At 65.1% G+C, this 56,673-nt stretch carries 50 protein-coding genes and 1 riboswitch; of the genes, 19 read left to right on the forward strand and 31 right to left on the reverse strand.

What is annotated here, in order from left to right; translation table 11 throughout:
• Positions 1–72: 72 nt before the first annotated feature.
• The 4 genes from AC1RMD_RS17405 to AC1RMD_RS17420 form a co-directional block, all read right to left on the reverse strand.
• A complete protein-coding gene (locus AC1RMD_RS17405) occupies positions 73–828 on the reverse strand; it encodes a hypothetical protein (RefSeq protein WP_492927945.1) in 756 nt (251 codons plus the stop codon).
• Between the two features lie 13 nt (positions 829–841).
• On the reverse strand, positions 842–1,543 hold the full coding sequence (locus tag AC1RMD_RS17410) for an ABC transporter ATP-binding protein (protein ID WP_492927946.1): 702 nt from the start codon (positions 1,541–1,543) through the stop codon (positions 842–844).
• A gap of 8 nt (positions 1,544–1,551) precedes the next feature.
• Positions 1,552–4,035, reverse strand: a complete 2,484-nt coding sequence (locus AC1RMD_RS17415; protein WP_492927947.1) for an ABC transporter permease — start codon at positions 4,033–4,035, stop codon at positions 1,552–1,554.
• A gap of 178 nt (positions 4,036–4,213) precedes the next feature.
• Positions 4,214–4,537, reverse strand: coding sequence for a hypothetical protein (locus AC1RMD_RS17420; protein ID WP_492927948.1), 324 nt, complete (start codon positions 4,535–4,537; stop codon positions 4,214–4,216).
• A 165-nt stretch (positions 4,538–4,702) separates the two neighbouring features.
• Between AC1RMD_RS17420 and AC1RMD_RS17425 the strand changes: the two genes are divergently transcribed.
• The 6 genes from AC1RMD_RS17425 to AC1RMD_RS17450 are packed head-to-tail and all read left to right on the forward strand — an operon-like array spanning position 4,703 to position 10,247.
• Positions 4,703–5,008: a DUF4148 domain-containing protein gene (locus AC1RMD_RS17425; RefSeq protein ID WP_492927949.1), complete on the forward strand. Its 306-nt coding sequence runs from the start codon at positions 4,703–4,705 to the stop codon at positions 5,006–5,008.
• A 15-nt stretch (positions 5,009–5,023) separates the two neighbouring features.
• The gene (locus AC1RMD_RS17430) at positions 5,024–6,466 is read left to right on the forward strand and encodes an efflux transporter outer membrane subunit (protein ID WP_492927950.1); all 1,443 of its coding nucleotides are present in this window, start codon (positions 5,024–5,026) and stop codon (positions 6,464–6,466) included.
• A 51-nt stretch (positions 6,467–6,517) separates the two neighbouring features.
• Positions 6,518–7,015: a MarR family winged helix-turn-helix transcriptional regulator gene (locus AC1RMD_RS17435; protein ID WP_492927951.1), complete on the forward strand. Its 498-nt coding sequence runs from the start codon at positions 6,518–6,520 to the stop codon at positions 7,013–7,015.
• A gap of 14 nt (positions 7,016–7,029) precedes the next feature.
• A complete protein-coding gene (locus AC1RMD_RS17440) occupies positions 7,030–9,174 on the forward strand; it encodes an FUSC family protein (RefSeq protein WP_492927952.1) in 2,145 nt (714 codons plus the stop codon).
• A complete protein-coding gene (locus AC1RMD_RS17445; RefSeq protein WP_492927953.1) occupies positions 9,164–9,364 on the forward strand; it encodes a DUF1656 domain-containing protein in 201 nt (66 codons plus the stop codon). The genes AC1RMD_RS17440 and AC1RMD_RS17445 overlap by 11 nt, the downstream gene beginning before the upstream one ends.
• Before the next feature lie 25 nt (positions 9,365–9,389).
• Positions 9,390–10,247, forward strand: coding sequence for an HlyD family secretion protein (locus AC1RMD_RS17450; protein WP_492927954.1), 858 nt, complete (start codon positions 9,390–9,392; stop codon positions 10,245–10,247).
• A 6-nt stretch (positions 10,248–10,253) separates the two neighbouring features.
• Here the strand turns inward: AC1RMD_RS17450 and AC1RMD_RS17455 are convergent, their stop codons facing one another.
• The 4 genes from AC1RMD_RS17455 to AC1RMD_RS17470 all read right to left on the reverse strand — a co-directional run bounded on the left by AC1RMD_RS17455 (position 10,254) and on the right by AC1RMD_RS17470 (position 14,369).
• Complete coding sequence (locus tag AC1RMD_RS17455; protein ID WP_492927955.1) at positions 10,254–11,000, reverse strand: SDR family oxidoreductase; 747 nt, start codon at positions 10,998–11,000, stop codon at positions 10,254–10,256.
• A 48-nt stretch (positions 11,001–11,048) separates the two neighbouring features.
• Positions 11,049–11,381: a hypothetical protein gene (locus tag AC1RMD_RS17460; protein ID WP_492927956.1), complete on the reverse strand. Its 333-nt coding sequence runs from the start codon at positions 11,379–11,381 to the stop codon at positions 11,049–11,051.
• A gap of 85 nt (positions 11,382–11,466) precedes the next feature.
• A complete protein-coding gene (locus AC1RMD_RS17465; RefSeq protein WP_492927957.1) occupies positions 11,467–12,363 on the reverse strand; it encodes a cobalamin-binding protein in 897 nt (298 codons plus the stop codon).
• Complete coding sequence (locus AC1RMD_RS17470) at positions 12,363–14,369, reverse strand: TonB-dependent receptor (RefSeq protein WP_492927958.1); 2,007 nt, start codon at positions 14,367–14,369, stop codon at positions 12,363–12,365. The genes AC1RMD_RS17465 and AC1RMD_RS17470 overlap by 1 nt, the downstream gene beginning before the upstream one ends.
• 81 nt (positions 14,370–14,450) lie before the next feature.
• A riboswitch (cobalamin riboswitch) is annotated at positions 14,451–14,625 on the reverse strand.
• Positions 14,626–14,736: 111 nt separating this feature from the next.
• Between AC1RMD_RS17470 and AC1RMD_RS17475 the strand changes: the two genes are divergently transcribed.
• The gene (locus tag AC1RMD_RS17475) at positions 14,737–15,534 is read left to right on the forward strand and encodes a DODA-type extradiol aromatic ring-opening family dioxygenase (RefSeq protein ID WP_492927959.1); all 798 of its coding nucleotides are present in this window, start codon (positions 14,737–14,739) and stop codon (positions 15,532–15,534) included.
• 12 nt (positions 15,535–15,546) lie between these two features.
• Here the strand turns inward: AC1RMD_RS17475 and ylqF are convergent, their stop codons facing one another.
• Positions 15,547–16,497 carry a ribosome biogenesis GTPase YlqF gene (gene ylqF, locus AC1RMD_RS17480; protein WP_492927960.1) on the reverse strand — a complete coding sequence of 317 codons (951 nt, stop codon included), beginning with the start codon at positions 16,495–16,497 and terminating at the stop codon, positions 15,547–15,549.
• 133 nt (positions 16,498–16,630) lie between these two features.
• On the opposite strand from ylqF, the gene AC1RMD_RS17485 reads away from it, so the two are divergent.
• The 3 genes from AC1RMD_RS17485 to AC1RMD_RS17495 all read left to right on the forward strand — a co-directional run bounded on the left by AC1RMD_RS17485 (position 16,631) and on the right by AC1RMD_RS17495 (position 20,173).
• Entirely contained in the window at positions 16,631–18,616 is a 1,986-nt protein-coding gene (locus tag AC1RMD_RS17485; protein ID WP_492927961.1) for an OPT family oligopeptide transporter, read from the forward strand.
• Positions 18,617–18,792: 176 nt separating this feature from the next.
• Positions 18,793–19,404: a hypothetical protein gene (locus AC1RMD_RS17490; RefSeq protein WP_492927962.1), complete on the forward strand. Its 612-nt coding sequence runs from the start codon at positions 18,793–18,795 to the stop codon at positions 19,402–19,404.
• A gap of 181 nt (positions 19,405–19,585) precedes the next feature.
• The gene (locus AC1RMD_RS17495) at positions 19,586–20,173 is read left to right on the forward strand and encodes a hypothetical protein (protein WP_492927963.1); all 588 of its coding nucleotides are present in this window, start codon (positions 19,586–19,588) and stop codon (positions 20,171–20,173) included.
• Between the two features lie 20 nt (positions 20,174–20,193).
• Here AC1RMD_RS17495 and AC1RMD_RS17500 read toward each other — a convergent pair whose 3' ends face one another.
• A complete protein-coding gene (locus tag AC1RMD_RS17500; RefSeq protein ID WP_492927964.1) occupies positions 20,194–21,120 on the reverse strand; it encodes a histone deacetylase family protein in 927 nt (308 codons plus the stop codon).
• 131 nt (positions 21,121–21,251) lie between these two features.
• On the opposite strand from AC1RMD_RS17500, the gene AC1RMD_RS17505 reads away from it, so the two are divergent.
• The 6 genes from AC1RMD_RS17505 (at position 21,252) to AC1RMD_RS17530 (ending at position 29,231) form a co-directional block, all read left to right on the forward strand.
• On the forward strand, positions 21,252–23,255 hold the full coding sequence (locus AC1RMD_RS17505; protein ID WP_492927965.1) for an alpha/beta hydrolase family protein: 2,004 nt from the start codon (positions 21,252–21,254) through the stop codon (positions 23,253–23,255).
• A gap of 87 nt (positions 23,256–23,342) precedes the next feature.
• Entirely contained in the window at positions 23,343–24,263 is a 921-nt protein-coding gene (locus AC1RMD_RS17510) for an AAA family ATPase (RefSeq protein WP_492927966.1), read from the forward strand.
• A 6-nt stretch (positions 24,264–24,269) separates the two neighbouring features.
• Positions 24,270–25,274, forward strand: coding sequence for a DUF58 domain-containing protein (locus tag AC1RMD_RS17515; RefSeq protein ID WP_492927967.1), 1,005 nt, complete (start codon positions 24,270–24,272; stop codon positions 25,272–25,274).
• A complete protein-coding gene (locus AC1RMD_RS17520) occupies positions 25,271–27,352 on the forward strand; it encodes a transglutaminase TgpA family protein (RefSeq protein WP_492927968.1) in 2,082 nt (693 codons plus the stop codon). Before AC1RMD_RS17515 ends, AC1RMD_RS17520 begins: the two co-directional genes overlap by 4 nt.
• Positions 27,343–28,467, forward strand: a complete 1,125-nt coding sequence (gene mltB / locus AC1RMD_RS17525; RefSeq protein WP_492927969.1) for a lytic murein transglycosylase B — start codon at positions 27,343–27,345, stop codon at positions 28,465–28,467. The genes AC1RMD_RS17520 and mltB overlap by 10 nt, the downstream gene beginning before the upstream one ends.
• A gap of 428 nt (positions 28,468–28,895) precedes the next feature.
• Positions 28,896–29,231, forward strand: coding sequence for a hypothetical protein (locus AC1RMD_RS17530; RefSeq protein WP_008446241.1), 336 nt, complete (start codon positions 28,896–28,898; stop codon positions 29,229–29,231).
• 61 nt (positions 29,232–29,292) lie between these two features.
• On the opposite strand, the gene cysM is transcribed toward AC1RMD_RS17530, so the two are convergent.
• A complete protein-coding gene (cysM, locus tag AC1RMD_RS17535; RefSeq protein WP_492927970.1) occupies positions 29,293–30,195 on the reverse strand; it encodes a cysteine synthase CysM in 903 nt (300 codons plus the stop codon).
• Positions 30,196–30,354: 159 nt separating this feature from the next.
• Between cysM and AC1RMD_RS17540 the strand changes: the two genes are divergently transcribed.
• Positions 30,355–32,124 (forward strand): FAD-dependent oxidoreductase, encoded by a 1,770-nt coding sequence (locus AC1RMD_RS17540; RefSeq protein WP_492927971.1) that lies wholly within the window; start codon positions 30,355–30,357, stop codon positions 32,122–32,124.
• Positions 32,125–32,138: 14 nt separating this feature from the next.
• Here AC1RMD_RS17540 and AC1RMD_RS17545 read toward each other — a convergent pair whose 3' ends face one another.
• The 20 genes from AC1RMD_RS17545 to gyrA form a co-directional block, all read right to left on the reverse strand.
• Positions 32,139–33,887, reverse strand: coding sequence for a methyl-accepting chemotaxis protein (locus AC1RMD_RS17545; RefSeq protein ID WP_492927972.1), 1,749 nt, complete (start codon positions 33,885–33,887; stop codon positions 32,139–32,141).
• A gap of 101 nt (positions 33,888–33,988) precedes the next feature.
• Positions 33,989–34,933, reverse strand: coding sequence for a polysaccharide deacetylase family protein (locus AC1RMD_RS17550; protein ID WP_492927973.1), 945 nt, complete (start codon positions 34,931–34,933; stop codon positions 33,989–33,991).
• Positions 34,930–36,252 (reverse strand): MBL fold metallo-hydrolase, encoded by a 1,323-nt coding sequence (locus AC1RMD_RS17555; protein WP_492927974.1) that lies wholly within the window; start codon positions 36,250–36,252, stop codon positions 34,930–34,932. The genes AC1RMD_RS17550 and AC1RMD_RS17555 overlap by 4 nt, the downstream gene beginning before the upstream one ends.
• Positions 36,253–36,292: 40 nt before the next feature.
• The gene (locus tag AC1RMD_RS17560) at positions 36,293–36,760 is read right to left on the reverse strand and encodes a hypothetical protein (RefSeq protein ID WP_492927975.1); all 468 of its coding nucleotides are present in this window, start codon (positions 36,758–36,760) and stop codon (positions 36,293–36,295) included.
• Positions 36,761–36,968: 208 nt separating this feature from the next.
• Positions 36,969–38,333, reverse strand: coding sequence for a M20/M25/M40 family metallo-hydrolase (locus AC1RMD_RS17565; protein ID WP_492927976.1), 1,365 nt, complete (start codon positions 38,331–38,333; stop codon positions 36,969–36,971).
• Positions 38,334–38,480: 147 nt separating this feature from the next.
• Positions 38,481–38,876 (reverse strand): ComEA family DNA-binding protein, encoded by a 396-nt coding sequence (locus AC1RMD_RS17570; RefSeq protein WP_492927977.1) that lies wholly within the window; start codon positions 38,874–38,876, stop codon positions 38,481–38,483.
• A 141-nt stretch (positions 38,877–39,017) separates the two neighbouring features.
• A complete protein-coding gene (gene rfaE1 / locus AC1RMD_RS17575) occupies positions 39,018–39,965 on the reverse strand; it encodes a D-glycero-beta-D-manno-heptose-7-phosphate kinase (protein ID WP_492927978.1) in 948 nt (315 codons plus the stop codon).
• 21 nt (positions 39,966–39,986) lie between these two features.
• Positions 39,987–41,354, reverse strand: a complete 1,368-nt coding sequence (locus AC1RMD_RS17580) for a UDP-glucose dehydrogenase family protein (RefSeq protein WP_492927979.1) — start codon at positions 41,352–41,354, stop codon at positions 39,987–39,989.
• A 13-nt stretch (positions 41,355–41,367) separates the two neighbouring features.
• A complete protein-coding gene (gene lapB, locus AC1RMD_RS17585) occupies positions 41,368–42,543 on the reverse strand; it encodes a lipopolysaccharide assembly protein LapB (protein WP_492927980.1) in 1,176 nt (391 codons plus the stop codon).
• A gap of 23 nt (positions 42,544–42,566) precedes the next feature.
• Positions 42,567–42,869 (reverse strand): LapA family protein, encoded by a 303-nt coding sequence (locus tag AC1RMD_RS17590; RefSeq protein WP_492927981.1) that lies wholly within the window; start codon positions 42,867–42,869, stop codon positions 42,567–42,569.
• 79 nt (positions 42,870–42,948) lie between these two features.
• Entirely contained in the window at positions 42,949–43,254 is a 306-nt protein-coding gene (locus tag AC1RMD_RS17595; protein WP_008446215.1) for an integration host factor subunit beta, read from the reverse strand.
• 10 nt (positions 43,255–43,264) lie between these two features.
• Positions 43,265–44,944 carry a 30S ribosomal protein S1 gene (gene rpsA / locus AC1RMD_RS17600; protein WP_020705490.1) on the reverse strand — a complete coding sequence of 560 codons (1,680 nt, stop codon included), beginning with the start codon at positions 44,942–44,944 and terminating at the stop codon, positions 43,265–43,267.
• Between the two features lie 104 nt (positions 44,945–45,048).
• A complete protein-coding gene (cmk, locus tag AC1RMD_RS17605) occupies positions 45,049–45,717 on the reverse strand; it encodes a (d)CMP kinase (protein WP_492927982.1) in 669 nt (222 codons plus the stop codon).
• A gap of 14 nt (positions 45,718–45,731) precedes the next feature.
• Positions 45,732–47,045, reverse strand: coding sequence for a 3-phosphoshikimate 1-carboxyvinyltransferase (gene aroA, locus AC1RMD_RS17610; protein ID WP_492927983.1), 1,314 nt, complete (start codon positions 47,043–47,045; stop codon positions 45,732–45,734).
• Between the two features lie 14 nt (positions 47,046–47,059).
• Complete coding sequence (locus AC1RMD_RS17615) at positions 47,060–47,986, reverse strand: prephenate dehydrogenase (protein WP_492927984.1); 927 nt, start codon at positions 47,984–47,986, stop codon at positions 47,060–47,062.
• A gap of 2 nt (positions 47,987–47,988) precedes the next feature.
• Positions 47,989–49,098: a histidinol-phosphate transaminase gene (hisC, locus tag AC1RMD_RS17620; protein WP_492927985.1), complete on the reverse strand. Its 1,110-nt coding sequence runs from the start codon at positions 49,096–49,098 to the stop codon at positions 47,989–47,991.
• Between the two features lie 26 nt (positions 49,099–49,124).
• Positions 49,125–50,198: a prephenate dehydratase gene (gene pheA, locus AC1RMD_RS17625; protein WP_492927986.1), complete on the reverse strand. Its 1,074-nt coding sequence runs from the start codon at positions 50,196–50,198 to the stop codon at positions 49,125–49,127.
• 4 nt (positions 50,199–50,202) lie between these two features.
• The gene (gene serC / locus AC1RMD_RS17630; protein WP_492927987.1) at positions 50,203–51,297 is read right to left on the reverse strand and encodes a 3-phosphoserine/phosphohydroxythreonine transaminase; all 1,095 of its coding nucleotides are present in this window, start codon (positions 51,295–51,297) and stop codon (positions 50,203–50,205) included.
• Between the two features lie 10 nt (positions 51,298–51,307).
• Complete coding sequence (locus AC1RMD_RS17635; protein WP_492927988.1) at positions 51,308–51,844, reverse strand: DUF2059 domain-containing protein; 537 nt, start codon at positions 51,842–51,844, stop codon at positions 51,308–51,310.
• 122 nt (positions 51,845–51,966) lie between these two features.
• Positions 51,967–54,627 carry a DNA gyrase subunit A gene (gene gyrA / locus AC1RMD_RS17640; RefSeq protein ID WP_492927989.1) on the reverse strand — a complete coding sequence of 887 codons (2,661 nt, stop codon included), beginning with the start codon at positions 54,625–54,627 and terminating at the stop codon, positions 51,967–51,969.
• Between the two features lie 438 nt (positions 54,628–55,065).
• Here gyrA and ompA point away from each other — a divergent pair, with 438 nt between their 5' ends.
• Together ompA and AC1RMD_RS17650 are read left to right on the forward strand one after the other, a co-directional pair.
• Positions 55,066–55,779, forward strand: coding sequence for an outer membrane protein OmpA (ompA, locus tag AC1RMD_RS17645; RefSeq protein WP_492927990.1), 714 nt, complete (start codon positions 55,066–55,068; stop codon positions 55,777–55,779).
• A 305-nt stretch (positions 55,780–56,084) separates the two neighbouring features.
• Positions 56,085–56,615 (forward strand): hypothetical protein, encoded by a 531-nt coding sequence (locus tag AC1RMD_RS17650; RefSeq protein ID WP_492927991.1) that lies wholly within the window; start codon positions 56,085–56,087, stop codon positions 56,613–56,615.
• Positions 56,616–56,673 lie beyond the last annotated feature (58 nt).

Consider the following 56,673-nt stretch of genomic DNA (forward strand, 5'->3'; position numbering starts at 1 on the left):
GACACGAGCTCTGCCGTAACGGTAAGTTACGGCAGAGCTCGTGTCCGAATGTCAGACCTGACCCCGGGTTTTTTATTGTAGTTGCAGGGTCTTGACGGTTTTGAAGTCGCTCTTCTCGCCGGCGCCGGAGGCGCTGTTGTGGTTCTCCTTGCGGATCGAAACCAGCCGGTTGCCGGCCAGCGCGTAGACGCTGGACTCTTCATTCTTGGCCTCGAAGGTGACCACGATGAAGGCGCGGCCGTAGACGTTCTGCGTGATGCGGCTGGCCAGCGGCGTGCCGTCGGCCGCGATCCATATGTGCAGGCGGCCGTCGAATTCCTTGACGTATTTGCGGTCGCGATCGGCCAGCGCGTCGATGCCTTGCGCGAAGGTCAGCAGGCGCGCCGGCTTGCCCTGGTAGAGGTCGGCCTTCTCGGCCAGGAAGCTGGTCTTCTCCAGCATGCGCGACAGGCTGCCGGCCGCCGAAATCATCGGCCGCAGGTCGGTCGGGCTGAACTCGCGGGCGGCGTTCAAGGTCGGCGTCTTGGCGTTGGGGTTGCGGGCCACGGTCATGGCCTCGGCATCCAGCCTGGCCAGCATCTCGCGGCTGTAGCTGAGCTGCATGCCGCGCTGGCCGTCCTCGATGGCGACGACCGCCTGGCCGCTGGTTTCATCGGCATCCTTGCCTTCGCCGTTGCGGCGCCACACGCTCGAATCGAGCGTGGCTTTCAACGGCAGCGGTTCCTGCAAGCGCTCCAGCGCCGCCTTCAGGTCGGCCAGGCCGTCGGCATGGGCGGCGGTGCCGGCCAGCGCCAGCACGGGGATCAACATCAGGGGTGACAAATGCATTCTGTCCTCTTTCTCAAGCGTGGCCCAGGCGGCCCGCGGTCATCGTAACGGTTCTGCCGCAACGCGCGGCGATCGACAAATCGTGGGTGACCATCACCAGCGTCGAACCGCGTTCGCGATTGAGCGCGAACATCAATTCGATCACCGCCGCGCCGGTGGCCGCGTCGAGCGCGCCGGTCGGTTCGTCGGCCAGCAGCAGCGGCGGCTCGCAGACGAAGGCGCGCGCCAGCGCCACCCGCTGCTGCTCGCCGCCGGACATGAACTTCGGATAGTGGCGCAGGCGGGCCGACAAGCCCACCCGCTCCAGCATCGCCGCAGCCTTCTCGCTGGCCTGCCCTTCGCCGCGCAACTCCAGCGGCAGCATGACGTTTTCCAGCGCCGTCAGATGCGGCAGCAGCTGGAACGACTGGAACACAAAGCCCACGTTCTGCTGCCGGAACACGGCGCGGCCGTCTTCGGTGAGCTGGAAGATGTCGGTGTTCTCCAGCTCCACCGTGCCGCTGGTCGGCAGGTCCAGCCCCGCCAATATGCCCAGCAGCGTCGACTTGCCGGAGCCGGACGCGCCGACGATGGCCAGCGTCTCGCCGGCTTGCACCGTCAGGTTGATGTCGTGCAGGATGGTCAGTTCGCCGGTGGCGTCGGCCACCCGCTTGCCCAGGTCTTTTACAGCGATCGCGGGCCGCAGCAGGCTGGCGGCGAGATTCATATTGGTCATTGCTACTCCTAAGTTTCCCGAAGACTGAGTATGGGCGGCTGGTTCAACACGCCGCGCAGACCCGCCCAGCCGCCGAACAGCGCGCACAGCGCACCGGCGGCCAGGCCGGCGATCCACAACAGCGGCGACCATTGCCACTCCAGGTGAAAGCTGAAGCGCGCCAGCGCCCAGCTGGCGGCCGTTGCGCCGCCGGCCGCCAGCAAGCCCGCCAGGGCGCCGGTCAGCAGATGTTCTATCCATTGGGCCTGCGACAGCTGCCTGCGCGTGGCGCCCAGCGCGCGCAGCAGGGCCGCCTGGCGCTTGCGCGCATCCAGCGATCCCGCCATCGCAGCGTACAGTACCAGCAATCCGGCGATCAGCGTGAACCCGAACAGGAATTCGACCGCCGCGCTGACCTGCGCCAGCGTATCCTGCATGCGCTGGATGAAGGCGCTGATATCGAACACGCTCAGGTTCGGATAGTCGCGCGCCAGCAGGTAGGCGAAGCGCCGGTCGCCGGCCGGCACATGCACCGCCGTCGCCAGCGTCATCGGCATGCCGGCCATCAGCTTGGGCGCCACCTGGAACGCGGCGCCCACCTGGTGCGAACGCCAGTCGATCATGCGCAGGCTGGTGGCTTTGAGCTCCAGCGTTTCGCCGGCCACGTCGAAGCTCAGTGTGTCGCCCAGCTTGACGCTGAGGATCTCTGCGATACCCTTCTCCACCGATACCTCCGCCGCGCCGCCGTCGTACCAACGGCCGGCGGTGATGCTGTTGGGCGTCCGCAGCTGGTCGGCCTGCTCGATTTCGAGCTCGCGCTCGACCAGCTCCTTCGCGCGCGGATCGTCCGATGCGGCGGGCTTGCCGTTAATGCCGATCAGCCGTCCGCGGCTCAGCGCATGCATCTGCGGCTGGCCATATTTTTTCAGGCGCGCCGCCAGCTCCGGCTGCTGGTCCGGCTGGATGTTGACGACGTAGTGATTCGGCGCGCCGTCCGGCGTGGCCTGATGCCAGGCCGCCAGCAGGTCGCCGCGCACCACCGTCAGCAGCAGCAAGGCGGTCAGGCCCAGCGCCAGGGCGACGATCTGCGTGACGCTGGCCGCCGGGCGGCGGCGCATGTCGGTGATGGCGAAGCGCCAGGCGGGATGTTTGAACAGGCGGCGCAGCCGCTGCAGCGAACCGACGCCCAGCCAGGCCACCAGGCCGAAGACCAAGCCGCACAGCGCGAAGCCGACGGCCGCCATCAGGCCGAGCATGACATCGTCGGTCTGCCACACCAGCAAGCCGGTGAAGGCGGCGGCGCCCAGCGCATAGGCGGCGACTGTGCGCGCCTGCGGCGCTTCCTGCTCGCGGCGCAGCAGGCGCACCTGCGATACATTGCGCAGCTGGAGCAGCGGCGGCAGCGCGAAGCCAAGCAGCAGCACCAGTCCCGAGGCCAGCCCTTGCAGCGCCGGCTGCCAGCCGGGCGGCGGCAGGTCGGCGTCGACCAGCTTGCCCAACCATTCCAGCAGCACGAAGTGGCAGCCGAATCCCAGCAGCACGCCGGCCACGCTGCCGGCCACGCCCAGCATCAGGAACTCCAGCAGATACATGCGCGTCTGCTGTGACTGCGTCTGGCCCAGGCAGCGCAACACGGCGCAGGCGTCGAGGTGGCGCTGCATGAAGCGGCGCGCAGCCATCGCCACCGCGATCCCGGCCAGCAGCGCGGACAACAGGCTGACCAGCGACAGGAACTGCCGCACCTGGTCCTGCATCGACTGGCTGTCCTTGCCCATCGACGCCAGCGAGTTGACTTCGATGCCCAGCCTCGGCGCGGCGGCGATGCGGGTCTTGAGCCATTGTTCGAACGCCGCCACCTGCGCCGCTTCGCCCGCCAGCAGCAGGCGGTAGGTGGCGATGGCATGCTGTTGCAGCAGATTGGTGGACATCAGGTCGGCGCTGGAAATCATGGCGCGCGGCGCCAGCGTCACGAAGGATGCGGCGGCATCGGGCTCCGAGGCGATCACCGCCGCCACCGCCAGGCTGCGGTCGCCGATGCGCAGCATGGAGCCGGTGTGCAGGTTCAGCGCCGCCGCCAGCGTCGCATCGACCCACACGGTGCCCGGCGTGGGCATGGCCGTGGCCACGGCGTCCGGCTGGCCGTCGCGGCGCAGTTTCAGGTGGCCGCGCAAGGGATAGGCGTCGCTGACGCTTTTCAGCGCGACCAGCATCGACGCGCCCTGCTCGTCCCGGCCGGCGACGACCATGTTCAGCATGGCGACCGTGTCGGCGCTGCGCAGGCCGCGCCGTTGCGCTTCGGCGCGCACGTCGGCCGGTAAGGGCTGGTCGGAGGCCAGCACCAGATCGGCGGCCAGCACCTGGCTGGCGTTGCGCGCGATGCCGGCGCCCATGCGCGCGGTGAAAAAGTTCACCGACGACAGCGCCGCCACCGACAGCATCAGCGCCACCAGCAAGAACCGCAACTCGCCCGCGCGCCAGTCGCGCAGCATCATGGAAAACGATAGTCTGAACATCTCGCCGGGTCCGATATAAAAAGGGCAGCATGCCCAAACCCGGCCCGGCTAGCCGCCGGAATGCGATGAAACGCCAGCAGCGGCGATGGTTTGCAAGAATCGACGGCTGGATTGCGCGGCAAAATTACACCGGCATGCCCATATGTGGGCCGGTCGGTCCAGCCGTCAGTAGGACCAACTAGTTGGTCCGCGACCAGTCGCGCCGGTCCGGGCGTTCGTCCGGGGCGGCGTCGTGGAAGGCGCCGTCCACCACCGGTATCGTTTCGATGTGATCGAAGCCGATATCGGTATCCGCGGGCAGCGATTCGATGTCCACGCCGGCGCGCTCGCCGGTGCCTTCGGCGTCGGTGTCGCTATCGAGGCCGACGTCCGGTTCGCCGGGGACGTCGCTGCCGCTGTCGGAATTGTCGCTGGGCCCCAGCGCCCGCGTTCCATGGCCGCGCCCCAACGTGCGGTCGGTGCCTACCGGTATGTTGTCCGGGTCCAAGGTACTGTCAGACATGATCTGCCCTCCCTATGAAAACCCCTATTTGACCACCGCCGCCGTGGCCGTTCCGTGCGCGACCACGCATAAGGGCTATCGTGCCGATAGGTTTTTTTTACTTTACAAATGTATTATTCATCTCTATAGTTAACTCATACCGCAGCCAACCCAAGGAGTAGCACCATGAGTATCTCGACTAAGAACCTGATCACCGCCGCCGCCACCGTCGCCTTCGCTATCGCCGCCACGGCCACCACCGTCACCAGCGCGTTTGCGCAGACCACCGCGCCGGCTGCCACCACCACCACCACCGCCGCGCAAACCGCCGTCGCCAACGGCGCGCTGGCGACCGCCACCAAGTCCCAGGCGGCCGGCCTGACCCGCGCCCAAGTGCAGGCCGAGTTCCTCGAAGCGCGCAAAAACGGCACGCTGATCGAGACCGAAGCCGACATGGATGTCGCCCAGACCAGGAAACACAACGTCAAGTAATCGGGACCGAGCCCCTTGAAATCGCCACGCGCCGTCCGCTCCTTCGCCCTCGCAGCCTGCGTGCTGGCGGTGCTGGCCGGTTGCGCCGACATGGGCAAGGTCAGGCCGCAGGCGGTCGCGCTGAAACCGGCCGCACTGAATCCCGGACTGGCCATCGCCGCCGCCAGCGCCAATGTCGCCTGGCCGGAGCAGCAATGGTGGGAAGCGTTGCATGACCAGCAGCTCAATCAGCTGGTGGCCGCCGCGCTGGCCGACAACCCGACGCTGCGCGCCACCCAGGCGCGCGTGCGCCAGGCCGAGTCGCTGGCCGGCGTCGCCAAGGCCGGCACGCTGCCGCAGGTGAGCGCCGCCGCCAGCGCCGACCGCGAACTGTATTCCGCGCACAGCACCGTGCCCGCTCCCCTGGCCGGCAGCTACGCCTGGAAGAACACGGCCGCGCTGTCCGGTTCCTACGACCTCGATTTGTGGGGCCGCAACCGCGATGCGCTGGCCGCCGCGCTGGACAAGGTGCACATGGCGTCGGCCGAATCGCAGATGGCGCGGCTGACGCTGGAATCGGCCATCGTGCGCAGCTACATCCAGCTATCGCTGCAATACGCACTACAAGACAGCGTGGCGCGGAACCTGGCACAACGCCAGCGCGTCCTGGCGATCACGCGCAAGCGCCAGGCGGCGGGGCTGGCCAGCGAGATCGACGTCGCGAGCATAGAAACCACGCTGCCGGCCGGACGGAGCGAGCATGAGCAGATCGGCGAGTCGATCGCCCTGCTGCGCAACCAGCTGGCGGCACTGATCGGCAAAGGACCGGGCGACGGCGATGCGATCGCCCGGCCGATGCTGGCCCTCGACGCCGGCCATGGCGACGCGCTGCCCGCCTCGCTGCCGGCGGAACTGGTCGGCCACCGGCCCGACATCGCGGCCCAGCGCTGGCGGATGGAGGCGGCGACCGCCCGCATCGTCGGCGCCAAGGCCGATTTTTACCCGAACATCAACCTGGCGGCGTTTGTCGGTTTCCAGTCGCTGGGGTTCACGCATTTTTTGGACAGCAACTCGTCGATGCGCGGCGTGACGCCGGCCATCAGCCTGCCGATCTTCGAAGGCGGCCGGCTGCGCAGTCAACTCGGCAACCAGAGCGCGCTCTACGACGGCGCGGTCGAGCAGTACAACGCCGCCGTGGTGCAGGCGATGGCCGACGTGGCCAACGCGGTGGTGCGCATCGCTTCGGTCAGGCGGCAGGACCAGCTGGCGCAGCGGGCCCTGGCCTCGGCGCGCCGCCAGCAGGAGCTGGCGGAACGCGCCTACCGCGCCGGCATGACCGACGCGCTGAACGTGATTAACGCGCAGCTGACGCTATTGAACGAGGAACAGCAGATGGCGCAAGTGGCTAGCAAACAACTAGATAACTACACATTGTTGATGACCGCGCTGGGTGGCGGCATAAAACTGGAATTGCCATGATGCTTAGATAGTACAATCAAAGCCTTTCAAAAACAGTGTGAGGAGCAGGCAATGAGCAGTTTTGAAGCGACTAAAAAACGCCTGAAAAACATCCATGCCCGAATGCCGGAGTTCCCCGAGGATTTGATGCGCGTCCTGCGTATGACTTACCACATCCAGAAACGGATGAAAGACCTGAGCAATGCGGCGCTGCGCAAATATGAGCTGGTTGACGCCAGCTACATGGTGCTGGCCGTGCTGTACGGCTCGGACGACGAGACATCGACGGCATCCACGCTGGGCGAGGCCTGCATGGAAAAGCCGGCCAACCTGACGCGGGTCTGCAACGACCTGGAATCGCAAGGCCTGATCTCGCGCGGCAACCGCCCCGGCGACCGCCGCTGCGTGATGATCACGCTGACCGACGCCGGCCGCGAGCTGGCCGCCAAGGTGCTGCCGGAAGTCTGGGGGACCACCACCCGCGCCTACGACGGCTACAGCCCTGACGAAGTAAAAGTACTTGAAGCGCTGCTGAAAAGGCAGCTGGATAATCTCGAAGCACTGACATAGCCTGAACTGACGCCATGAACCCTCCCCCAGCCGCCACTCCCCCCCAGGACCACAGCGCGGCAAGGGGAGTTTTGCGCTGGCTGGCGGCGCAAACGGCCGGCTGGTTCAGCACCGAGGGCGAGCGTTGGGTGTTCGTCGCCAAGACGATGCTGGCTTCCTTCTGCGCGCTGTGGCTGGCCTTCCGCCTCGGCCTCGACGCCCCATACACCGCCCTCGCCACCACCGTGATCCTGGCCCTGCCCAGCAGCGGCATGGTGCTGGAAAAGGCTTTCTACCGTTTTCTCGGCACGCTGGTCGGCTGTTCGGCCTCGCTGCTGCTGGTGGCGCTGTTCCCGCAGTCGCCGCCGCTGCTGTTCCTCGGCGTGGCGGTCTGGATCGCGCTGTGCACCGGCGGCGCCGCCATGCACCGCAACCAGCAATCCTACAGCTTCGTGCTGGCCGGCTACACCGCCTGCATGATCGCCGTCCCCGCCATCGACGCGCCGGAGCGCGTGTTCGCGCTGGCCGTCACCCGCGTGACCGAGGTCGGACTGGGCATCATCTGCGCCGCCGTGGTGCACGACGTGGTCTTCCCGCGCCGCCATTCGCGCGCCGTGATGCGCACCGTGCAGGCGCGCTACGCCGGCTTCACCACCTTCTGCACGCAGGTGCTGGAGCAGCGCTTGACGCCGGCCGAGACGGAACTCAGTCACCTGAAGTTCGCGGCCGACATCGCCGCGCTGGAATCGGGCCGCGCCGCCGCTTTCTTCGAGGCCGACCATCCGCGCTCGCATACGCGCCAGCTGCACGCCTTCAACGCCGCCTTCATGACAGTGCTGACCACTTTCTACACGCTGCACCGGCTGATCCACCGCTTGCGCGGCGCCGCGCCGGCGCATGCGCAGCCGGTGCTGGAACTGGTCGAGCCGATGCACGCGCACCTGGCGCAGACCATGGGCGAGCAGTTGACGGCGGCACGCATGGCGCGGATGCGCGCCGGCCTGGCGAGCGACATCGCCGCCGCCCGCGCCCAGCTGGCGACAACGGTGCTACCGGTCGAACGCGCGCAGCAGATCGACTTCGATACGGCGGTGGAACTGCTCGAGCGCTACGTGCGCGACATGGAAGCCTTCGCCGGCCTGTATCACGGCCTGGCGCAAGAGAAGCAGCAGGTCAGCGATCCCGGCGCCTACACGCCGAAGACGCCGCCGGCCATCATCGTCGCCAGCGGCTTCCGCGCCGGCGTCGCGCTGCTGCTGACGGCCGGCGTGTGGTACTGGCTGGCGTGGCCGTTTCTCGGCAACGCCATTTTGATGGCGACCATCTTCTGCGCGCTGGCCTCGTCGTCGCCGCGCCCGACCGCCATGGTGCAGCAGGTGCTGATCGGCTTCCTGGTGGCGGCGCCGCTGGCCTTCGCCACCGAATTTTTCCTGGTGGCCCGTGCCAACGACTTCCCGACGCTGATCATCGCCACCCTGCCGCTCTTCGTGCTTGGCAGCTATCTGATGACCAGCCCGCGCTGGGCCGGCGTGGGCATCGGCATCTGCATGTTCTGCGCCACGCTGCTGGTGCCGACCAACTTGATGCACTACGACGTGGAAAGCTTCATGAGCAGCGAACTGTCGCTGACGATGGGCGTGGCGGCGGCCTACCTGATGTTCAAGGTGGTGCTGCCGGAGCACACCATGGGCCAGAAGGACCACGTGGCCGCCGCCCTGTGGCGCGAGGCGCAGGGTGCTTGCACGGCGTCGATGCACCGCCTGAAGCGGCGCTTCGACAACCGCGTGCGCGACCTGCTCAGCCAACTGAACGCCGCCTCCGGCCCGGCGCCCAACGAAGCCGCGCGCGCCGTGGTGCGCCAGGGCCTGACCCTGCTGGAGCTGGGCCACGCCGTGATCGAGCTGCGCCAGTTGATCGCCAGTTCGCAGCCAGGTCCGGTGCCCATCGCGCTGAAGCTGGTGGTGCGCCAGCTGGCCGCCTACCTGCGGGCGCCGGCGCGCGCCAGCGGCGAGACGGCGCTGCAATCGATATTGGACGCCGGCGCCAGCGTGCGCGCCGCCCTGCCCTCGGCCACGCCGGAACGCCAGCTGCGCCTGCACACCGCGCTGACCGACCTGCATTCCATTTACACGTCCCTGCTGGACCAGATCACTACAGGAGTAACCGGCCATGCCGCGTGAGATCGACTTTTTCGGCGTACTGCTGCCCGGCGTGCTGCCGCTGTTCCTCGCCAGCCTGGTGCTGCAAGTGGCGCTCGACTGCGCCTTGAGCCAGCTCGGCGCCTACCGCCGCAGCTGGCATCCTGCGCTGGTGCGCCTGTGCCTGTTCGTCTGCATCTTCAGCGCCCTGCTGGTCACACTCTACAAATAAATTCAACTCCATCAGAAAGCCCGCCGTGAGTGCATCCAAGATCTTCCGCTTTTTCCTGACCATGCTGCTGTTGGTCGCCGCCCTGTGGATGGGACGCTCGGCCTGGGACCACTACATGGAATCCGCCTGGACCCGCGACGGCCGCATCAAGGCCGATGTGGTCACCATCAGCGCCGACGTCGCCGGCACCGTCACGCACGTGATGGTGCGCGATAACCAGCTGGTCAAGCAGGGCGAGGTGCTGTTCGTGGTCGACACGGCCCGCTACCGGAGCGCGCTGGTGCAGGCCAACGCCGTGCTGGCGTCGCAGCAGGTGGAGAAAGGCCGGCGCGGCAAGGAGGCCAGCCGCCGCGCGGGTCTGGACAATTCCATCATCTCGGCCGAGAGCAAGGAGACGGCGGAATTCGCGGTCGGCACGGCGGCGGCGCAGTACCAGGCGGCGCTGGCGGCGCGCCAGTTGGCGGCGCTGAACCTGGAACGCACGGTGGTGCGCGCGCCCGTCACCGGCTACGTCACCAACCTGAACGTGCACACGGGCGACTTCGCCGCCGTCGGCGCGGCCAAGCTGGCGATGATCGACAGCGCCTCGTTCTACGTGGTCGGCTATTTCGAAGAAACCAAGCTGCCGCTGTTGAAGGTGAACGACGCCGTCGAAGTCCACCTGATGAGCGGCGCGGCCCAGCTGCAAGGCCATATCGAGAGCATCGCCCACGGCATCACCGACCGCGACGCCAACACCGGCCGCGAATTGCTGGCCGACGTCAACCCGACTTTCAACTGGGTGCGGCTGGCGCAGCGGGTGCCGGTGCGCATCCACATCGACCGGCTGCCGAAGGGCCTGGAACTGGTGGCCGGCACCACCTGCACGGTGGTGATCCACTAGGGGCTGCTAGCGCGCGCCGGCGGCGTCGATAATGGCGCCGCTGACGTAGGACGATTGTGGGCCGAGCAGCCACAAGATCGTCTCGGCGATTTCCTCCGGCTGGCCGCCGCGCAGCATCGGCACGTTGGCTTCCAGCCGCGCCACGCGGCCAGGGTCGCCGCCGCTGGCGTGGATGTCGGTATAAATCATGCCCGGCCGGACGCAGTTCACGCGGATGCCCTCGGCCGCCACTTCCTTCGACAAACCCAGCGTCATCACGTCGATCGCGCCCTTGGACGAGGCGTAGTCGATGTAGACATTCGGCGCCCCATGTTTGGCCGCGCCGGACGACAGGTTGACGATGCCGCCACCCTGCCCGCCGTCGGCGGTCGACATGCGCTTGACCGCCTCTTTGCAGCACAGGAAGTAGCTGATCACATTGGTGGTGAACACCCGCTGCAGGCGCTCCACCGACATCTCGGTCAGGCGGCACTGCTGCTCCAGGATGCCGACGTTGTTGACCAGCGCCGTCAGCGGCCCCAGTTCCTCGTCGACGGTCTCGAACAGGCGCCGCACGTCGGCCTCCACGCTGACGTCGGCCTGCACGGCGATCGCCTCGCCGCCCTCGGCCACGATCTGCGCGCGCAGCTGCGCGGCCGCCTGCGCGTCGCGCAGGTAGTTGATGCACACCGCGTAACCGCGGCGGCTCGCCATCAGCGCCGTCGCCGCGCCTATGCCCCGGCTGCTGCCGGTGACCAGTATCACTTGTTTCATCGGATGCCTTATCAAACAAAAGCCCGCTGCAGCGGGCTCCTGTCATGCTTATTTTTCCGGGCTGACATGGGTCAGCGCGTAGCCGACATGCTGCCACCAGTGCTCGCGCGAGTGCACGGTGCGCAGGCATTTCTTGTCCAGTTCCCCCTTGAAGACGGGGTCGGCGCACTGCTTGGTCATCAACGCGTTGCGCTGGTTCTCGGCGTTGCTCAACGCGATCAGCAGCCAGACGATGAAGCCCAGCGCCAGCACCGCCAGGCTCCAGGCCACGTGGTTGATATAGGCCCATTCGAACAGGGTTTCGATGACCGGCGACGATTCCTTGTAGATCTTCATGACCTCACCTTCGGCCGCCTTGCGTTCGTCACTGATTTCTTTCATATTTTTCCTTGCTTCTTAGCCGGTGCAGCGTCGAGTTTATACTGGTTTGACCATGAACGAGTTGAATAATTCCCGATATTTTGCCTCAGGGCCGGCGCCGGCGCGCCGTCTCCAGCCGTTCGCACAGCATGGCGACGCCGTCGGCGATGCGCGGCGTGGCGCGCACCAGCTGTTCGCCGTCCAGCATGAACAGGTTGCCGCGCTGGACCGCCAGCATACCCTTGTACTGCTTCCAGATATTGATGCCGGATTCGGCCTCGTGCCGGTCGCCGCCGAAGATGGCTTCCGGGTTTTCCTGCAATACCGCCTCGGTGCTGACGGTGGGCGCCGGCACCTTGAGCGCGGCGAACACGTTCCGACCGCCGCAGACGCGGATCGCGTCGCTGACGATGTGCTCACCGCTGAGCGTGAAGATCGGCTTTTCCCAGATCTGGTAGAACACCCGCACCGTCGGCCGTTGCGCGTAGCTGGCCGACAGTTTGGCGATCTTCTGGCGGTAATCCTGCGCCGCCTTGTGCGCGGCGGCCTCGGTGCCCATCAGCCGGCCCAGGCGGGTCAGGCTGGTGGCCACTTCGTCCAGCTTGTGCGGATCGCTGTAGAAGATCGGGATGCCCAGGCTTTTCAGCTGCTCCAGCTGGGGCGCGGTGTTCCCGCTCTTCCAGACCACCAGCAGGTCCGGCCGCAGCGCCAGCACGTGTTCCATGTCGATGGTGGCGTTGCTGCCGACCTGCGGGATGCGCTTGGCCGCTTCCGGGTAGTCGCTGTAGTTCATCACGCCGACCACGCGCTCGCCGCCGCCGGCCGCGAACAGCAGCTCGGTGATGTGCGGCGCCATCGAGATGATGCGCTGCGCCGGCCTGGCGACGACGACGCTGTTGCCGGCGTCGTCCTGCACGGTGACGGCGGCCTGGGCGCAGGCCGCCGTGCACGCCAGCGCCAGCGACGGCAGGGCGTGGCGAACGGTCGTGGTCGTGGCGCGCATCAGAACTCGTAGCGGGCCGAGAGTTTCAGCTGGCGGCCGTCGGCGGTGTAGATGCTGCCTTGAACACCATCCTTGCAGCCGAAGGCTTGCGAGAAGTAGCGCTTGTCGCTCAGGTTCAGGCCCGACACGGCGAACTCCCACTGCCCCAGCTTGCGGGCGTAGCGCGCGTCCAGCGTGGTGTAGGACGGGATCTGCGCCGGGCACTTGTTGTCGAAGTCACCGCCGTTGCGCTGGCTGTCCACCCACTGCGCGCCGACGTCGGCGGTGTGGCCGCTGGCCACAGTCCAGCTCAGGCGCGCGGTCAGCGTGTTTTTCGGCACCAGCACCATCTCCTTGCCGTTGTTGACGCCCTCGGTGAACTTGGCGTTCACGTGCTGGTAGTGCGCGGTCAGGTTCCAGGCGGCGTTGATGCGGTGTTCCGCATCGAGTTCGAAACCCTGGCGGCGGGTCGGCGCCAGGTTGGTGTTGGCGTAGATCGTCGGATCGTAGAAGATCTCGTTGGTCAGGTTGTGGCGGAATACGCGGCCAGTGATTTTCTGCGCAGCGGTACCGAAGCTGACGCCCAGTTCCAGGTCATGCGACTGCTGCGGCAGCAACGCATTGTTGACGACCGGGGTGTAGGCGTTCTCGTCGGAGTTGGCGACGCGGTAGCTTTGCCCAGCCTTGCCATAGACGTTCAGATTCTTGACCGGCATATAGCTCGCCTGCAGTTCCCACGCGTTCAGGCTTTGCGCTGCTTTATAGCCGGTGCTGCCATAGATGTTCAAGGGATCGCTGAAGTCCTTGTTGAAGATTTCGCGGCGCACGCCGGCCGATACGCGGCCTTCATGGGCGGCGTCGAAACGAAGTTCGTCGCGAAGGTACAGCGCTTTCGAGTGCTGGGTGGCGTCGGCAGCGGAGGAATGATTGTTGTCGGTGCTGGCGCGATTCCATACGGTCCAGTCGAAACCGACCACCATCTCGTTCAGCAGGCCGCCGATCTCGCCCAGGCGGCGCACGCGCGGCGAGAACTGGGTTTGCTTGCTATCGAGGGTATAGGTCGATGGGCCGAATTCGCCGAAATAAGTCGATACGGCCTTCTTCTTGCGATACGACAGGTCGGCCGCCAGTTCATAGCCGCCAATGCGGCGCTGGGCGAAGGCGGTGAAGCGGTCGCTATCGAGATTGGCGTAGTTGTCGGGGGTCAGGGTCTGGCGCGGATTGGCGTTGTACTGAGCCTCGGACAGCGAACCCGGAAGACGCATGTCCTGGCGCGCGCCTTCGTAGCGGAAGCCCGCGCGGCCGGCGTTGTCGAACCATTGCGCGCCGCCGCTGAAGTGGGTGTGCTTGAATTCGTTGTTGTCGCGGTAGTTGTCGGTGCGCTGGCTGTCCAGCGTGGCGTCGGCGGCGAAGCCGTCCCAGGCCTGGAAGCCGGACACGCGCGCTTCGCGGGCGCCCAACTGGCCGCCTTCGACGAACACGCTGCCGCGGCGGCTGTTCTTGACCGGACGCTTGGTGACGATGTTGATCACGCCGCCGGTGGCGCCGTCGCCGTACAACACGCTGGCGCCGCCGCGCGTGATTTCGATGTGGTCCACGGTGTCGATCGGGATGGTCGACAGGATGGCGTTGCTCAGTTCATTTTCCGACAGGCGCACGCCGTCCAGCACGATCACCATGTTCTGGCTGCTGTTGGAGCCGAAGCCGCGCAGGTCCAGGCTGAAGTCCGGGCTGCCGTCCAGGCTTTGGCGGCCGTACACGCCGCCCACTTTGCGGATCGCCGTGTTGACGTCGTTGGCGCCGGCGCGCTGGATGTCTTCGGCGCTGATGACGATGGCGCCGATCGGCGTCAGCGCCGCGTTGGCGTCGAAGCGCGAGCCGCTGACGACGACGACCGGCGCGAGCAACTGGGCGACGGCGCTGTTGCCGGCGACAGCTTGCGCCGCTACGGTGGAGGGAACGGCGGCGGCAAAGCACAGGGAGACGGCGGCGGCCAGCAGGCGCGGTTGGAAGACGGAGGATTGCATGTCAGGTCATTTTCAAAAGAGACATCCGCCTGCGTCCCCGCAGGCTGGAAGTGTACGGAAGCCGCGCGGACGTTGTCGCTGCGCGCTTCCCCCTGTCTGGCCGATATCCGGGCTGGCGAGGCTGAACGACGCTTCGCGTTACCGTTGCGGGGGCAGCACACCTTGACCGTCGCGCCGTGGGCGCGGGCGGCCTTGTGTTTCCCGTTTAACTGCGCATGTGAGCACATGGGCAAGCACCAGAACCCGGGCATTATACGCTCGCGCCCCGGATCATTAACTTTTTAGATAGGACCTATCTACATTTCGTGCATTGATCGCCACGGCTACGGTCTTTATAGTGGGCTCATACCCATACCGGAGCTTTGCCATGCATGTCTTGCCAACCTATTTCCTCTCCCACGGCGGCGGTCCGTGGCCGTTCATGATGGACCAGGTGGGCCATCTGTACGGCCAGCTGGACGCCGCGCTGCGCGACATTCCGCGCCAGCTCGGCGTGACGCCGAAGGCGGTGCTGGTGATTACCGCGCATTGGGAGGAGCGTGACTTCACGCTGTCGTCGTCGGCCAGGCCGCCGATGATCTACGACTACGGCGGTTTCCCGCCGCATACCTACGAGGTGCAATACAGCGCACCGGGTTCGCCGGAGCTGGCGGCGCAGGTCCGGCAGCTGCTCGATGCGGGCGGCTTCCCGGCGCAGCTGGATGCGCAGCGCGGTTACGACCACGGCACCTTCAGCGCCATGTATCCGATCTATCCGGCTGCGGAGGTGCCCATCGTGCAGCTGTCGCTCAAGCGCGGCCTCGATCCCTTGACGCACCTGGAAGCGGGCCGCCTGCTGGCGCCCTTGCGCCAGCAGGGCGTGCTGATCGTCGGCAGCGGGCTGAGTTACCACAACCTGCGCGCCTTCAATGCCCAGGGCGCGGCGGCCTCGCACGCCTTCGACGGCTGGCTGCGCGCGACGATGGCGCTGCCGCCGCAGGAACGCACGGCGCGCTTATTGGAATGGGAACAGGCGCCGGCCGCGCGCATGGCGCATCCGCGCGAGGAGCACTTGCTGCCGTTGATGGTGGCCCTGGGCGCGGCGGAGCGCGACCAGGCGACCGTCCCCTACCACGAGGAGGCGTTCATGGGAGCGCTGGCCGTGAGCAGCTTCCGCTTCGGTTAATCCAACCCGGTGTCAGGTGCCGCGTTTGCCGTTGGCGTAGGCTTCGGCCTTGGCGGCGGCGATGGCGGCTTTCTCGGCGTTTTTGACGGCCATCTCGGCGTTGTGCACCTCCAGCCGCCCTTTGCGGCTGGCCGGCGTCTCCAGCGAGATGCGGCCCAGGATGCCGCTGCGGTAGTCGCCCAGGAAGGTGTGCGAGGCTTTCTCGAAATCGAGGTCGCCGCCCTTCTGGCGGAAGCCGCGCTTGGCCGCCACCCCCTCCACCACCGCGATGCCGTCGAAGCTCTCGATGTCCTTGAAGCCGTAGCGCGCCACCAGCAGTTGCGGGTAGTACTTCAGCATCTCGTCGGCCAGGTACACCGCCACTTCCTCTTCGATCAGCGCGTTCGAGCCGATCGCGTGGCTGGCGGCCAGCATCAGGCCGTCGCTCGGCAGCGCGATCTTCGGCCACAACATGCCCGGCGTGTCGACCAGGATGGTGTTCTTGTCCAGGTACAGCTTCTGCTGCTGCTTGGTCACCGCCGGCTCGTCGCCGACCTTGGCCACCTTGCGCTTGAGCAGCGCGTTCATCAGGGTCGACTTGCCGACGTTGGGGATGCCCATGATCATGATGCGCAGCGGCTTGGTCGGCACGCCGCGGTGCGGCGCCAGCTGCTTGGCCAGTTCCGGCACGCGGGTGACGTCGGCCGGTTTCTTGGTGGTCATCGCGAACGCGGTCACGCCTTCCTGCGCGTTGTAATAGGCCACCCAGGCCGCCGTGGCGGCCGGATCGGCCAGGTCGATCTTGTTGAGGATCTTCAGGCACGGACGCTGGCGGAACTTGCGCAGCTCCTCCACCATCGGATTGGTGCTGGCCTCGGGCAGGCGGGCGTCGACCACCTCGATCACCAGATCGGTGTTCTCCATCTGCTCCGCCGCTTTTTTCTTGGCGGCGTTCATGTGCCCCGGGTACCATTGTATCGACATGCTCTGACCTTCAAAATCGTTCTGACAATCCGCTATTTTACCTGCTGGCTCGTCCGGACTTCGGATATCATGAGGCGCTTTTCCCGTTTTCTGACCATATAAACAATATTATTTTTCCACCGGAGTGCTGAAGATGAGCATAGCTGCACCGTCCAACCCCAAGGAAATCACCGTTCGCGGCATCATCCTGGGCATACTGATCACGCTGGTCTTCACGGCGGCTCAGGTCTACCTGGGCCTGAAAGTGGGCCTGACGTTCGCCACCTCGATCCCGGCGGCGGTCATCTCGATGGCGCTGCTGAGCGCCTTCAAGGATGCCACCATCCAGGAAAACAACATCGTCCAGACCATCGCCTCGGCCGCCGGCACGCTGGCGTCGGTGATCTTCGTGCTGCCCGGCCTGCTGATGATAGGCTGGTGGGCCAAGGTGCCGTTCTGGCCGACCTTCGGCGCCTGCGCCATCGGCGGCGTGCTGGGCGTGATGTACACCATGCCGCTGCGCCGCGCGCTGGTGTCGCAGTCCGACCTGCCCTACCCTGAAGGCGTGGCCGCCGCCGAGGTGCTCAAAGTCGGCATGGCTTCGCGCGCCGGCGCCGCCGAAGGCAAGGCCGGTTTGTGGGCGGTGATCTGGGGCAGCGTCGCTTCGGCCGCCTTCGCCGCCTTCGCCGCCGTCAAGCTGATGGCCGGCGAAGTGGCGATCTACTTCCGCACCGGCTCGGGCGCCACCGGCATCGGCGCCTCGAGCTCGCTGGCGCTGATCGGCGCCGGCCACCTGATGGGCATCACGGTCGGCATCGCGATGCTGGCCGGCCTGGTCATCGCCTGGGGCATCATGGTGCCGTTGATGACGTCCCTCAGCCCGGCCGCGGCCGGCGTCGAAGCGTCCGCCCACGCGCTGGGCATCTGGTCCAAGGAAGTGCGCATGATGGGCGCCGGCGTGATCGGCATGGCCGCGATCATCACCCTGGCCGGCCTGGCCAAGCCTATCTACGGCGGCCTGAAGTCGGCGATGGAATCGGCCCGCAAGGCCAAACTCAATGGCGGCGTGCTCGATCGCACCGAGCAGGACCTGCCGATCTTCGTGGTCGGCCTGGTGACGCTGCTGTCGATGGTGCCGGCCGGCTGGCTGCTGTCGAGCTTTCTGCAGGGCGGCCCGCTGTCCTCGCTGGCGGTGCCGCTGGTGGCGGTCGGCATCGGCTACATCCTGGTGGCCGGCATCTTCGCCGCCGCCGTCTGCGGCTACATGGCGGGCCTGATCGGCTCCTCGAATTCGCCGGTGTCCGGCATCGCCATCCTGACCATCCTCGGCGCCGCGCTGAGCGTGGGCATGGTCGGCCGCAGCATCATGGGGCCGGAAGTGGCCCAGGCGCTGATCGCCTATGCGCTGTTCGTCACCACCGTGGTGCTGGCCGTGGCCGTGATCGGCAACGACAACCTGCAGGACTTGAAGACCGGCCAGCTGGTCGACGCCACCCCGTGGAAGCAGCAGGTTGGCCTGCTGATCGGCGTGGTCGCCGGTTCGTGCGTGGTGCCGCCGGTGCTGGAGCTGCTCAACCATGCGAACGGCTTCGTCGGCGCGCCCAACCTCAACTCGATCTCGGACCAGCCGCTGGCCGCGCCGCAGGCGCTGCTGATCTCGACCCTGGCCAAGGGCGTGATCGGCGGCCAGCTGCGCTGGGACCTGCTGGGCTACGGCGCGCTGGTCGGGCTGCTGCTGGTGGCGATCAACTTCGGCTTGAAGCGCTCCAGCAACGGCAAGTACTCGCTGCCGCCGCTGGGCGTGGGCCTGGCGATCTACCTGCCGAGCGCGGTGATCACGCCGGTGTGCATCGGCGCCGTGGCCGGCTACCTGTTCGACCGCGCGATGGAGCACAAGCTCGGCGGCGACAGCGCCAAGCGCCTGGGCGTGCTGGTGATGTCCGGCTTCATCGTCGGCGAGAGCCTGTTCAACGTCGCGCTGGCCGGCCTGATCGTGGTCTCCGGCAAGGGCGAGCCGCTGGCCATCGCCAACTCGCTGAGCGAGGCGCAGGCCATGATCGTCGCCCTGATCCTCGGCGTGGCGATGGTGTGGGGACTGTACCGCTGGTCCGCCAGGAGCGGGCGCAACGTCGCCGCCTGATCCAGCAAGCCGTGTAACCGTAACGCCCAACGCCCTGCCCGCCCGGCAGGGCGTTTTCATTTGGCGATCCGCTGCGCGCAACTGTCAGCGTCTTTAATTCCGCTCAACATCCTCCCCAGGCACCTGCCTACAGTGGAGACTCCGCGGGAATTGAACGATGAGATGGGGGAGTTGAAATGGCAACCGTCGTCACGATGCGCCTGACACGCCCCACTTCCGCGCTATGCCTGCTGATGGCGGGCAGTTGGCTTGCCTCTGCGCACGGAGCAAGCCCTGTCGTGCTGGAACAGGTCGAATGGCCACGGAAAGCAAGCTGCGCCGGCTGCACGGCGCTCCAGTTCGGTATGCTGGAAATGCAACTGCCGCCCACCCTTATCGGCAAGATCTTTATCGCTACCAGCATGCCCTCTTCGGTGCATCTGATTCCTCCCGATCGAGACGCCAGACGTGACGTCGTCCTATCCTGCATGTCGATACAGGAACTGGTGGACAAGTACGGGCAAAAACTATCTGCGAACCAGTTCCTTGAGCAACTGGGCCGCCCGGCGCATGGGGCCGATCCATGGGCAAAAATCAGAAAGGTGGAAGGCCTGGACAACGCGGTCCGCTACTCGCACGCCTCGCGCGGCAAGGTGCATGCGTACTGGATTCAATCGACACCGCCGAACTCCCAGTACGCCTACTTGGTCGTCGATAACGGGCCCAATGTCTACAGCCTGTCGGGTGCGCTTACGCCGGAACTATACGCCGCCATCCTTGCCAACTTGCGACTCGCTCCCGCACCGTAGCCGCGTCGGATTCCATGCCGCCAGTATAGACGCCGGGTCCCGAAATCGCCCCCTGCGGCATTCATGCTCGTTTGCTTGTCTGGTTCTGTCTCGTTTTGACTCGTTTGAACTTTGTGCAGAGCACAAGGTCCAACAAGACAGAACGAGACAAAACAAGACCAAACGAGCAAGGAGAACGAGCATGAACGCCGCAAGGACCTGCGAACTGCCACCCGCCGCATACGCCGAGCTGGAAAACTTTCTGCGCAAGAGCGGCAGCACGCTGTCGCCCGTGGAAGCGACCATCGTCGCTATCCGCGAGTGGATGGAAAAAAGCCGCGCCGCTGCGGCGCCTATGCGCGGCTATCAATGGAAGCAGCTGTTCATCCCGGAAAAGAGCCGCATGCGCATGAGTTACGCTGGCACGGCGTACTACGCCGAAGTCGTCGGCGAAGAAATCATCTTCCGCGACGATGCCGTATCGCCGCGCCAGATGACCATGCAGATTGCCGGCGATGGCCGCAACGCCTGGCGCGATCTCTGGATACTACAGCCCGGCGAAAAAAACTGGACCAGCGCCGCCCGCCTGCGCGACCGGCTGCAACAGCGCGCCGCCAAGCAGCCCCTGTCCGCCGCCGACGCCATGACCGTCGCCGCGAAATCGATGAGCGACGCCCTGACCACCGCCCTGGCGCTGGTGGAGCATGCCAATCATCAATCGCAAAACACACTGGAGCGGCGCCTGCCCCGCTATCGTCGCCAATACGATCAACTCAGCGACGATCACTGACCCCACGCCAGCATCCGCGCTCACAAATCGGCCAGCGCCTTCACGTGCGCCGCCACGCTGCGGCCCAGCGCCGACAGGTTGTAGCCGCCCTCCAGGCAGCTGACGATGCGGCCCTTGGCGTACAGCCTGGCCACCTCCATCACCTGCTGCGTCATCCACGCATAATCGGCCTCCACCAGCCCCATGCCGCCGATGTCGTCCTCGCGGTGGGCGTCGAAGCCGGCCGAGATGAAGATCATCTCCGGCCGGAACGCGTGCAGCGCCGGCAGCCATTGCTCCAGCACGATCTGGCGCACGGCGTCGCCCTTGGTGTGGGCCGGCACCGGCACGTTGACCATGTGGGCGCTGATCGGCTCGGGCTCGGTGTACGGATAAAACGGATGCTGGTAGAAGCTGACCATCAAGGCGCGCGGTTCGTCCAGCAGCGCCTCCTCGGTGCCGTTGCCGTGGTGGACGTCGAAATCGACCACCGCCACCCGCGCCAGGCCGCGCGCGTCGAGCGCGTGCTTGGCCGCCACGGCGACGTTGTTGAACAGGCAGAAGCCCATCGGCTCCACCGGCCGCGCGTGGTGGCCGGGCGGACGCACCGAGCAGAAGGCGTTGGCGATCTCGCCGTCGATCACGGCGTCGGTCGCGGCCACGGCGGCGCCGGCGGCGCGCTGGGCCGCGCGCCAGCTGTAGTGGTTGAGCGAGGTGTCGCCGTCGATCGGATAGCTGTCGCCCGGCGCCGGCACGTTGTCGCGCACGATGGCGATGGCGTTGCGGCTGTGGTTGCGCTCCAGGTCGGCGAGCGCCACCAGCGGCGCCTCGCGGTGCTCCAGCAGGTCGTGCAGCTGCGATCCGATCAGCTGGTCGGCAATCGCTTGCAGGCGGGCGGGGGATTCGGGGTGCCAGTCGCCCATGTCGTGGCGGGCGCAATCGGGGTGGCTGTAGATGGCTGTGGTCATGTGGCGGATGTCTGCTCGGTAGGCGCTAATCTACCATAGATGCTCGATGGGAAAAATTGCAACACCCGGCAAGTTGACGAAAATATAATTGCCTAATATCATTAGCCGATAACCAACAACAAGGGCAATGCATGACACGTTTTTCACTCCTCGGCGCCGGCATGCTGCTTGGCGCAGCGCTGCTCGGCAACGCCCAGGCGGCCGCGCCGGCCGTCTCCAGCTTCTTTGGCGCGCAGCAGATCGGCCAGGCCGAACTGTCGCCCAAGGGCGGCTATGTCGCCCTCACCGTCATGATGGACGACGGCGCCCAGGTGCTGATGATACGCCAGACCGCCGATCCGACCAAAGGCACCGTGGTGGCGCGCACGCCCACCGACAAGGCGCTCATCATCGCGATTCACTGGATCAACGAGAAACGCATCGGGTTCACGGTCAAGAACCTGATGGAGGAATTCAGGGGCAACCTGGACGAGTTTGCGATCGACCGCGACGGCGAGAACCGGGTGCACCTGATTGCCGGCAGCTGGGGGCATGAGCAGGACCATATCGGCAGCCGCATGGTCAGCCGCACGCTGCGGGCCGACCACGCGTATTTCGGCGCCGCCCATGACGGCTCGGACGACATTCTGGTGGAAAAATTCCATTGGAACGATACCGATCCGCACCCCGATTCCTCGCGTCTGCTGCGCCTGAACACCCGCAACCAAGCGCTGCGCAACGCCGCCGAGGGTGGGCAGCCGGAAGCGGCCAGCGACTGGCTTACCGACGGCAACGATGTGCCGCGCGTGGCGACCGCCGAGATCAAGGGGCGTTGCATTACCTCCTACCGCAAGGCCGACGAGACCAGCTGGAGCCAGATCGGCAACGGCGTGTGCTACCAGGATCAGCGCTTTACGCCGCTGTTCTTCGACGGCAGCGATACGCTGTACGTGCGCGCCAACCACCAGGGCTACGGCGCGCTGTTCCGCTACAACCTGAAGACCATGAAGATGGATGCCGAACCCTTCGTCGAGACCCCGGGCTTCGATTTCAGCGGCGCCGCCGAGATCGACCGTTCGAGCAAAAAACTGCTCGGCATCCACTTGCGCACCGATGCCGCCACCACCGTCTGGCTGGACCCGACGCTGAAGGCCGAGCAGGCCAGGATCGACGCCGCCCTGCCCGGCACCGTCAATACCCTGAGCTGCGCGCAGGACTGCGCCGCCAGCCCGGTGCTGCTGATCGCCTCCCGCTCCGACCGCCAGCCGCTGCAATACATCCTGTACACCCGCGCCAGCGCCGCCATGATCGGCCTGGGCAGCACGCACCCGGAGATCAAGCCGGCGCAGATGGGCAGCCGCAGTTTCCATCACTATGCGGCACGCGACGGCCGCTCGATTCCGGCCTACGTGACCATGCCGTCCGTCAAGGCGCCCGGGCCGCAACCGGCCGTGGTGCTGGTGCACGGCGGTCCCATGGTGCGCGGCGGATCGTGGGAATGGGAGGCCGAAGCGGCCTTCCTGGCCTCGCGCGGCTATGTCGTGATCCAGCCGGAATACCGCGGCGGCACCGGTTTCGGCAGCGACCACTTCCAGGCCGGCTGGAAGCAATGGGGCGGCACCATGCAGGACGACCTGGCCGACGCCGCGCGCTGGGCCGCCAGGCAGGGCTGGGCCGATCCCAAGCGCGTCGCCATCATGGGCGCCAGCTATGGCGGCTACGCCACGCTGATGGGACTGATCAAGGACCCGGCCGTGTTCCGCTGCGGCGTCGAATGGGCCGGCGTGACCGACATCATGCTGCGCTTCACCTCCACCGAGTCGGACGCGTCGCAGGAAGATCTGGGCTATGGCCTGCGCCTGCTGGTCGGCGATCCCGACCACCCGGCCGACGCCGAGATGCTGCGCCGGAACTCGCCGCTGCTGCGCGCCGCCGAGTTGAAACAGCCGCTGTTGATGGCGCACGGCCTGGAGGACCGCCGCGTGCCGAGCGAGCATGCCGCCCGCTTCAGCCGCGCGGTCAAGGCCCACAACCCGAACGTGACCTCGATCGTCTACCAGGACGAGGGCCACGGCTGGCGCCACCCGGAAAACAACATCGCCTTCTGGCGGCAGGTCGAGACCTTCCTCGAGCGCCATCTGAAGCAGGCCGACTAGGCGGCGCGCCGCGCGACCCGGCCGCATGGTATCGCGCGCGCAGTTTCTCGCATAGAATCTGTACAGCGCACAACTCCGATCGACACCATGTACACCAAACTGCACGCCGTGGCCCGGCAGGTCGGCAGCATCATCGTCGGCAAGGACCTGCAAATCCGCCAGGCGCTGACCTGCCTGCTGGCCGGCGGCCACCTGCTGGTCGAGGACGTGCCGGGCGTGGGCAAGACCACCCTGGCGCACGCGCTGGCGATCTCGCTGGGGCTGCGCTTCAACCGCATCCAGTTCACCAGCGACCTGCTGCCGGCCGACGTCCACGGCATCTCGATCTACGAGCGCGAGAAGAACGGCTTCGTGTTCCACCCCGGCCCCATCTTCACGCAGGTGCTGCTGGCCGACGAGATCAACCGCGCCACGCCGAAGACCCAGTCCGGCCTGCTGGAGGCGATGGAAGAGCGCCAGGTCAGCGCCGACGGCGTCACCCGGCCGCTGCCGGAACCGTTCTTCGTCATCGCCACGCAAAACCCCACCCACCAGATCGGCACCTTCCCGCTGCCGGAATCGCAGCTGGACCGTTTCCTGATGTGTTTGTCGCTGGGCTACCCGGACGCCGCCGCCGAACGCGCGCTGCTGATGGGCGAAGACCGCCGCGTGCTGCTCAAGGCGCTGCAGCCGGCGATGGCGCCGTCCGAGCTGGCCGAAGCCCAGCAGGCGCTCAAGCGCATCCACGCCGCGCCGGCGCTGATCGACTATGTGCAGGCGCTGGCCGCCGCCTCGCGCCAGAACGGCCTGTTCGCCGAGGGCATGAGCCCGCGCGCCGCCATCGCGCTGCTGCAGGCCGCGCGCGCCTGGGCCGCGCTCGAGGGGCGCGACCACGTGCTGCCGGAGGACGTGCAGGCGGTGCTGGTGCCGGTCTGCGCGCACCGCCTGCGGCCGCTGAAATCGGCGCACGGCGTGGCGCTGGCCAGCCGCGACCTGGTGCTGCAGCTGCAAAAGTCGGTGCCGGTCTAGGCCGCCATGAACGGCCCGCTGCAAGCGCTGCAATCGCTGTATCGCCAGGCGCGCGACCAGTGGCTGTTCCAGCTGGGCCCCAGCGAGCCGGGCGAGGTCACGCTGACGATGCGGCGCGTGTTCATCATGCCGACCCGGCCGGGACTGGCCTTCGCCGGCCTGCTGCTGCTGATGCTGATCGGCGCCCTCAACTACAACCTCGGCCTGGGCTTCGCGCTGACCTTCTTCGCCGGCGCCTGCGCCGTGGCCGACATGGTCCAGACCGCCGGCAACCTGGCCCGCCTGCGACTGTCGTCCGGCCACGCGCCGGCCGTGTTCGCCGGCGAGGAGGCGCAGTTCGAACTGCGGCTGCACAACCCGAGCAAGCTCGATCGCTACGCCGTCTGGCTGGGCTTCCAGGCCGACGGCGAGCCGCGCCAGGTCACCGACATCGCGGCCGGCGGCGCCAGCACGGTGCGGCTGTCGAGCGTCACCACCGAACGCGGCTGGCTGGCGGCGCCGCGCATCCGCCTGGTCACCCGTTTCCCGTTGGGCCTGTTCCGCGCCTGGAGCTACTGGCGGCCGGCGCTGAAGGCGCTGGTGTATCCGGCGCCCGAGTTGCCGCCGCAACCGCTGCCGTCCAGCGGCGCCGCCGGCGCGGACGGCCACGGCACCGTCGGGCTGGACAATTTCGCCGGCATCCGCAGCTACCAGCCGGGCGACCCGATGCGCCACCTGGCCTGGCGCCAGATCGCCCGCCACGACCCGGCGCTGGGCGGGCAGCTGGTCACCAAGCATTTCGACGGCGGCGCCGTGGCCGAGCTGTGCCTCGATTTCGCCGAGCTCCCCTTGCAGATGGATTTGGAATTGAAGCTGTCGCGCATGGCGCGCTGGGTGCTGGAGGCCGAGCAGCGCGCCCTGCCCTACCGCTTCCGCCTGGCGCAGCACGACTACGGTCCGGCGCTGGGCGACGCCCACCAAGCCGCCTGCCTGCGCGCGCTGGCGCTGTTCGGCAAGGAGGGCAACGCATGAGCGCCGCGCCAGCGCCGCCCGCCGGCGCCGGCACGCGCGCCCGCCCGTCCCTGCGCCTGTCCCTGCGCCTGACCCGCGACAAGTCCGACACCCTGCTGCTGCTGGCCGCCGCGCTGATGGTGCTGGCGCCGCACTTCGACCACCTGCCGCCGTGGACCAGCGCCGTGGTGTGCGGCACGCTGCTGTGGCGCGCCGTCATCACCTGGCGCGGCCGGCGCATGCCGCCGCTGTGGCTGCTGCTGCCGATCTCGCTGGCGGCGATGGCCGGCGTCTACCGCAGCTATCACACGCTGCTGGGGCGCGACGCCGGCGTCGCCATGCTGGCGCTGCTGCTGGCCTTCAAGCTGCTGGAAATGCGCGCCCGGCGCGACCTGTTCGTGGTGATCTTCCTCAGCTTCTTCGTGCTGCTGACCAATTTCTTCTACTCGCAAACCATGTTGACCGCGCTGTGCATGGGCGCCACCCTGATCGTGCTGCTGACGGCGCAGCAATCGTTCCAGTACACCGGCGCCGTGCCGCCGCTGCTGCAGCGCCTGCGCACCGCCGCCAAGACCGCGCTGCTGGCGGCGCCGCTGGCGCTGCTGATGTTCGTCGGCTTCCCGCGCATCCAGGGGCCGCTGTGGGGCTTGCCGGGCGACGCCCACAGCGGCCACAGCGGCATCTCCGACAGCATGGCGCCGGGCACGCTGTCGTCGCTGGCGCAGTCGGAGGCGGTGGCCTTCCGCGTGCGCTTCCTGGACCCGATGCCGCCCCAGGGCCAGCTGTACTGGCGCAGCATCGTGCTGGGCGACTACGACGGCCGCACCTGGACCCGCGTGCCGCGCCGGCGCGGCCTGCAGCGGCTGGAGGTGGACATCGCCACGCGCGGCCGGCCGATCCGCCACGAGATCACGCTGGAGCCCACCAACACCCGCTGGCTGGCGGCGCTGGAACTGAGCGGCCCGATGCTGTCGCTGCCCGGCCACCGCGTGCGCGATTCCGACGAACTGGAATTCTTCACCAGCGAGCCGGTCACGCAAAGGGTGCGCTACGACGCCAGCGCCTGGACCGATTTCCGCGTCCAGGCCGGCGAGCAGCCGCAGCGCATGCTGCGCTGGACCGAACTGCCGTCCGGCTTCAACCCGCGCACGCTGGCGCTGGCGCGCACGCTGCGCCAGGCCGCCGCCCCCAACGCCGCCGCCCACACCCCGCTGTCCGCGCGCGAGGCCGCCGGCGCCGCGCTGCAAGTGATGCAGCGCTTCCACGACGGCGGCTACGTCTACACCCTGCAACCGCCGCTGCTGGGGCGCGACGCGGTCGACGACTTCCTGTTCGGCAGCAAGGCCGGCTTCTGCGAACACTACGCCGGCGCCTTCGTGGTGCTGATGCGCGCGATGAACGTGCCGGCGCGGGTGGTGACCGGCTACCAGGGCGGCGAACTGAACCCGGTGGACGGCTACCTGACCGTGCGCCAGTCCGACGCCCACGCCTGGGCCGAGTTCTGGGCGCCCGGCGCCGGCTGGCGCCGCATCGACCCGACCGCCGCCGTCGCCCCGGATCGCATCGCCCACAACCTGGCGCAGGCGCTGCCGCAGCCGTCCGGATTCGGCCTGGGTCCCTTGCTGAGCCTGCAGAACGACCCCAATTCGTGGCTGGGCAAGCTGCGATTCAACTACGCCGCGTTGAATAATTCTTGGAATCAATGGGTCCTGGATTACAATCCAGAGAGGCAGCGAGGTTTCCTTGAAGAACTAAGCGCGGCCTTCGCCAACTGGCGCAGCGCGCTCGGTGCGGCGCTGGTGTGCGGCCTGCTGTATGGGCTGTACTGGCTGCGGCAACAGCGGCCGCTGGCGCCGCTGGACCGGCTGTACCAGCGGTTTTGCCGGCAGCAGGCGCGCCACGGTGTCGCGCGCCGCCCGGACGAGGGCCCGCTCAGCTACGCCGCCCGCCTGCGCACCATGCAGGCCAGCCCGGCCAAGCAAGCCGCGATGGAAAAATTTTTAACACTGTACGGCGCGCTGAAGTATGGCGCCGCCGGTTCCGAACCACGCTCGGCGTCGCTGACGACGTTGAAAACACTGCTACCCTTATGCCGATGAAGACTCTGATTACCGCCCTGCTGCTGGGCGCCGCCACCCTCAGCCAGGCCGCCGCCGTCGACCCCTACGGCTACAAGCTGCCGCCCAGCATGCAGCCGAAGAAAAAAGCGCCGGCCGCCAAGAAGGGCCCGCCTCCGATCGACTATGTCGGCGAGTTCGTCAACTTCGGCGAATGGAAGGAAGTGCGCGCCTTCCTCGACGACGTCGCCAGCCGCGACGGCTTCGACCGCGCCGCCCTGAACGCCTTGATGGGCCAGGTGCGCTACGTCGATGCGGCGGTGCAACTGGTCAAGCCGGCGCCGCCGGGCAAGCCGAAGAACTGGCAAGCCTACAGCCGCCTGATCGTCGACCCGGTGCGGATCGACCACGGCGTCAAATTCTGGAACGACAACCGCGAAACGCTGGAGCGGGCCGAAGCCCTGTACGGCGTGCCGGCGGAAATCCTGGTCGGCATCATCGGCGTGGAAACCGTGTACGGCCGCAACACCGGCCGCTTCCGCGTGGTCGACGCCCTGACCACGCTGGCCTTCTCCTATCCGGAGGCGCCGCAGCGCAGCGAGCGCATGGCCTTCTTCCGCGGCGAACTGGAGGCGACGCTGCTATTCGCGCGCCAGAACGAGCTCGATCCGCTGTCGCTGCGCGGCTCGTTTGCCGGCGCCATCGGCATGCCGCAATTCATGCCCAGCAGCGTGATGAAATACGCGGTCGACTTCGACGGCAGCGGCAAGGTCGACCTGCTCAACTCCGGCGTCGACGCCATCGGCAGCGTGGCGGCCTTCCTGACGGCGCACGGTTGGCAGCGCGAGGTCGGCGGTCCGCTGGTGTACCCGGCCGCCGTATCGCCCAGCCGCGCCTGGGAAGGCATGATCAACCAGGGACTGAGCGCCAAGTACCGCCCGCAGGAACTGGCGGCGGCCGGCGTCACCACCGCGCTGCCGGTGCCGGAACAGCAGACTTACGGCCTGGTGGATTTGCAGAACGGCGCCGAGCCGACCGAGTACTGGCTGGCCAACAATAATTTCTTTGCGATCACTCAGTACAACCGCAGTTATTTCTATGCGATGTCGGTGGTGGAACTGGGCCGCGCCATCCGCCTGGCGCGCGGCGCTTTGTAAGGAAGCGTAAAGTGTGTTGCCGCGCAGACTTGTTGATTGTATTGTTTAGTTGACACTTGGCAATTATTTGTACAAACTTGCAGTCACTGCGTGGCAAACGTAAACCGTTCTACAACAAAATTAATTTATAATTAACTTTGTGTGTTCATTAAAAGTGTGCACAGGCAGCTTAGCATATCAGTGGGTGTATAATTCTCACACAATGTTGCAACCGGACAACAATAACCCATGGCAATCAGGTTTTTTTATTGCTTATGAGTATTAGAAGGCGTGTTGTTGTACAATTGTGTATATATTATGAAACTTGTTATCCCGGAATCCGTCCGTGTGTGAATTCGTTCCTTGGTAAGGATGAACATTAACGCAGCAAAGCGAGCTCCGAGTGTTTTACTTTGCAGGACAACTTTACAGAAGGAAAAGACGAAATCATGACAAACCAAGTCGGCATAGATATGAACAACGATGCGGATGGCGATGATCTGCTGCAATACAATCCCAACCGCCTGCTCGATACCCTGATCGAGAACCTGCGTCTGAAAAACGATGCAGCCCTGTCGCGCGCATTGGAAGTGGCGCCGCCGGTCATCAGCAAAATCCGCCACCACCGCTTGCCGGTTGGCGCTTCGCTGCTGATCCGCATGCACGAAGTGAGCGACTTGAGCATCCGCGACTTGCGTTACTTGATGGGCGATCGCCGCAACAAGTTCCGCATCAGCGACAAGCAGTTCAAGCCTAAAGAAGGCGAACCAGGCGGCCAGGGCTGATACTAGCCGTCGTCCTGCAGCGACTCCCTCCCCCTTACCCAGGGGAGAGGGCAGCAACACCTTACGCCGGGAATACCCCGGTCGACAAGTAGCGATCGCCGCGGTCGCAAACGATGAACACGATGGTTGCGTTCTCCACCGTTTGCGATATGCGCAGCGCGATTTCGCAGGCGCCCGCCGCCGAAATTCCACAGAAGATGCCTTCCTCGGCAGCCATGCGGCGCGCCATGCGTTCGGCCGCCGCCTGCGACACCGGCTCCACCTGGTCGACCCGCGCCCGCTCGTAGATCTTCGGCAGATAGGCTTCCGGCCATTTGCGGATGCCCGGTATCGACGAGCCCTCTTCCGGCTCGGCGCCGATGACCTGCACCTTGGGATTCTGTTCCTTCAAATAACGCGACACGCCCATGATGGTGCCGGTGGTGCCCATGGCGCTGACGAAGTGCGTCACGCGGCCGTCGGTGTCGCGCCAGATTTCCGGGCCCGTGCCCTCGTAGTGGGCGCGCGAATTATCGAAGTTGCCGAACTGGTCGAGGATGATGCCCTTGCCGTCCTTCTGCAATTGCTCGGCCATGTCGCGCGCGTATTCCATGCCGCCGGTCTTGGGCGTGAGCATGATCTGGGCGCCGTAGGCGGCCATGCTCTGGCGCCGTTCCACGCTCAGGTTCTCCGGCATCAGCAGCAGCATCTTGTAGCCGCGCAGCGCCGCCGCCATCGCCAGCGCGATGCCGGTGTTGCCGCTGGTCGCTTCGATCAGCGTATCGCCGGGCTTGATGTCGCCCCGTTCCTCGGCGCGCTTGAGCATCGACATGGCGGCGCGGTCCTTGACCGAACCGGCCGGATTATTGCCTTCGAGCTTGCCGAGTATGACGTTGTTACGGGCCAGCGCGTCGGCGCCTGGCAGGCGCGTCAGCTGCACCAGCGGCGTGTTGCCTATCGTATCTTCCAGAGTCTTGTAAGCCATCGTGATCCATCTTCAGTTATTTCGCCAAAAGAGGCATTTTAATCCGAGTTCGGATTGCGCGTATGGCAAGCCGCCCGGGCTTGAAGATTTTGCACCGGGCGCCCGCCATACGATAGACTTGCAACACTCCTGTCACCACTTTCATTTTCCGGAATCGTCATGGCTACCACCCCTATGGAACTGCTCCCCGAATACACGCCGGACGAGCCGACTCCGCTCACCGGTCTCGACCTGGAACAGCGCCGCCACCAGATCTTCCCCACGCTCAGCGCGGCCGACATCAAGCATATGCACCGCTTCGGCCGCGTGCGCCATTTCAAAGACGGCGAGCTGATCTTCGAAGCCGGCAAGACCAGCTTCGGCCTGATGCTGGTGCTCCAAGGCGGCATCGAAGTCAGCCGCTACGACGGCCTGGGCAACACATCCTACATCACCACCCATACGCCGGGGCAGTTCAGCGGCGAAGTGGCGCAGCTGTCGGGCCGGCCGTCGCTGGGCAACGGCCTGGCGGTCGGCGCGGTCGAAGTGCTAGAGCTGCCGTCCGAATCGCTGCGCGCGCTGCTGGTGGCGCATGCCGACCTCGGCGAGCGCATCGTGCGCGCGCTGATCCTGCGCCGCGTCGGCCTGATCGAGCAGAACTCCGGCGGCCCGGTGATCGTCGGCCCGCGCGGCCACGGCCGCATCCACACGCTGCAAAGCTTCCTGTCGGCCAACGGCCACCCGCACAGCGTGCTCGATCCGCAACTGGACCGGCAGGCCGCCGACCTGATGGCGCACTACCAGCCCAAGCCGGAAGAGCTGCCGCTGGTGGTGTGCCCGGACGGCGTGGTGAAAAAGAATCCGAGCGTGGTCGACATCGGCCGCTGCCTGGGCATGCTGCCCGAGATCGACAGCGAAAAAATCTGGGACGTGATCGTGGTCGGCGCCGGCCCCGCCGGCCTGGCGACGGCGGTGTACGCCGCCTCCGAAGGCTTGTCGGTGCTGGCGCTGGAAACCCGCGCCTACGGCGGCCAAGCCGCCGCCAGCGCGCGCATCGAGAACTACCTGGGCTTCCCCACCGGCGTCTCCGGCCGCGCGCTGGCCGGCCGCGCCTACGTGCAGGCGCAGAAGTTCGGCGTCGAAGTGATGATCCCGGCCCCGGCCGGCCGCCTGATCTGCGACACCTATCCGCTGCAGGTGGAAATGTGCGGCAGCCTGCAACGGCTGAAGGCGCGCACCGTGGTGCTGTCGTGCGGCGCGCGCTACCGCCGGCCGTCGCTGGCCAACCTGCGCCAGTTCGAGGGCAAGGGCGTGTACTACTGGGCTTCGCCGATCGAGGCCAAGCTGTGCAAGACCGAAGAGATCGTGCTGGTCGGCGGCGGCAACTCGGCCGGCCAGGCGGCGGTGTTCCTGGCCAGCCATGCGGCCAAGGTGCATATGCTGATCCGCAAGGACAGCCTGGCGTCGACCATGTCGAGCTACCTGATCGAGCGCATCCAGGCCACGCCCAACATCGAGCTGCACACGCAAACCGAAATCGTCGCGCTGGAAGGCGATGACGACGGCCTGAAGCAGGTCCGCATCCGCGGCATGCAAAGCGGCGAGGAATGCGACTACGACGTGTGCCGCGTGTTCCTGTTCATCGGCGCCGATCCGAACACGGCCTGGCTGGGCGACTGCGGCGTGGACGTCGACGCCCACGGCTTCATCCGCACCGGCTTCGACGTCACCAAGGCGCAGTGCAAGGCCAACTTCTCCGACGGCGTCTACCCGCGCGAGCTGCCGTCGCGCGCCGCGCTGGAGACCAGCGTGCCGGGCGTGTTCGCCATCGGCGACGTGCGCGCCAGTTCGACCAAGCGGGTCGCCGCGGCGGTGGGCGAAGGCGCGGCCGTGGTCTCGCAGATCCACGCCTTCCTGGCCAACCTGCCGGCCGACAAGGTGTTCAGCTAAAGTTCAGCCCGGCGCTACGCCCGGCCTGGCAGCGCCAGCCGGGCCGGCGCCGGCGCCCGCGCGGCCGGCTGCGGCCGTTGCAAGTGGGCCGCCGCCTCCCCCTTCAAATGGAATACCTTGACGGACTGCGCCAATGCCTGCGCATGCTCCTGCAAGCTTTCCGCCGCCGCCGCCGCCTGCTCCACCAGCGCGGCGTTTTGCTGTGTGATATCGTCCATCTGCGTCACCGCCCGATTGACCTCGCCGATGCCGGTGCTTTGCTCCTGGCTGGCGGCGGTGATCTGCTCCATGATGTCGGCCACTTTCTGCACCGAGGCCACCAGCAAGGTCATGGTGCTGCCGGCGTCGTTGACCAGCTTGCTGCCGGCATCGACCGTTTCCACCGAAGCGCCGATCAGTTGCTTGATCTCCTTGGCCGCCGCCGCACTGCGCTGCGCCAGGTTGCGCACCTCCGACGCCACCACCGCGAAACCGCGCCCCTGCTCGCCGGCGCGCGCCGCCTCCACGGCGGCGTTGAGGGCCAGGATATTGGTCTGGAAAGCGATGCCGTCGATCACGCCGATGATGTCGACGATGCGACTGGAACTGGCCTTGATCGAGCCCATCGTATCGACCACCTGCGCCACCATCGCGCCGCCCTGCACCGCCACGGTGGAGGCGTCGGCCGCGAACTGATTGGCCGAGCGCGCGCTGTCGGCGTTCTGCTTGACGGTGTCGGTCAATTGCTCCATCGAACTGGCGGTCTGCTCCAGCGAACTGGCCTGGGCCTCGGTGCGCGACGACAGGTCGGCATTGCCGCGCGCTATCTCGTCGGTGGCCACCAGCATCTCGTCGGTGCTGGAACGGATGCGGCCTATCATGCCGGTCAGGTTGGTGTTGATGGTGTTCATCGCATCCATCAGGTGGCCGACCTCGTCATCGCGCTCGATGCGGATGTCATGATCCAGGTCGCCCGCCGCGATATTGCGCGCGGTGTCGATCGCGTGGTCGAAGCTGAGCTTGATATGGCGGTAGATCATGAACAGGCAGATCAGCGACACGCCGACCAGCAGCGCCAGCAGGGCGATCGCGGTCCAGAACGCCATCTGGGTGCTGTAGGTCGAGGCCGCCACGGCGGCGCCGGTGCGCTGGTCCAGCAGCACCAGGAACTCGTTCACCGGCTGCATGATCTTGGCCTTGTTCTTGTGATACTGCTCGTCGTGCATGATCTTGCGCGCCATCTCGGGATCGGGCGGCCCGCTCTTGGTGAACTTGCCGCTGCCGTCGTCGAACAGACCCTTGACGGCGTTCATGGCGATGACCTCGGTTTTGACCAGCCCGTCCGAATTGGCCTGCGCCTCTTTCAGCTTGCCGAATTCCTCATCGGTGAAACCGGCCTCGCGCATCAGCTCGGCCAGCGCGATGGTGGCGCCGTCGGGCGTCGGCTTGTCGATGCCGGCCGCGACGAAATCCCAGTAAATGCGCTCGTAGTGCTGCGGCCGCGCCTTCTTGCCGTTGCGGATGTCGAGGATGTCCAGGTATTCTTTTTCGTACTTGGGGTCGCCGGTGACGACGTAGGTGCGGGCCAGCCGGGTCAGGTCGTCCGAGCTTTGCCGCAATTCGTCGGCCAGCAGGTAGGAGTGGTAGCGCGCCTCGTTGGCGCGGTTCAGCTCCCCCTCCTTGGTCGAGATGCGCACCAGCGCCCACAAGGTCAAACTGGACAGCGCTAGGCTGACCAGAAAGAACACGATGAAAATATTCTTGATGGAGAATTTGCTTTTCATGAAGGCCCCCAATGATCGGTTCTCCGATAATTGTAGACCCAAGCGCATCAATCTGGCGCGTTCGACGAAACGATAGGCAATACTGTTGCTTCCAAGCGATATTACTTGGCGATCGTGCCCTGTTTCGGCGGCGGCGCCACGGCGTCCAGCGCATTGATCTCGAAGTCGCCGTCATCGACCACCCGCTCCCAGCCCTCGAACTTGCCCATGCCGCGCGTGCGGGCGATCGACAGCAGCAGGCTCTGGCCCGGCGCCGGCCGCTCCGGTTGCAACTGGTAGAGCGGATCGGCAAACGCCTGCGCCGGCGTGACGATGGTCCAGCCCATGTCGACGAACTGCTGGATCACGTCCTTGAGCCACAGCGCGTTGATCAGGTTGTGGTGCATCAGCATGATCTGCGGGATATCGCGCCCCTCCAGCTTGCGCGACAGGTCGCGGTAGGCGATGGCGCGCTGGCGCACGTGCGACAAATAGGCTTGCCTGATCGGCGCGATATCGGCTTTGGGGTCGGCACGCAGCATCTGGATCAATTTCTCATCCAGCCGCCAGTCGCTGGTGTCGAGGCTGACGTAGCCATTGCGATAGCCGCTCAGCTTCAGGAACGCCCGCATGCCGTCGCGCTTTTCCGGCGTATTGCCTTCGCGCAGATAGGTGAAGCGGAACCACTTCCGATATCCCGGCAAGGTCGACGTGATGCGGTCGCAATCCCGCACCTCCTGCTGATATTGCGCCAGGCTGACTTTGGCGTCGCTCAGGTCCGGATGGGTCATCGTGTGGTTGCCGAGCGCATGGCCCGCCTGGCCCCAGGCCTTGGCCAACGCATAGCCGTCCGGCTGGTCGGCGCCGAAGCCGCAGGTGACGAACAGCGCCGCCTGCGCACGGTGCGCGGCCAGCGCATCGAGCAGCGCCTGGTTGCGCTGCTGCGGCGACAGCAGCGGCGTCGTTTCCAGTCTGGGGCCGTCGTCGAAGGTGAAGGCCACCGATTGCGCCTGCGCGGTGGAGGCGCACAGCGCGGCGGCGATAAGCAAGGCACGGCCAAATGTCATGATGTGGTTCTCTCCTGGATGCGTTTCAGTTGTGCCGACTGGTAGGCGCCGAAGGCGTCGTTGAACAGGCAGCGTATCAGTGGATCATCGACGATGTCGGCATCGGGCGGCGCGCCGTTGATGCGCATGTACATCGACGTCAGCGACTCGCCCAGCGCCAGGCCCGCGTACAGCTTGGCGATGGGGATTTCGGTCATCCAGGTCGGCGCTTCCTCGTCGCCGGCCAGCGCGATGTCGTCGCCGTGGACGTGGTAGCGGAACTGCCGCGCCACGCCGTCATGGTCGTAGACCGACAGCTGCCAGACGCAGGGCGTTTCGAAGTAGCTGTCCGGCGTCAGCTCCATGTCGCGGTATTTCTCGAGCAGGCCGGTGCGGCAGTAGTCCAGCGCCAGCGCCGTGTGTTCGGCGCTCAGCGGAGCGAAGTGGCGGGCGATCTCGGAGGTCGGCGGCGGCGTGATGTCGGCGTCGTACTCGTAGTCGACATCCTGCTCGCCGACCGGCAGCACCCATGGCAACGGCGCGGATGGCGTCAATCCTTGCGACGTCAACGCCACCGACACCGAAGGATTCAAGCGGACGACGGCGGCGCCGGGCAGCCAGGCGCCGACCTCGTCGGCGAACTGGCGGTAGGTGATCGGGAACAGCGCGTGGTTGTACCAGGACCACGGCTCCTGCACGAACTGGCAGGAGCTCGGCACCACGTAGCGCGGCGCCAGCGCCTGCAGCTGCTCCGGCCATTCTTCCGGCAGTGCAGGGACGCCACCCTGCGCGCGCGACGGCGCGATGACATCGATCTCGCGCATGGTCTGAAACGGCCACAGCACCATGTCCCATGGCGCGTAGGGCTTGAGCTGCTCCAGCGTTTCCGGGTCCATCCACGAATCGACCACGTTGAGCACATTCAGGCCGGCGGCGCGGATGTGGAACATCGAATCGACGTCGGAGTCCAGCGCCTTGCGCGGAATGACTTCAATGGCGCCGACCTGCACCGGCGCATCGACCTTCAGCGGCAGCACGTTGACGAAGCCCAGTTCCCGTATCATCGCGAACAGTTCGTCGAACAGGCAGTACAGGTAGATCGGCGTAGCGCGATCGAGCAGATCCAGGCTCTCCAGCGAACAATGATCGTCATGGAAATGCGAGATGAACACCGCATCCGGTTTCATCCCGCGTATCTGCGCAAGGTCGAAGCGCACGTCGGGGAAGGCGTGGCAATTCCTGCTGAAGGGGTTTTCAAATATGGGATCGAATGCGATCAGCGTGCCATCGCATTCGAAGACATAGCCGGCGTGCAGGATGCGGGAGATCTTGAGTGTCATAAGATGGATGAGCGACGACGGGGCCGCGATGATATCGCATTCAAACCGAAACGGCGGAGAGATTACGTATCATCCGCTTTGCCGTTTGCCGACTCCCCTGCGGCATGACTTTATTGAGAGTGAACGCTTCCAACTCTGCCTTCAGCGATTGCTGCAGCCCCGGATCGTTATCGAGCCAATCCAGGGCTTTCGTCTGCCAATAACCAGCTCCGGAAGTACTGAAAGCCTGCCTTAACAACGATTTCGTTGGAAATTTTCGTATGCTTGCGGCATATTTCGGAAACCGGAGCTCGGCCGTCACCAAAAACTCAAGGAAATCCTGAGCGGGAAGTTCAAGGACCGGCAAGAGATGCATGCACATGATGTCCGGGTCAATTGCGAGCACTCGCCCATGAGATTGCATGCACCAGCCATCATGCGCATGGACGCCGAGTTTGCGGTCACTAATTTCCAACAGCCAGCAGTAAGGCCATGCTTCATCGCTAAGGAAAAGTGATGGCGCGCTCATTTCGCCTCCCAGGATTGATGCAGTACCGCCCAAGACATAACTATGTACCGCATTGATCGAACGCGCAAGTTGCTGGTGCGGCAAGCCATAGGCCAGAGCCGCCGGTAACCGGCCAACCTGATGTTTTCTCCGCCATTAGTGCACTCAAAAAGTTCACTGTACGGCGAAGTTCTCAATCAGAGTCTGAGCTAAACGGCCTCAGCGCGAATTAGCGCAACGGCGTCGGGTAGCTGGCTGGGCTGGCGTTGCCGTCGTGGTCGATGGCTTGCACGCCGAAGTAATAGTTGTCCTTCGACAGCGGCACCGTGAACTCGGTGGCCTTGCCGACGAACTGGCTGCCCTGCCATTCGGCCGACGAGGTGTCGCGCCAGACGATGCGGTAGCCCGCCAGGTCCGGCTCGGCGTTGGCTTGCCACACCAGCTCGGTATCGTTCTGCAGCTTGGCGGTGCGCACCTGCACCTTGGCCGGCGCGGCCGGCGCCAGCGACAGCGAGGACAAGGCCGCCGCGTTCACCCGCGCCACCTGGGCGATGTAGTGGAAGTCGTCGTACTGCGGCAGGTCGCCGATCAGCACGCCCTTCTCGGTGCGGATGTTCTGGTGCTGGTGGTTGAAGTCCTCGGCCGGCTCGGTGAAGCGCAGCGCCGCGTAGCCGCGCTCCAGGAACGGCATGTGGTCGCCGCCGCGCAGGTAACGGTCGCGGCGCTGGATGATGCTGACCTTGAACTTCGGCACGTAACGCTCGCCCGCTTCCTTCACCGCCCGCGCCAGTTGGCGCGACAGCGAATCGTTCTCGCCACCGGTCTGGATCAGCGTGCGTACGGCGTCGCTGTTTTCCTTTTGCACCGGCAAGCCTTCGGCGAACAGGCGCACCTGCGTGTTGTCGACCTTGCCGTGCTCGTCGCGCGAGCTGCCGATGATGTCGTTGGTGAACATGCCGGCGATGTTCAGCTTCTTCTGCTTCGCCTGCTCGGCCCAGTGCGCCGCGCCCAGCAAGCCCTGCTCTTCCGCCGCCACCGTCATGAAGACCAGGGTGGCGTCGAATTTGTACTTGGCCATCACGCACGCCATCTCCATCACGGCGGCGGTGCCGGAGGCGTCGTCGTTGGCGCCGGGCGCGTCGCCCTTGGCGTCCATGATGTCGGTGTTGCGCGAGTCGTAGTGGCCGCTGACCACGTACATGCGGTCCACGGACGCAGTCTGCGTGCCGGGCAAGGTCGCCACCACGTTGACGATCTCGGTCGGGCGGCTGATGCGCGCGGAGACCGGCGCGATGTGGCTGTCGAACGCCACTTGCAGGCGGCCGCCCTGGGCCGCGCCGCAGCGCTCCAGTTCGCTCTTGATCCAGCGCCGCGCCGCGCCGATGCCTTCGGTCTCGGAGACCGTGTCCGACATCGTGTGGCGCGTGCGGAAGCTCACCAGCTGGTTGATATAGCCTTCGATGCGGGCCGGGGAAATCTGCTGGACGATCTGGTCGATCTGGGCCTGATGGCGGGTGGTGTCGGGCGTGGCCGCGACGGCGGGCACGGCGGCCAGCACGGTCAGTGCGGACAAGATGAGCGAATTTTTATGCATCTGCTGTCTCCGGTGAAATGGTCGCAATATCTTCTCACGTCAGCGCGAGCAATTTACGCCCGGAAACAAATCATCAACAAAAAAACCCACCTGCACTGAGCGCGATCTTGAGCGCGTTCAGGCAGGTGGGTTTCAGCAACTGCAGGATTACTTGGCAGGCGCAGCGGCTGGGGTCGAAGCGGCGGCGGCTTTGTCGGCCTTGGCGGCTTTCGCTGCGGCCTTGTCGGCGGCTTTGTCGGCCTTGGCGGCCGGAGCCGCCGCGGCTGGCGCGCCATCCAGTGGCTTGCCGTTCACGACCAGGCCGGCTTGCGACAGCTTGACGGCGTTTTTCTCGCCGATGCCTTTCACGCGCTTCTCGAAGTCCGCCCAATCCTTGAAATCGCCCTTCTTGCGCTCTTCCAGGATGGCCTTCGACTTGGCCGGACCGATGCCCTTGACCGCATCCAGCGCGGCGGCGTCAGCCTTGTTGACGTCGACCTGCGCGAAAGCGAAGCCCATGGTTGCGACCAGGGTCGCAACTGCCAGCAAAATTTTCTTGAACATGTCTCAATCTCCATGAAGGTAGGTGAAAAGCAAGGGCGACAACCGCGCCTTGAACACCCTTAACGGCCAGCCTCGACGACGGTTGACAGATAATCCATGCAGCTTTTGTGACAAGTATCAAAGCCCGGCCCTGATTGACCATCAGGCGTTGAACAGCTCCTCGCGCGTGACCGTCGCCGTGCCCAGCTTGCCGACCACGATGCCGCCGGCGCGATTGGCCGTCTGCACCGCTTCGTTCCAGCCGACCCCGGCGCCCAGCATGGCGGCCATGGTGGCGATCACCGTGTCGCCGGCGCCGGACACGTCGAACACCTCGCGCGCCTGCGCCGGCATGTGGAATTGCTCGCCGTCGGTGTACAGGGTCATGCCCTCTTCCGAGCGGGTCAGCAACAGCGCATCCAGTTTCAGCTCGGTACGCAGTTGCTGCGCCTTGACGGTCAGTTGCTCTTCGCTGTTCCAGCTGCCGACGATGCGCTTCATTTCCGATTTGTTCGGGGTCAGCACGGTGGCGCCGGCGTAGCGGGTGAAGTCGTCGCCTTTCGGATCGACCATCACCACCTTGCCGGCGGCGCGCGCCGACGCGATCATGTCGGCCACGTTGACCAGCGAACCCTTGGCGTAGTCGGACAGCACGATCACGTCGTAGTCGGCCAGCAGCGCCTTGAATTGCAGCAGCTTGTCGCGCAGCACGGTATCGGTCGGCGCTTCCTCGAAGTCGATGCGCACCATCTGCTGCTGGCGGCCGATCACGCGCAGCTTGATGATGGTGGAGATGGCGTCGTCGCGCTTCAGGTAGCTTTGGATGCCGCCGCTGAGCAGCATCTGCTCCACCTCATTGCCGGCCTCGTCGGCGCCGACCACGCCCAGCAGGCCGGCGTACGCGCCCAGCGCCGCGGCGTTGCGCGCCACGTTGGCGGCGCCGCCCAGGCGCGCTTCGCGCTTCTCGATGCGGACGATGGGCACCGGCGCTTCCGGCGAAATGCGGCTGACATCGCCGAACCAGTAACGGTCCAGCATGATGTCGCCCACTACCAGGATGCGCACTTTATCCAGTGCCGGTGCTTGATAAGTCGTGACGTTGGTGCTCACAGATGCCTCTTCTTTCAACAATCAAACGCGGGTCAGGATGGAACGGCCGATGCCGTGGTATTCAAAGCCTGCTTCGGCCATCACTGCCGGCTCGAACAGGTTGCGGCCGTCGAAGATGATGGCTTGCTTCAGCGACGACTTGATGCGGTCGAAGTCCGGGCTGCGGAAGGCCTTCCATTCGGTGACGATCACCAGCGCCTCGGCGCCGGTCAGCGCATCCATCGGCGTGCTGGCGAAGCGGATGCGCGCCATTTCCCCGGCAGTCAGGTCCAGCTCCAGCACGCGCTTCGCTTCGGTCATCGCGACCGGGTCGTACACCGCCACCGTCGCGCCGCCGTCCAGCAGTTGCTTGATCAGCACGCGGGCCGGTGCTTCGCGCATGTCGTCGGTGTTCGGCTTGAAGGCCAGGCCCCAGACGGCGAAGTGCTTGCCGCTCAAATCCTCGCCGAAGCGCTTGACCACCTTCTGGCCCAGCACCAGCTTCTGCTTGTCGTTGACCGCTTCCACCGCGCGCAGGATCAGCAGGTCCTGGTCGTACTGGCGCGCGGTGCGTTCCAGCGCCTGCACGTCCTTCGGGAAGCAGGAACCGCCGTAGCCGGCGCCGGCGTACAGGAAGCTGTGGCCGATGCGCGGATCGGAGCCGATGCCGTGGCGGACCGCTTCGATGTCGGCGCCCACCTGGTCGGCCAGGTTGGCCAGTTCGTTCATGAACGAGATGCGGGTCGCCAGCATGGCGTTGGCGGCGTACTTGGTGAACTCGGCCGAGCGCACGTCCATCCAGAAAGTGCGTTCGTGGTTGCGGTTGAACGGCGTGTACAGCTTCTTCATCAGGCCGTGGGCCTTTTCGCCTTCCGGCGTGCTGTCGCAGCCGATGACGATGCGGTCCGGGCGCATGAAGTCCTCCACCGCCGCGCCCTCTTTCAGGAACTCGGGATTCGACACCACCGAGAACCTGGAGGCGTCGCCGCGCGTGGCCAGTTCGGCCTGCACCGCGGCCTTGACGCGGTCGGCGGTGCCGACCGGCACGGTCGACTTGTCGACGATGACCTTGAACTCGGTCATGTGCATGCCGATGTTCTTGGCGGCCGCCAGCACGTATTGCAGGTCGGCCGAGCCGTCTTCGTCCGGCGGCGTGCCGACGGCGATGAATTGCAAGCTGCCGTGGGCGACCGAGGCGGCGACGTCGGTGGAGAATTGCAGGCGGCCGGCGGCGCGGTTGCGCGCGACCACTTCTTCCAGGCCCGGCTCGTGGATCGGGATGCCGCCGCTATTGAGCAGGTCGATTTTCTTCTGGTCGACGTCGAGGCAGAAAACGTCGTTGCCCAGTTCGGCGAGGCAAGCGCCGGTGACGAGGCCTACATAGCCGGTGCCGATGATGGTGATTTTCATGTTGATGCTCTTCTTAATTCATGACATTGAGTTCTTCGGTGCGGCGCGGCGGGTAGGTCTCCCAGCGGCTGCATCCCGGGCACTGCCAGTAGAACTGGCGCGCCTTGAAACCACAGTGGCTGCACTGATAGCGCGCCAGCTTCTGCGTATAACCGTGGACCAGGTTCTTCACCATCGACAGTTCCGGCACCAGGTTGGCCGGCGCGTCCATCAGGCGCGCCTCCAGCAATTTGTCCAGGCCCAGCAGGGTCGGCGTGCGGCGCAGCTCATTGCTGACCAGTTGCTTGGCGGCGTCCACGCCGTCCAGCTCCAGCACCGCCTTGTACACCACTTCGATCAGGTCGATCGACGACGCCTGTTCCAGATAAGATTTGAGCAGGTTGACGCCTTCCTGCGGACGGCCGACCTTGCGGTAGGCGTCCATGATGCGCTGCGCCACCAGCGCCGTGTGCGGCACGCTGATCTGCTCGACGCGGCGCCAGGTCAGCAGCGCGGCTTCGACCTCGCCCTGCGCCAGCTGGGCGTCGCCGCTGAGCATGGTGGCGCGCACGTTGACGCGGTCCGCCTGCAGCGATTTCTCCAGCAGCGGCAAGGCCTGTTCCGGATGCATGTGCACCAGCGCGTCCTGCGCCAGCTCGCAGTAGAACTGCGCGATTTCCTTCTGGCGCGAACCGGCGCCCGATTCCTGCAGGCCCAGCGCCGCCTCGATGGCGCGCGGCCACTCCTTCTCGCGCTGGAAGATCTCCAGCAGCGCGCGGCGCGCCTGCACGGCGTACTGGCCGCTGACCATGGCGTTGAAGGTTTCCTCGGCGCGGTCCAGCAGGCCGGCCTTCAGGTAGTCCATGCCCAGCTCGTACTGCGCGTGTTCCTTCTGCTCCTGCGGCAGGTCGGGACGCGACAGCAGGTTCTGGTGCACGCGGATGGCGCGTTCGGTCTCGCCGCGGCGGCGGAACAGATTCCCCAGCGCGAAGTGCATGTCGGCCGTTTCCGGGTCCATGCGGACGATCTCGATGAAGGCGTCGATCGCCTTGTCCGGCTGCTCATTGAGCAGGAAGTTCAAGCCCTTGAAATAGCCGCGCGGCAAGGTGCGCGACTCCGCCACCAGTTGCCGTATGTCGACGCGCGCGGCGACCCAGCCCAGTCCGAAGAAGACCGGGATACCCAATAACCACCAAAGTTCGAATTCCATGCTTTGTATTTTTTATTGTGCGTTTATTGTGTGTTGACGCTGTCCGGCTGCGGCTGGGCGTTGGTTTGCAGCGCAGTCGATTGCAGCGTGGTGATCGTGGTCTTGTGCTTGTTCGTTTCGCGGCGGTGGCGGAACACGGTCGGCGTCAGCGCCAGCACGCCCAGGAAGGCGCCGGCCACAAAGAAGCCCAGCAGCATCAGGACCAGCGGTCCGTGCAGATCATAGTGAAGGAAGAAATGCAGATCGACTTCCTGCGTATTCTTCAAGGCAAAGCCAAAAAACAGGACGAAAAGAACGAATCCAATAATCGTGGATATAAATTTCATTAGCCGGGTTTCCTGTTCAGTATTTCTAAAAAAAAGCGGCATCCGTAGACGCCGCTTTTATTTTAACTCATCAGACGCTTCAGTCCTCAATGATCGGTTGCCCGACCATCGCGTCAACCCGCTCGCGCAATTGCTTGCCCGGCTTGAAGTGAGGCACCCGTTTTTCGGGCACCATCACTTTATCGCCCGACTTCGGATTACGTCCGATACGCGGTGGCCGGCTATTCAGAGCAAAACTGCCAAAACCGCGGATCTCGATGCGTTGACCGGTCGCCAGGGCGTTGGTCATCGCATCCAGAATGGTCTTGACGGCATACTCCGCATCTTTGGCCACCAGCTGAGAATAACGCTCAGCCAGGCGGTTGATCAACTCGGACTTAGTCATCGACTAGTTCTTAGTTCTTGTTATCGAACTTGGCTTTCAACAGCGCGCCCAGGCTGGTGGTGCCCGAAGCTGCGTTGTTGTCGGTCGCTGCCATCTTCTGCATGGCTTCCTGGGTCTCGACATTGTCTTTCGCTTTGATCGACAGCTGGATGCTGCGCGCTTTGCGATCGATGTTGATGACCAGGGCTTCCACGGAATCGCCAACCTTCAGGTGGGTACCGGCATCTTCCACGCGGTCGCGGGAGATTTCGGAGGCACGCAGGTAGCCTTCAACTTCTTCGGACAGTTGGATCACGGCGCCTTTAGGCTCAACCGATTTAACGGTGCCGGTTACCAGCGCGCCCTTGTCGTTCATGGCTGCGAAGTTGTTGAATGGATCGCCTTCCAGTTGCTTGACGCCCAGGGAAACGCGCTCGCGCTCAACGTCGATGGCCAGAACGATGGCTTCCAGTTCGTCACCTTTCTTGAAGCGACGCACGGCTTCTTCGCCGGTTTCGGTCCAGGACAGGTCGGACAGGTGTACCAGGCCGTCGATGTTGCCGGCCAGGCCGATGAACACGCCGAAGTCGGTGATCGATTTGATCGCGCCACGGACTTTATCGCCCTTCTTGTGGGTCACGCCGAAGTCATCCCATGGATTCGCTTTGCACTGCTTCATGCCCAGCGAAATACGGCGACGCTCTTCGTCGATTTCCAGAACCATCACTTCAACTTCGTCGCCCAGCTGGACAACTTTGTTTGGAGCGACGTTTTTGTTGGTCCAATCCATTTCGGAAACGTGAACCAGGCCTTCGATGCCCTGCTCGACTTCAACGAACGCGCCGTAGTCGGTCAGGTTCGTTACTTTACCGAACAGACGGGTGCTTTGTGGGTAACGACGGGACAGACCGGTCCAAGGATCGTCGCCCAGTTGCTTGACGCCCAGGGACACACGGTTCTTCTCTTGATCGTACTTCAGTACTTTCGCGGTGATTTCCTGGCCTACGGTCAGCACTTCCGATGGGTGACGCACACGACGCCATGCCAGGTCGGTGATGTGCAGCAGGCCGTCGATACCGCCCAGATCCACGAACGCGCCGTAGTCGGTGATATTTTTGACGACGCCGGTAACCACGGTGCCTTCTTTCAGGGTTTCCATCAGTTTCTGACGCTCTTCGCCCATCGAAGCTTCGATGACGGCGCGGCGGGACAGAACCACGTTGTTACGCTTGCGATCCAGCTTGATCACTTTGAATTCGAGGGTCTTGCCTTCGAATGGGGTGGTGTCTTTGACTGGACGGGTGTCGACCAGGGAACCTGGCAGGAACGCGCGGATGCCGTTGGTCAGAACGGTCAGGCCGCCCTTGACTTTACCATTGACGGTACCGACGACGATTTCGCCCGATTCCATGGCTTTTTCCAGTGCCAGCCACGAAGCCAGACGCTTGGCTTTGTCGCGCGACAGGATGGTATCGCCGAAACCGTTTTCGAGCGATTCGATCGCCACGGAAACGAAGTCGCCTACTTTGACTTCCAGTTCGCCGTGGTCGTTCTTGAATTCTTCAACTGGGATGAATGCTTCCGATTTCAGGCCGGCGTTGACGATCACGAAGTTGTGATCCAGACGAACGACTTCAGCCGAGATCACTTCGCCCGAACGCATGTCTTGACGCGACAGGGATTCTTCGAAGAGGGCTGCAAAACTTTCCATATTAGACATTGTAACTTCCAGGTTACCAACAAGGCTCGCGAATGCGACTTCAGTTGGGTTAGGGTTGATAAACGTTGCGGACATCAGAGCGACCGCAACACCAGCTATTTACCGATGGCCGCATACCACTGCAACACCTGGGCGACCGCTTCGTCAGCGGTCAAATTCGAGGTATCGAGCACATGCGCCCCCTCTGCGGGGACCAGCGGCGCGATGGTCCGGTTTGTATCCCGGTCGTCACGCGCCTGCAAATCCATCAGTAGGTCTTCCATACTAGCAGAAATTCCTTTGCCAATCAATTGCTTATAGCGACGTTCCGCGCGCGCCGCCACACTGGCGGTTAAAAAAACCTTCAAAACGGCGTTCGGGAAGATCACCGAACCCATGTCGCGGCCGTCGGCCACCACGCCCGGCGCCTTGCGGAAGCCCAGTTGCAGTCCCAGCAGCGCGTGGCGCACGGCGTGGAAGGTTGCAATTTTTGAAGCGGTGTTGCCGACCTCTTCGGCACGGATGGCCTCGGTGACGTTTTCGTGCGACAGGATGATGTCGCCGCCCTGGAAGCTGCATTGCAGGTGTTCGGCCAGCTTGGCCAGCGCGTGCTCGTCGCCCAGGTCGGTGCCGCGGCGCAGGGCCGACAGCGCCGTCAGACGGTACAGAGCGCCCGAATCCAGATAGTGGAAGCCGAGCTTATCGGCGACGCGGTGCGCGACAGTGCCCTTGCCGGATGCGGTAGGGCCGTCGATGGCGATGACTGGAATTGGGGAAGTTACCATTTAGTTCACTTTATTTATTTTGCTATCGCCGCGAAGGCGGCGAAATACTCGGGGAAGGTCTTGCCCACGCATTTGGGATCGTTGATGCGCATGACACTGCCCTTGCGCGCGGCGCCGTCCAGCGACACCAGCGAGAAGCACATCGCCATGCGGTGATCGTCGTAGGTATCGATGGTGGCAGGCGTGATGACGGCCGGCGGCGTGACCTTGATGTAGTCGGCGCCCTCCTCGACGATCGCGCCGACCTTGCGCAGCTCGGTGGCCATGGCGGCGATGCGGTCGGTTTCCTTGACGCGCCAGCTGGCGATGTTGCGCAGCGTGCTGGTGCCGTCGGCATACAGCGCGGCGATGGCGATGGTCATCGCGGCGTCGGGGATGTGGTTGAAGTCGGCGTCGATGGCTTTCAGCACGCCGTTCGATCTGGCTTCGATCCAGTTGTCGCCCATGGTGATCTGCACGCCCATCTGCTCCAGCGCGGCGGCGAAGCGCACGTCGCCCTGGATGCTGTCCTTGCCCACGCCTTCGACCCGCACCGGGCCGCCGGCGATCGCGCCGGCCGCCAGGAAGTAGGAGGCCGACGAAGCATCGCCTTCGACGTGGATGGTGCCCGGCGACTGGTAGACCTGGCCGGGCTGGATGGTGAACGACTGCCAGCCGTTCTGTTCGACCGTCACGCCGAAGCGGCGGATCAGGTTGAGCGTGATTTCGATGTAGGGCTTGGAGATCAGCTCGCCGACCACGTCGATCGAGATCGCGTGCTCGCGCGCCATCAGCGGCGCCACCATCAGCAGCGCGGTCAGGAACTGGCTCGACACATCGCCGCGCACCGACAGGCGCCGCGCGTGGATCTTGCCCTGCTTGATGTGCAGCGGCGGGAAGCCGGGGTTGCCGGTGTATTCGACGTCGGTGCCGGCGGCGTTGAGGGCGTCGACCAGGTCGCCGATCGGACGCTCGTGCATGCGCGGCACGCCGTGCAGCGTGTAGTCGCCGCCGATCACGGCCAGCGCCGCCGTCAGCGGACGGATCGCGGTGCCGGCGTTGCCCATGAACAGATCGGCCGATTTGTTCGGCAGCACGCCGGCCACGCCCTTGACGTGGTGGATGGTGCCGGTGGCGGTTTGCTCTTCGGTCCACTGCACGCCCAGCGAGCGCAGCGCGGCCAGCATGACGGCGGTGTCGTCCGAGGCCAGCAGGTCGACGATGGCGACGTCGCCCTGCGACAGCGCCGACAGCAGCAGGATGCGGTTGGAGATGGATTTGGAGCCGGGCAGGCGCACCGCGCCCTCTACATGCGCGACGGTGGGGAGGTCGATAAATTCGTGGGTCATGCTGATTTCCTGATTTATTCTGCTTGGTCTTGCGACGGCGGCGCCTCGGCCGCCTCGATCGCTGTAATCCACTGGTGGCGGGCGCGCTGGGCGTTGCCGTACACGCGCTCCAGCCCTGCCCCGTCGCCGGCGGCCAGACGGGCGCGCAGGCCCGTCAATTGTGCCAGATAAGCATCCAGCTCCGTCAACAACGCCGACTGGTTGGCCAGGCTAATGTCGCGCCACATTTCGGGCGACGATCCCGCGATCCTTGTGAAATCGCGGAAGCCGCTGGCCGCATACTGGAACAGTAAATCTGCATGCGGTTTGTTGGCGATGTCGTCCACCAGCGCATAGGCCAGCAAGTGCGGCAAATGGCTTACGGCGGCGAACACCTTGTCATGTTCTTGCGGCGTCAAACGATGGATGATCGCATCGCAGGCGCGCCACGCGGCGGCCACGCGCTCGACATCGACCGCCGCGTTTTCATCCAGTGCCGTCAGCACCACCTTCTTGCCGACGTACAGATCGTCGATCGCCGCCTCGGGACCATTGGTCTCGCGGCCGGCGATCGGATGGCCCGGCACGAACTGGGCGACCTTGCCGCCCAGCGCGCGCCGCGCCGAGGCCACCACGTCGCACTTGGTGCTGCCGGCGTCGGTGACCACGGTCCCGGGCTGCAAATGCGGCGCCAGCGCCGCCAGGATCGCTTCGGTCTGCGCCACCGGCGCGGCCAGCAGCACCAGGTCGGCGCCGTCCAGCGCTTCGGCCATCGTGCAGCCGCCGCCACCCGCATCGGCCACGCCGATGACGTCGATGATGCCCAGTTCCTGCGCGCGCTTGAGCGAGGCGGCGGAGCGCCCCATGCCGACCACGCTGCCGACGGCGCCGGCCTTTTTCAGCGAGCGCGCAAACGATCCGCCGATCAGGCCCACGCCAAAGATGACGACCTTGTTCAACATTCTTACTCCGCCAATGCCTTGGTCAGCGCCGCGATCAGCACCGCGTTTTCCTGCGGCAGGCCGATGGAGATGCGCAGCCACTCCGGCAAGCCGTAGTTGCCGACCGGACGCACGATCACGCCCTGCTTGAGCAACGCCAGGTTGACGCGCGCGCCGGCGCCCGCATCGCTGCCGACCTTGACCAGCACGAAGTTGCCGTAGGAAGGCACGTACTGCAGGCCCAGTTTGTCGAACGCCTCGGTGAACTGCTGGTAGCCGGCGGCGTTGTTGGTCGCGCTCTGCGCCAGGAAGGCCTTGTCGTTCAGCGCGGCGATCGCGGCGGCCTGCGCCATCGAGTTGACGTTGAACGGCTGGCGGATGCGGTTCATCAGGTCGGTCAGCGCCGGCTGGGCGATGCCGAAGCCCACCCGCAAACCGGCCAGGCCGTACGCCTTGGAGAAGGTGCGCGAGACCAGCAGGTTGGGATACTGCTTGACCCAGGAAGCCGATTCGAACTGGTTTTCTTCCGCCAGGAATTCGTTGTAGGCCTCGTCCAGCACCACCACCACATTGGCCGGCACCTTGTCCAGGAAGGCCTGGATCTCGGCGGCCGGAATGAAGGTGCCGGTCGGGTTGTTCGGGTTGGCGATGAAGACCAGGCGGGTGTCGTCCACGATCGCGGCCAGCATGGCCGGCAGGTCGTGGCCGTGGTCCTTGGCCGGCACCACGATGTGGCGCGCGCCGACGCCCTGGGTCGCCAGCGCGTACACGGCGAACGAGTATTGCGAGTACACCACCGACTGGCCGCGCTCGACGAAGGCGTGGGCGGCGATTTCCAGGATATCGTTGCTGCCGTTGCCCAGCGTGATCCACTCGGCCGGCACGTCGTAGCGCTTGGACAGCGCGCCCTTCAGGTCGAAACCATTGGCGTCCGGATAGCGGCCCAGGTCCGCGGCGGCGGCGGTCATCGCCTGCACCGCCGACGGCGGCACGCCGAACGGATTCTCGTTCGACGCCAGTTTGACGATGGCCGCTTCATCAAGGCCAAACTCGCGCGCGACTTCCGCAATCGGTTTGCCGGCTTGGTAAGGAGCGATGGCGCGGACGTATTCGGGGCCGTAGTTCTTGGGCATGGTCTCTCTCAAATTATGGTTAAAAATCAGGTCAGGCTGACCGGGTAGGAACCCAGCACCTTGAAGAAGGCGGCATTGCCTTGCAATTCTTCCAGCGCCTTGGCCACGCCCTCATCCTGCATGTGGCCTTCGACGTCGACGTAGAAGTAGTACTCCCAGGTGCCGGTGCGCGCCGGGCGCGATTCGAAGCGCGTCATCGACACGTTGTGGCGGGCCAGCGAACCAAGCAGGCGGTAGATCGAGCCGGCCTTGTGCGGCGCGGCCAGCGCCAGCGAGGTGCGGTCCTGGCCCGACGGGCCGGCCTGCAGCTGGCCGATCACGGCGAAGCGGGTGCGGTTGTGCGGATCGTCCTGGATGTTGGCCTTGACCGTGCCCAGGCCGTAGCGCACGCCGGCGCGCTCGCCGGCGATGGCGGCGATGCTGTGGTCGTCGCGCGCCATGCGGGCCGCCTCGGCGTTGGACGAGACGGCGCGCCGTTCAATGTCCGGGTAGTTGTTGTTCAACCAGATCTGGCACTGCGCCAGCGCCTGCGCGTGGGCGCAGATGGCGGTGACGCCGTCCATATTGCCGGTGCCCGACAGCAGGCTGTGGCGCACCGCCAGCGACACTTCGCCGCTGATCGACAGCGAGGTGTGCAGCAGCAGGTCCAGCGTGCGGCCGATCGCCCCTTCGGTCGAGTTCTCGACCGGCACCACGCCGAATTCGGCGGTGCCGGCCTCGGTGGCGCGGAACACCTCGTCGATCGACGAGCAAGGCAGCACGTCGACGGCGCTGCCGAACTGCTGGTACGCGGCCTGCTCGGTGTAGGTGCCGGCCGGGCCGAGGAAGGCGATGGTGACGCGTTTTTCCAGCGAGCGGCAGGCGGACATGATCTCGCGCCAGATGGTTTGCAGCTCGGTGTCGCCCATCGGGCCGGGATTGCGCTCGGCCACGCCGCGCAGCACCTGCGCCTCGCGTTCGGGACGGAACACCGGGGCGTTGGTCTCGGCCTTGACGTGGCCGACCTGCTGCGCCACCTTGGCGCGCTGGTTCAACAGGTCGAGGATCTGGGCATCGATGGCGTCGATCTGCTCGCGCAAGGGTGTCAGTTTGTCGTTCATGGGTTTACTTTCCGTTGCTGGCGGCGAATTCGTTCAAGTAGTCTACGAGCGCTTGCACGCCCTCGATAGGCATCGCGTTGTAGATCGATGCACGCATACCGCCGACGGACTTGTGGCCCTTCAGTTGCAGCAGGCCGCGCGCTTTGGCGCCGGCCAGGAATGCTTCATTCCGACTTTCGTCCTTCAGGTAGAAAGGAACGTTCATGCGCGAGCGGCTGGTTTTCGCTACGCGGGTCTGGTAAAAATCGCTGGCGTCGAGCGCGTCGTACAGCAGCTTGGCCTTGACGATGGCGCGCTGCTCCATCTCGGCCACGCCGCCCTGCCGCTTCAGCCACTGGAACACCAGGCCGGCGATGTAGATGCCGTAGGTGGGCGGCGTGTTGTACATCGACTCGTTGTCGGCCACCAGCTTGAAGTCGAACGCCGACGGGCAGGCCGGCAGCGCCTTGCCCAGCAGGTCTTCGCGCACGATGACGATGGTGACGCCGGCCGGACCGATGTTCTTCTGGGCGCCGGCGAAAATCAGGCCGTACCTGGAGACGTCGATGCGGCGCGACAGGATGTGCGAGGACATGTCGGCCACCAGCAGCACGTCTGCCTCTGGCGCGGGCACGCCGGCATCGAAGTCGAACTCGATGCCGTCGATGGTCTCGTTGGTGCACAGGTGCAGATAGGCCGCGCCGGGCGTGAGCCGCCACTCCGACTGCGGCGGCACCGACGTCGTCGACGAGGCGGCGACGTTGACGTTGGCGTACTTGGCGGCTTCCTTGATGGATTTGCCCGACCACGAACCGGTGTGGATGAAATCGATGGTCGCTGGCTGCGGCTTGTGGCCGACGAGGTTCAGCGGCACCAGGGCGTTCTGCGATAGTCCGCCGCCCTGCATGAACAAGATCTTGTAGTTGTCCGGTACTGCCAGCAGCTCGCGCAGATCGCGCTCGGCCGCCTTGTAAATCGAAATAAACTCCGGTCCGCGGTGGCTCATCTCCATGACGGACATGCCGCTGCCATGCCAGTCCAGCATTTCGGCAGCGGCCAGCGCCAGCACTTCCTTCGGCAATACGGCGGGGCCGGCGGAAAAGTTATAGATATGAGTCACGTTGCGATCCTTATTTTGCGGTTGGTTTTTCCTGCAGCTTCTGCAGCAACGGGCCGATACGGCGCGCCGCGACCTGCTGGCCGATGCGCATGGATTCGGCCGTCAGCTGCGGCATGGTGGCCAGCATCTTGGCGCCGACCGGGGTGCGGTAGAAGGCGGCGATCTGCTTCAGCTCGTCCGCGCTGTAGGTGCGGGCGTACAGCGGCTCGGTTTCGGCCAGGATGTCGTCGATCATCGCCGGGTCGTTCATGGCCGTTTGCAGCACGTTGATGGCGGCCGGCAGTTCGGCCTCCATCTTGGCCATCGCTTCCTGCTTTTGCGCGGGCGTGGTGTTCGGATTGTTCTTGATGCCGGCCTCGGCGCCGGCGCGCATCGACTGGCCCACGCTCTGCGACATTTGCTGCATCACGCCGGTCATCAGGGTGCGGAAGTTCATGGCGGCGAACAGCTCTTTCGCGGCGGCGGTGGAGGCGGCGTCGGCTTGCGCAAACGCGGGCGCGCCGACCAGGGCGAATGCGGTAACGATGCTTGCTACAATTTTTTTCATAGTCGTCTCAGAAGTTCGTTCGAAAATAAAAAGCGGGATCAGTCTTATTGTCGCATTTATCCGCGCAATAAACCTGACCCCGCTCTCCCCGGACCTGGGTCCGGGGCGGTGTGTGCTAGGACTTACTCAGGTTGAGCTTCGTCTGGCCGGGCTTCGTCCGGCTTGGCGTCAGGGCCCGGTTCCAGCTCGACTTCGTCGATGTCGGTTTCCACCACGCGTTGCAGGCCGGACAGCTTGGTGCCGTCTTCCACCGCGATCAGGGTCACGCCTTGGGTGGCGCGGCCCATCTCGCGGATCTCCGACACGCGGGTACGGATCAGCACGCCGCCGGTGGTGATCAGCATGATTTCGTCGGTCGAATCGACCAGCGTCGCCGCCACTACCCGGCCGTTGCGCTCGGAGGTCTGGATCGCGATCATGCCCTTGGTGCCGCGGCCGTGGCGGGTGTACTCGGTGATCGGCGTACGCTTGCCGAAGCCGTTCTCGGTCGCCGTCAGCACCGATTGCTGCTCGTTTTCCGCCACCAGCAGCGCGATCACGCGCTGGCCTTCGTCCAGGTTCATGCCGCGCACGCCGCGGGCGTTGCGGCCCATCGGACGCACGTCGTTCTCGTCGAAGCGCACCGCCTTGCCGGCGTCGGAGAACAGCATCACGTCGTGCTGGCCGTCGGTCAGCGCGGCGCCGATCAGGAAGTCGCCCTCGTCCAGGTCGACCGCGATGATGCCGGCCTTGCGTGGATTGCTGAAGTCCTTCAGCGGCGTCTTCTTCACGGTGCCCAGGCTGGTCGACATGAACACGTAGTGGTCTTCCGGGAAGACGCGGTTATCGCCGGACAGCGGCAGGATAACGGTGATCTTCTCGTTGTCCGCCAGCGGGAACATGTTGACGATAGGCTTGCCGCGCGAGTTGCGCGAACCCTGCGGCACTTCCCACACCTTGAGCCAGTACATGCGGCCGCGGTTGGAGAAGCACAGGATGTAATCGTGCGTGTTGGCGATGAACAGCTGGTCGATCCAGTCTTCTTCCTTGGTCGCCATGGCCTGCTTGCCGCGTCCGCCGCGCTTCTGCGCGCGGTACTCGGAAATCGGCTGCGCCTTCATGTAGCCGGTGTGCGACAGGGTCACCACCATGTCCTGCGGCGTGATCAGGTCTTCGGTGCCGAGGTCGGTCGCGTTGTGCTCGATGTTGGAGCGGCGCGGGTCCTTCTGCGGGTCGCCGAATTCGTTGACCACGTGGGTCATCTCGTCGGTGATGATGGTGGTCACGCGTTCCGGCTTGGACAGGATGTCCAGCAGGTCGGCGATCTCGGCCATCACGTCCTTGTATTCGTTGACGATCTTGTCCTGCTCCAGGCCGGTCAGGCGCTGCAGACGCATCTGCAGAATCTCTTGCGCCTGGTCGTCCGACAGCTTGTACATGCCGTCCTGCTGCATGCCGTAGTGCTTGGGCAGGTGTTCCGGACGGAAGGCGTCGATGCCGCCGATGGTGGTGCCGTCGGCGGTGCGGGCCAGCATCTCGCGCACCAGCGACGAATCCCAGGAACGCTCCATCAGGCCGGTTTTGGCGACCGGCGGGGTCGGCGCGGCCTTGATGATGGCGATGAAATCGTCGATATTGGCCAGCGCCACGGCCAGGCCTTCCAGCACGTGGCCGCGCTCGCGCGCCTTGCGCAGCTCGAACACGGTGCGGCGCGTGACCACTTCGCGCCGGTGCGACAGGAAGCAGCTCAGCATTTCCTTCAGGTTCAGCAGGCGCGGCTGGCCGTCGACCAGCGCCACCATGTTCATGCCGAAGGTGTCCTGCAATTGCGTTTGCTTGTACAGGTTGTTGAGCACCACTTCCGGCACTTCGCCGCGCTTGAGCTCGATGACCACGCGCATGCCCGACTTGTCGGACTCGTCGCGGATGTCGGAAATGCCTTCGAGCTTCTTGTCGCGGACGTTTTCGGCGATGCGTTCGAGCAGCGATTTCTTGTTGACCTGGTATGGCAGCTCGTCAACGATGATGGCCGTGCGGCCGCCGTCCTTGCCGTACTCTTCGTAGTGGGTCTTGGCGCGCATCACCACGCGGCCGCGGCCGGTGCGATAACCGTCGCGCACGCCGGAGACGCCGTAGATGGTGCCGCCGGTCGGGAAGTCCGGCGCCGGGATCAGTTCGATCAGCTCGTCGATCGTGCAGTGCGGATTGCGCAGCACGTGCAGCGCGCCGGCGATCACTTCGTGCAGGTTGTGCGGCGGGATGTTGGTCGCCATGCCGACCGCGATGCCGGACGAGCCGTTAATCAGCAGGTTCGGGATGCGGGTCGGCAGCACCGTCGGTTCTTTTTCCTTGCCGTCGTAGTTGGGCTGGAAATCGACGGTTTCCTTGTCGATGTCGGCCAGCAGCTCGGCGGAGATCTTGTCCAGGCGGCACTCGGTGTAACGCATCGCCGCGGCGCCGTCGCCGTCGACCGAGCCGAAGTTGCCCTGGCCGTCGACCAGCATGTAGCGCAGCGAGAAGTCCTGCGCCATACGGACCAGCGTGTCGTAAATCGACGCGTCGCCGTGCGGGTGGTACTTACCCATCGTCTCGCCCACCACACGGGCGCATTTGACGTAAGGGCGATTCCACACGTTGTTCATTTCGTGCATCGCGAAGAGGACCCGGCGGTGCACCGGCTTGAGGCCGTCACGCACGTCCGGCAAGGCGCGGCCGACGATCACGCTCATGGCGTAATCGAGGTAGCTCTTGCGCATCTCTTCTTCGAGGGAAATAGGAATTGTTTCTTTTGCGAATTGATCCATTGGCGGGTCGACTGATCTTTGACTGTGGTTTATTAAGCAATGTATGCCGCACTTACTGCATTCTGGCCTCGCCCCTCACTACGGACAGGCAAGCGTGCGATTTTAGCATGCGCGCACAGCAACCAGCACAATTCCGGCGCAGGCCCCGCCGCCACGGGGGGCGCGCACGTTGTAACGCCATGTAATATTCATGACACATTACTCAATTATTATCGATAATCACGTTGCAACAAAACAACATTTTGGTCGGAATCAAAAAGGAGTCTTGTTGGACCCTTTTCACACCCAAAGATAGCTTGTGGCAAAATGGTTCAGAAGTTAATTGCTCGTTTCGCAATCGGGAGACAGGCGCGACGCCCCTGCGTGGTAGAATTCGCCCCACGTATCACTACGTCGCGCAGTTTTTCTGCGGATATCACCCCCGAAAGGAAGAAAAATATGAAAAAACTGATTTCGATGTTGGCCGTATCGGCTGCATTCGCTGGTTCGGCTATCGCCCAAACCGCCCCAACCGCTCCTCCGTATGCTCCAGTTACCCAGGACATCAAGGCAGCAACCCCTAAGAGCGCTTACGTTCAGGATGCCCGCGGCGTTATCGCCCGCGACCCGTTCGGCCTGTGCTGGCGCACCGGCTACTGGACCCCGGCCGATGCCGTTCCAGGTTGCGATCTGCCACTGTGCGTCGAGCCACAGAAACTGGTCGACGGCAAATGCGTCGCGCCAGCAGCTCCAGTTGCTCCAGCACCAGTAGCACCAGCTCCGGCGCCAGCACCTAAGCCAGCCGTCGCCGTGCCTACCGCACAAAAAGTCAGCTTCGCAGCCGACGCGTTCTTCGACTTCGACAAAGCCGTTCTGAAACCAGAAGGCAAGGCGAAACTGGACGACGTCACCTCGAAACTGGGTTCGATCAACCTGGAAGTCATCATCGCCGTCGGCCACACCGACTCCGTTGGTAGCGATGAATACAACCAGAAGCTGTCGGTACGCCGCGCTGAAGCCGTCAAAGCCTACATCATCTCCAAAGGCGTTGAAGCCAACCGCGTGTACACCGAAGGCAAAGGCGAGAAGCAGCCAGTGGCGGACAACAAAACTGCCGAAGGCCGCGCCAAGAACCGTCGCGTAGAAATCGAAGTGGTCGGCACCAGCAAGTAATTGCTCGTTCCATGACTCGCAGCCCCGCTCCGGCGGCAATGCCGTTCGGTTAAGTAGATTTTCTGATGACACGAACGGCGTCACGCTGAGGTAAGGCTTGAACGGCCCGGTCGCATTTGCGACCGGGCCGTTCTTCATTCCGGAGTGCGACCAGCCTTGCACGCGAGCGTTGGATTCGTCACCCGCCGGGGGCGACTATAGTAGTTGAAAGTCAATGTTTACTCCGGGAATTGTTTTCGTGATAACCTGTGCTGCAACGGGAAACCAGGCGCCGCCGGCATCCCCGTCGTCCACGAGGAGTTGCCATGTCACGCATCGAAAGTTCGCCTTCGTTCAGGGTCCAGGGTCCAGTTACCGCTATCGGCCAACTGGTCGAGCAAAAGAAAATGGTGGCCTTCAAGCTGCCCGAGCGCCTGCAGGCCGAACTGGCCCTGCACGACCAGCAGGTGGAGGCGCGGCAGGAAGCCAGCCGGGCAGCCGCAGCAGCCAATCCCGACAAGGTGTTTGCGCAGATCGTCAAGGATGGCCAGGTGGTGGCCATGGTGTACGACAGCGGCAGCGCCTTCACCCAGCAAAACCTGCCCGGCCTCAAGCTCACCGAAGACTTTGCCGGCCAGAGCCTGGCCGACCGGCGCTTGGCGGAACTGATGCGCGCCGTGCCCGGCACGGTGATTTACGATAATTTCCTGCCATTGCCCGGCCAGGCCAGTGCCGGCGACATCAAGTCGTCGTCCAGGGTGGACCAGTCGCTGCTGCCGAAAGTCACCGCGCGCGGCCTGGGCGACATGATGGAAGAGATTGCGGCCGCCCGCGACGCGGCGATGCGGCGCTCTTGATCCTGCCGACGCTGGCGCACTGAAGGGGATCGGCGCAATGGCGACATTAAATATGCCC

Source organism: Duganella sp. GW822-FHT06D06 (assembly GCF_058799615.1).

What these genes read in the sequence shown, in the direction of transcription:
- cmk (WP_492927982.1), bottom strand. Translation starts at nt 45,717, where the DNA reads ATGGTAACTTCCCCAATTCCAGTCATCGCCATCGACGGCCCTACCGCA.
- AC1RMD_RS17510 (WP_492927966.1), top strand. Translation starts at nt 23,343, where the DNA reads ATGTACACCAAACTGCACGCCGTGGCCCGGCAGGTCGGCAGCATCATC.
- AC1RMD_RS17410 (WP_492927946.1), bottom strand. Translation starts at nt 1,543, where the DNA reads ATGACCAATATGAATCTCGCCGCCAGCCTGCTGCGGCCCGCGATCGCT.
- ylqF (WP_492927960.1), bottom strand. Translation starts at nt 16,497, where the DNA reads ATGTCGATACAATGGTACCCGGGGCACATGAACGCCGCCAAGAAAAAA.
- AC1RMD_RS17460 (WP_492927956.1), bottom strand. Translation starts at nt 11,381, where the DNA reads ATGAAAGAAATCAGTGACGAACGCAAGGCGGCCGAAGGTGAGGTCATG.
- AC1RMD_RS17590 (WP_492927981.1), bottom strand. Translation starts at nt 42,869, where the DNA reads ATGAAATTTATATCCACGATTATTGGATTCGTTCTTTTCGTCCTGTTT.
- AC1RMD_RS17425 (WP_492927949.1), top strand. Translation starts at nt 4,703, where the DNA reads ATGAGTATCTCGACTAAGAACCTGATCACCGCCGCCGCCACCGTCGCC.
- AC1RMD_RS17650 (WP_492927991.1), top strand. Translation starts at nt 56,085, where the DNA reads ATGTCACGCATCGAAAGTTCGCCTTCGTTCAGGGTCCAGGGTCCAGTT.
- aroA (WP_492927983.1), bottom strand. Translation starts at nt 47,045, where the DNA reads ATGACCCACGAATTTATCGACCTCCCCACCGTCGCGCATGTAGAGGGC.
- rpsA (WP_020705490.1), bottom strand. Translation starts at nt 44,944, where the DNA reads ATGGAAAGTTTTGCAGCCCTCTTCGAAGAATCCCTGTCGCGTCAAGAC.
- lapB (WP_492927980.1), bottom strand. Translation starts at nt 42,543, where the DNA reads ATGGAATTCGAACTTTGGTGGTTATTGGGTATCCCGGTCTTCTTCGGA.
- AC1RMD_RS17500 (WP_492927964.1), bottom strand. Translation starts at nt 21,120, where the DNA reads ATGACCACAGCCATCTACAGCCACCCCGATTGCGCCCGCCACGACATG.
- AC1RMD_RS17465 (WP_492927957.1), bottom strand. Translation starts at nt 12,363, where the DNA reads ATGCGCGCCACGACCACGACCGTTCGCCACGCCCTGCCGTCGCTGGCG.
- AC1RMD_RS17515 (WP_492927967.1), top strand. Translation starts at nt 24,270, where the DNA reads ATGAACGGCCCGCTGCAAGCGCTGCAATCGCTGTATCGCCAGGCGCGC.
- AC1RMD_RS17560 (WP_492927975.1), bottom strand. Translation starts at nt 36,760, where the DNA reads ATGAGCGCGCCATCACTTTTCCTTAGCGATGAAGCATGGCCTTACTGC.
- ompA (WP_492927990.1), top strand. Translation starts at nt 55,066, where the DNA reads ATGAAAAAACTGATTTCGATGTTGGCCGTATCGGCTGCATTCGCTGGT.
- pheA (WP_492927986.1), bottom strand. Translation starts at nt 50,198, where the DNA reads ATGAACGACAAACTGACACCCTTGCGCGAGCAGATCGACGCCATCGAT.
- AC1RMD_RS17595 (WP_008446215.1), bottom strand. Translation starts at nt 43,254, where the DNA reads ATGACTAAGTCCGAGTTGATCAACCGCCTGGCTGAGCGTTATTCTCAG.
- AC1RMD_RS17495 (WP_492927963.1), top strand. Translation starts at nt 19,586, where the DNA reads ATGAACGCCGCAAGGACCTGCGAACTGCCACCCGCCGCATACGCCGAG.
- AC1RMD_RS17485 (WP_492927961.1), top strand. Translation starts at nt 16,631, where the DNA reads ATGAGCATAGCTGCACCGTCCAACCCCAAGGAAATCACCGTTCGCGGC.
- AC1RMD_RS17565 (WP_492927976.1), bottom strand. Translation starts at nt 38,333, where the DNA reads ATGCATAAAAATTCGCTCATCTTGTCCGCACTGACCGTGCTGGCCGCC.
- AC1RMD_RS17420 (WP_492927948.1), bottom strand. Translation starts at nt 4,537, where the DNA reads ATGTCTGACAGTACCTTGGACCCGGACAACATACCGGTAGGCACCGAC.
- AC1RMD_RS17520 (WP_492927968.1), top strand. Translation starts at nt 25,271, where the DNA reads ATGAGCGCCGCGCCAGCGCCGCCCGCCGGCGCCGGCACGCGCGCCCGC.
- AC1RMD_RS17580 (WP_492927979.1), bottom strand. Translation starts at nt 41,354, where the DNA reads ATGAAAATCACCATCATCGGCACCGGCTATGTAGGCCTCGTCACCGGC.
- AC1RMD_RS17455 (WP_492927955.1), bottom strand. Translation starts at nt 11,000, where the DNA reads ATGAAACAAGTGATACTGGTCACCGGCAGCAGCCGGGGCATAGGCGCG.
- cysM (WP_492927970.1), bottom strand. Translation starts at nt 30,195, where the DNA reads ATGGCTTACAAGACTCTGGAAGATACGATAGGCAACACGCCGCTGGTG.
- AC1RMD_RS17405 (WP_492927945.1), bottom strand. Translation starts at nt 828, where the DNA reads ATGCATTTGTCACCCCTGATGTTGATCCCCGTGCTGGCGCTGGCCGGC.
- gyrA (WP_492927989.1), bottom strand. Translation starts at nt 54,627, where the DNA reads ATGGATCAATTCGCAAAAGAAACAATTCCTATTTCCCTCGAAGAAGAG.
- AC1RMD_RS17490 (WP_492927962.1), top strand. Translation starts at nt 18,793, where the DNA reads ATGGCAACCGTCGTCACGATGCGCCTGACACGCCCCACTTCCGCGCTA.
- AC1RMD_RS17415 (WP_492927947.1), bottom strand. Translation starts at nt 4,035, where the DNA reads ATGTTCAGACTATCGTTTTCCATGATGCTGCGCGACTGGCGCGCGGGC.
- mltB (WP_492927969.1), top strand. Translation starts at nt 27,343, where the DNA reads ATGCCGATGAAGACTCTGATTACCGCCCTGCTGCTGGGCGCCGCCACC.
- AC1RMD_RS17530 (WP_008446241.1), top strand. Translation starts at nt 28,896, where the DNA reads ATGACAAACCAAGTCGGCATAGATATGAACAACGATGCGGATGGCGAT.
- hisC (WP_492927985.1), bottom strand. Translation starts at nt 49,098, where the DNA reads ATGCCCAAGAACTACGGCCCCGAATACGTCCGCGCCATCGCTCCTTAC.
- AC1RMD_RS17540 (WP_492927971.1), top strand. Translation starts at nt 30,355, where the DNA reads ATGGCTACCACCCCTATGGAACTGCTCCCCGAATACACGCCGGACGAG.
- AC1RMD_RS17445 (WP_492927953.1), top strand. Translation starts at nt 9,164, where the DNA reads ATGCCGCGTGAGATCGACTTTTTCGGCGTACTGCTGCCCGGCGTGCTG.
- AC1RMD_RS17470 (WP_492927958.1), bottom strand. Translation starts at nt 14,369, where the DNA reads ATGCAATCCTCCGTCTTCCAACCGCGCCTGCTGGCCGCCGCCGTCTCC.
- AC1RMD_RS17440 (WP_492927952.1), top strand. Translation starts at nt 7,030, where the DNA reads ATGAACCCTCCCCCAGCCGCCACTCCCCCCCAGGACCACAGCGCGGCA.
- AC1RMD_RS17570 (WP_492927977.1), bottom strand. Translation starts at nt 38,876, where the DNA reads ATGTTCAAGAAAATTTTGCTGGCAGTTGCGACCCTGGTCGCAACCATG.
- AC1RMD_RS17475 (WP_492927959.1), top strand. Translation starts at nt 14,737, where the DNA reads ATGCATGTCTTGCCAACCTATTTCCTCTCCCACGGCGGCGGTCCGTGG.
- AC1RMD_RS17555 (WP_492927974.1), bottom strand. Translation starts at nt 36,252, where the DNA reads ATGACACTCAAGATCTCCCGCATCCTGCACGCCGGCTATGTCTTCGAA.
- AC1RMD_RS17550 (WP_492927973.1), bottom strand. Translation starts at nt 34,933, where the DNA reads ATGACATTTGGCCGTGCCTTGCTTATCGCCGCCGCGCTGTGCGCCTCC.
- AC1RMD_RS17615 (WP_492927984.1), bottom strand. Translation starts at nt 47,986, where the DNA reads ATGTTGAACAAGGTCGTCATCTTTGGCGTGGGCCTGATCGGCGGATCG.
- AC1RMD_RS17635 (WP_492927988.1), bottom strand. Translation starts at nt 51,844, where the DNA reads ATGAAAAAAATTGTAGCAAGCATCGTTACCGCATTCGCCCTGGTCGGC.
- AC1RMD_RS17545 (WP_492927972.1), bottom strand. Translation starts at nt 33,887, where the DNA reads ATGAAAAGCAAATTCTCCATCAAGAATATTTTCATCGTGTTCTTTCTG.
- AC1RMD_RS17505 (WP_492927965.1), top strand. Translation starts at nt 21,252, where the DNA reads ATGACACGTTTTTCACTCCTCGGCGCCGGCATGCTGCTTGGCGCAGCG.
- AC1RMD_RS17435 (WP_492927951.1), top strand. Translation starts at nt 6,518, where the DNA reads ATGAGCAGTTTTGAAGCGACTAAAAAACGCCTGAAAAACATCCATGCC.